The sequence below is a fragment of the Pseudomonas sp. D1HM genome (assembly GCF_019266105.1).
Taxonomy (GTDB): Bacteria; Pseudomonadota; Gammaproteobacteria; order Pseudomonadales; family Pseudomonadaceae; genus Aquipseudomonas; species Aquipseudomonas taetrolens.
Genome location: NZ_LRMN01000002.1, coordinates 230,687 through 285,863 on the forward strand (window position 1 = coordinate 230,687; position 55,177 = coordinate 285,863).

Annotated in this window: 58 protein-coding genes and 2 pseudogenes (2 of these 60 cut by a window edge); 24 read left to right on the forward strand and 36 right to left on the reverse strand. The window is 58.6% G+C overall.

The window, feature by feature from the left end; genetic code table 11:
* On the reverse strand, positions 1–968 hold the beginning of the coding sequence (gene polA, locus AWM69_RS01985; RefSeq protein ID WP_218725653.1) for a DNA polymerase I. Its footprint begins 1,798 nt before the window's first position; only the first 968 of its 2,766 coding nucleotides appear in the window; it begins with the start codon at positions 966–968; its stop codon lies off the left edge, out of view.
* A 74-nt stretch (positions 969–1,042) separates the two neighbouring features.
* Between polA and AWM69_RS01990 the strand changes: the two genes are divergently transcribed.
* Both AWM69_RS01990 and AWM69_RS01995 read left to right on the forward strand, forming a co-directional pair.
* The gene (locus AWM69_RS01990; RefSeq protein WP_019828138.1) at positions 1,043–1,333 is read left to right on the forward strand and encodes a DUF2782 domain-containing protein; all 291 of its coding nucleotides are present in this window, start codon (positions 1,043–1,045) and stop codon (positions 1,331–1,333) included.
* Positions 1,334–1,390: 57 nt separating this feature from the next.
* Positions 1,391–2,341: a homoserine kinase gene (locus AWM69_RS01995; RefSeq protein ID WP_131654311.1), complete on the forward strand. Its 951-nt coding sequence runs from the start codon at positions 1,391–1,393 to the stop codon at positions 2,339–2,341.
* A gap of 64 nt (positions 2,342–2,405) precedes the next feature.
* On the opposite strand, the gene znuA is transcribed toward AWM69_RS01995, so the two are convergent.
* Entirely contained in the window at positions 2,406–3,326 is a 921-nt protein-coding gene (gene znuA, locus AWM69_RS02000) for a zinc ABC transporter substrate-binding protein ZnuA (RefSeq protein WP_218725654.1), read from the reverse strand.
* A gap of 66 nt (positions 3,327–3,392) precedes the next feature.
* Here znuA and AWM69_RS02005 point away from each other — a divergent pair, with 66 nt between their 5' ends.
* From AWM69_RS02005 to AWM69_RS02020, 4 genes are read left to right on the forward strand one after another with little or no spacing between them, the layout of a single operon-like run.
* Positions 3,393–3,875: a Fur family transcriptional regulator gene (locus AWM69_RS02005; RefSeq protein WP_048381286.1), complete on the forward strand. Its 483-nt coding sequence runs from the start codon at positions 3,393–3,395 to the stop codon at positions 3,873–3,875.
* Positions 3,875–4,663 carry a zinc ABC transporter ATP-binding protein ZnuC gene (gene znuC, locus AWM69_RS02010; RefSeq protein ID WP_218725655.1) on the forward strand — a complete coding sequence of 263 codons (789 nt, stop codon included), beginning with the start codon at positions 3,875–3,877 and terminating at the stop codon, positions 4,661–4,663. The genes AWM69_RS02005 and znuC overlap by 1 nt, the downstream gene beginning before the upstream one ends.
* A complete protein-coding gene (gene znuB / locus AWM69_RS02015; protein ID WP_131654308.1) occupies positions 4,656–5,444 on the forward strand; it encodes a zinc ABC transporter permease subunit ZnuB in 789 nt (262 codons plus the stop codon). Before znuC ends, znuB begins: the two co-directional genes overlap by 8 nt.
* A 37-nt stretch (positions 5,445–5,481) precedes the next feature.
* The gene (locus AWM69_RS02020; RefSeq protein WP_131654307.1) at positions 5,482–6,198 is read left to right on the forward strand and encodes a PA5502 family lipoprotein; all 717 of its coding nucleotides are present in this window, start codon (positions 5,482–5,484) and stop codon (positions 6,196–6,198) included.
* Between the two features lie 50 nt (positions 6,199–6,248).
* On the opposite strand, the pseudogene katE reads toward AWM69_RS02020, so the two are convergent.
* A pseudogene (gene katE / locus AWM69_RS02025) lies at positions 6,249–8,408 on the reverse strand (catalase HPII); the annotation flags it as partial.
* 233 nt (positions 8,409–8,641) lie between these two features.
* Here katE and AWM69_RS02030 point away from each other — a divergent pair.
* From AWM69_RS02030 to AWM69_RS02040, 3 genes are all read left to right on the forward strand, one after another.
* Positions 8,642–9,649 carry a methionine ABC transporter ATP-binding protein gene (locus AWM69_RS02030; protein ID WP_131654305.1) on the forward strand — a complete coding sequence of 336 codons (1,008 nt, stop codon included), beginning with the start codon at positions 8,642–8,644 and terminating at the stop codon, positions 9,647–9,649.
* Positions 9,649–10,323 (forward strand): methionine ABC transporter permease, encoded by a 675-nt coding sequence (locus AWM69_RS02035; protein WP_048381297.1) that lies wholly within the window; start codon positions 9,649–9,651, stop codon positions 10,321–10,323. The genes AWM69_RS02030 and AWM69_RS02035 overlap by 1 nt, the downstream gene beginning before the upstream one ends.
* Positions 10,324–10,403: 80 nt before the next feature.
* Complete coding sequence (locus AWM69_RS02040; protein WP_131654304.1) at positions 10,404–11,174, forward strand: MetQ/NlpA family ABC transporter substrate-binding protein; 771 nt, start codon at positions 10,404–10,406, stop codon at positions 11,172–11,174.
* A 117-nt stretch (positions 11,175–11,291) separates the two neighbouring features.
* Here the strand turns inward: AWM69_RS02040 and AWM69_RS02045 are convergent, their stop codons facing one another.
* Genes AWM69_RS02045 through AWM69_RS02065 form a run of 5 tightly spaced genes read right to left on the reverse strand, consistent with a single transcriptional unit; the run spans position 11,292 to position 15,206 of the window.
* Positions 11,292–11,927: an SCO family protein gene (locus tag AWM69_RS02045; protein ID WP_048381300.1), complete on the reverse strand. Its 636-nt coding sequence runs from the start codon at positions 11,925–11,927 to the stop codon at positions 11,292–11,294.
* Entirely contained in the window at positions 11,924–12,823 is a 900-nt protein-coding gene (gene cyoE / locus AWM69_RS02050) for a heme o synthase (RefSeq protein WP_218725656.1), read from the reverse strand. The genes AWM69_RS02045 and cyoE overlap by 4 nt, the downstream gene beginning before the upstream one ends.
* Positions 12,811–13,890 carry a heme A synthase gene (locus AWM69_RS02055; protein ID WP_218725657.1) on the reverse strand — a complete coding sequence of 360 codons (1,080 nt, stop codon included), beginning with the start codon at positions 13,888–13,890 and terminating at the stop codon, positions 12,811–12,813. Before AWM69_RS02055 ends, cyoE begins: the two co-directional genes overlap by 13 nt.
* Before the next feature lie 10 nt (positions 13,891–13,900).
* Positions 13,901–14,494: a hypothetical protein gene (locus AWM69_RS02060; RefSeq protein WP_131654301.1), complete on the reverse strand. Its 594-nt coding sequence runs from the start codon at positions 14,492–14,494 to the stop codon at positions 13,901–13,903.
* Positions 14,469–15,206, reverse strand: coding sequence for an SURF1 family protein (locus tag AWM69_RS02065; RefSeq protein WP_131654300.1), 738 nt, complete (start codon positions 15,204–15,206; stop codon positions 14,469–14,471). The genes AWM69_RS02060 and AWM69_RS02065 overlap by 26 nt, the downstream gene beginning before the upstream one ends.
* Positions 15,207–15,275: 69 nt before the next feature.
* On the opposite strand from AWM69_RS02065, the gene AWM69_RS02070 reads away from it, so the two are divergent.
* Positions 15,276–15,479 (forward strand): twin transmembrane helix small protein, encoded by a 204-nt coding sequence (locus AWM69_RS02070; protein WP_218725658.1) that lies wholly within the window; start codon positions 15,276–15,278, stop codon positions 15,477–15,479.
* 6 nt (positions 15,480–15,485) lie between these two features.
* On the opposite strand, the gene AWM69_RS02075 is transcribed toward AWM69_RS02070, so the two are convergent.
* From AWM69_RS02075 to coxB, 4 genes are all read right to left on the reverse strand, one after another.
* Entirely contained in the window at positions 15,486–16,373 is an 888-nt protein-coding gene (locus AWM69_RS02075) for a cytochrome c oxidase subunit 3 (protein WP_048381312.1), read from the reverse strand.
* Between the two features lie 12 nt (positions 16,374–16,385).
* Positions 16,386–16,958, reverse strand: a complete 573-nt coding sequence (locus tag AWM69_RS02080; protein ID WP_218725659.1) for a cytochrome c oxidase assembly protein — start codon at positions 16,956–16,958, stop codon at positions 16,386–16,388.
* 30 nt (positions 16,959–16,988) lie between these two features.
* A complete protein-coding gene (ctaD, locus tag AWM69_RS02085; RefSeq protein ID WP_218725660.1) occupies positions 16,989–18,578 on the reverse strand; it encodes a cytochrome c oxidase subunit I in 1,590 nt (529 codons plus the stop codon).
* Between the two features lie 82 nt (positions 18,579–18,660).
* Positions 18,661–19,785, reverse strand: a complete 1,125-nt coding sequence (gene coxB, locus AWM69_RS02090; protein ID WP_218725661.1) for a cytochrome c oxidase subunit II — start codon at positions 19,783–19,785, stop codon at positions 18,661–18,663.
* A gap of 331 nt (positions 19,786–20,116) precedes the next feature.
* On the opposite strand from coxB, the gene AWM69_RS02095 reads away from it, so the two are divergent.
* Positions 20,117–20,752 carry a hypothetical protein gene (locus tag AWM69_RS02095; protein WP_131654298.1) on the forward strand — a complete coding sequence of 212 codons (636 nt, stop codon included), beginning with the start codon at positions 20,117–20,119 and terminating at the stop codon, positions 20,750–20,752.
* Positions 20,753–20,833: 81 nt separating this feature from the next.
* On the opposite strand, the gene AWM69_RS02100 is transcribed toward AWM69_RS02095, so the two are convergent.
* The 3 genes from AWM69_RS02100 to AWM69_RS02110 all read right to left on the reverse strand — a co-directional run bounded on the left by AWM69_RS02100 (position 20,834) and on the right by AWM69_RS02110 (position 22,810).
* Positions 20,834–21,553 (reverse strand): carbonic anhydrase, encoded by a 720-nt coding sequence (locus tag AWM69_RS02100; protein ID WP_048381321.1) that lies wholly within the window; start codon positions 21,551–21,553, stop codon positions 20,834–20,836.
* 124 nt (positions 21,554–21,677) lie between these two features.
* The gene (locus tag AWM69_RS02105; RefSeq protein WP_218725662.1) at positions 21,678–22,178 is read right to left on the reverse strand and encodes a DUF523 domain-containing protein; all 501 of its coding nucleotides are present in this window, start codon (positions 22,176–22,178) and stop codon (positions 21,678–21,680) included.
* Entirely contained in the window at positions 22,175–22,810 is a 636-nt protein-coding gene (locus tag AWM69_RS02110) for a 2OG-Fe(II) oxygenase (protein WP_131654296.1), read from the reverse strand. The genes AWM69_RS02105 and AWM69_RS02110 overlap by 4 nt, the downstream gene beginning before the upstream one ends.
* 148 nt (positions 22,811–22,958) lie before the next feature.
* Between AWM69_RS02110 and AWM69_RS02115 the strand changes: the two genes are divergently transcribed.
* On the forward strand, positions 22,959–23,711 hold the full coding sequence (locus AWM69_RS02115) for a DUF2059 domain-containing protein (protein WP_131654295.1): 753 nt from the start codon (positions 22,959–22,961) through the stop codon (positions 23,709–23,711).
* 37 nt (positions 23,712–23,748) lie between these two features.
* Here AWM69_RS02115 and AWM69_RS02120 read toward each other — a convergent pair whose 3' ends face one another.
* Positions 23,749–24,690, reverse strand: coding sequence for an alpha/beta hydrolase (locus AWM69_RS02120; protein ID WP_218725663.1), 942 nt, complete (start codon positions 24,688–24,690; stop codon positions 23,749–23,751).
* A 109-nt stretch (positions 24,691–24,799) separates the two neighbouring features.
* Between AWM69_RS02120 and AWM69_RS02125 the strand changes: the two genes are divergently transcribed.
* The gene (locus AWM69_RS02125) at positions 24,800–25,384 is read left to right on the forward strand and encodes a DUF6436 domain-containing protein (RefSeq protein ID WP_218725664.1); all 585 of its coding nucleotides are present in this window, start codon (positions 24,800–24,802) and stop codon (positions 25,382–25,384) included.
* A gap of 40 nt (positions 25,385–25,424) precedes the next feature.
* Positions 25,425–27,806 (forward strand): penicillin acylase family protein, encoded by a 2,382-nt coding sequence (locus AWM69_RS02130; RefSeq protein ID WP_218725665.1) that lies wholly within the window; start codon positions 25,425–25,427, stop codon positions 27,804–27,806.
* Between the two features lie 22 nt (positions 27,807–27,828).
* Here the strand turns inward: AWM69_RS02130 and ubiA are convergent, their stop codons facing one another.
* Positions 27,829–28,719 carry a 4-hydroxybenzoate octaprenyltransferase gene (gene ubiA, locus AWM69_RS02135; RefSeq protein ID WP_218725666.1) on the reverse strand — a complete coding sequence of 297 codons (891 nt, stop codon included), beginning with the start codon at positions 28,717–28,719 and terminating at the stop codon, positions 27,829–27,831.
* The gene (locus tag AWM69_RS02140) at positions 28,719–29,282 is read right to left on the reverse strand and encodes a chorismate lyase (protein ID WP_218725667.1); all 564 of its coding nucleotides are present in this window, start codon (positions 29,280–29,282) and stop codon (positions 28,719–28,721) included. Before AWM69_RS02140 ends, ubiA begins: the two co-directional genes overlap by 1 nt.
* A gap of 201 nt (positions 29,283–29,483) precedes the next feature.
* Between AWM69_RS02140 and AWM69_RS02145 the strand changes: the two genes are divergently transcribed.
* From AWM69_RS02145 to AWM69_RS02160, 4 genes are all read left to right on the forward strand, one after another.
* Positions 29,484–29,651, forward strand: a complete 168-nt coding sequence (locus AWM69_RS02145) for a rubredoxin (RefSeq protein WP_003437744.1) — start codon at positions 29,484–29,486, stop codon at positions 29,649–29,651.
* Between the two features lie 38 nt (positions 29,652–29,689).
* Entirely contained in the window at positions 29,690–30,838 is a 1,149-nt protein-coding gene (locus AWM69_RS02150) for an NAD(P)/FAD-dependent oxidoreductase (protein ID WP_218725668.1), read from the forward strand.
* A 190-nt stretch (positions 30,839–31,028) separates the two neighbouring features.
* Positions 31,029–31,304 carry an HU family DNA-binding protein gene (locus AWM69_RS02155; RefSeq protein ID WP_016782719.1) on the forward strand — a complete coding sequence of 92 codons (276 nt, stop codon included), beginning with the start codon at positions 31,029–31,031 and terminating at the stop codon, positions 31,302–31,304.
* Positions 31,305–31,511: 207 nt separating this feature from the next.
* Positions 31,512–31,892, forward strand: a complete 381-nt coding sequence (locus AWM69_RS02160; protein WP_218725669.1) for a helicase — start codon at positions 31,512–31,514, stop codon at positions 31,890–31,892.
* A 38-nt stretch (positions 31,893–31,930) separates the two neighbouring features.
* Here AWM69_RS02160 and AWM69_RS02165 read toward each other — a convergent pair whose 3' ends face one another.
* The 6 genes from AWM69_RS02165 to exbB all read right to left on the reverse strand — a co-directional run bounded on the left by AWM69_RS02165 (position 31,931) and on the right by exbB (position 38,798).
* Positions 31,931–33,340, reverse strand: a complete 1,410-nt coding sequence (locus tag AWM69_RS02165; RefSeq protein WP_218725670.1) for an aminoacyl-tRNA deacylase and HDOD domain-containing protein — start codon at positions 33,338–33,340, stop codon at positions 31,931–31,933.
* A 69-nt stretch (positions 33,341–33,409) separates the two neighbouring features.
* Positions 33,410–35,485: an ATP-dependent DNA helicase RecG gene (recG, locus tag AWM69_RS02170; protein WP_218725671.1), complete on the reverse strand. Its 2,076-nt coding sequence runs from the start codon at positions 35,483–35,485 to the stop codon at positions 33,410–33,412.
* A gap of 8 nt (positions 35,486–35,493) precedes the next feature.
* A complete protein-coding gene (locus AWM69_RS02175) occupies positions 35,494–36,414 on the reverse strand; it encodes a hydrogen peroxide-inducible genes activator (protein ID WP_048381352.1) in 921 nt (306 codons plus the stop codon).
* A gap of 231 nt (positions 36,415–36,645) precedes the next feature.
* The gene (locus AWM69_RS02180) at positions 36,646–37,392 is read right to left on the reverse strand and encodes an energy transducer TonB (RefSeq protein ID WP_048381353.1); all 747 of its coding nucleotides are present in this window, start codon (positions 37,390–37,392) and stop codon (positions 36,646–36,648) included.
* Complete coding sequence (exbD, locus tag AWM69_RS02185) at positions 37,389–37,814, reverse strand: TonB system transport protein ExbD (protein ID WP_131654285.1); 426 nt, start codon at positions 37,812–37,814, stop codon at positions 37,389–37,391. The genes AWM69_RS02180 and exbD overlap by 4 nt, the downstream gene beginning before the upstream one ends.
* A 6-nt stretch (positions 37,815–37,820) precedes the next feature.
* Positions 37,821–38,798 (reverse strand): tonB-system energizer ExbB, encoded by a 978-nt coding sequence (gene exbB / locus AWM69_RS02190; protein ID WP_218725672.1) that lies wholly within the window; start codon positions 38,796–38,798, stop codon positions 37,821–37,823.
* 187 nt (positions 38,799–38,985) lie between these two features.
* On the opposite strand from exbB, the gene AWM69_RS02195 reads away from it, so the two are divergent.
* On the forward strand, positions 38,986–39,843 hold the full coding sequence (locus tag AWM69_RS02195) for an SDR family oxidoreductase (protein WP_218725673.1): 858 nt from the start codon (positions 38,986–38,988) through the stop codon (positions 39,841–39,843).
* 51 nt (positions 39,844–39,894) lie between these two features.
* Here AWM69_RS02195 and AWM69_RS02200 read toward each other — a convergent pair whose 3' ends face one another.
* The 6 genes from AWM69_RS02200 to AWM69_RS02225 form a co-directional block, all read right to left on the reverse strand.
* Positions 39,895–40,638, reverse strand: a complete 744-nt coding sequence (locus tag AWM69_RS02200; protein ID WP_131654282.1) for a hypothetical protein — start codon at positions 40,636–40,638, stop codon at positions 39,895–39,897.
* A 70-nt stretch (positions 40,639–40,708) separates the two neighbouring features.
* On the reverse strand, positions 40,709–41,089 hold the full coding sequence (locus AWM69_RS02205) for a RidA family protein (protein WP_025130815.1): 381 nt from the start codon (positions 41,087–41,089) through the stop codon (positions 40,709–40,711).
* A gap of 36 nt (positions 41,090–41,125) precedes the next feature.
* The gene (spoT, locus tag AWM69_RS02210) at positions 41,126–43,231 is read right to left on the reverse strand and encodes a bifunctional GTP diphosphokinase/guanosine-3',5'-bis pyrophosphate 3'-pyrophosphohydrolase (protein ID WP_048381363.1); all 2,106 of its coding nucleotides are present in this window, start codon (positions 43,229–43,231) and stop codon (positions 41,126–41,128) included.
* A 60-nt stretch (positions 43,232–43,291) separates the two neighbouring features.
* Positions 43,292–43,555 carry a DNA-directed RNA polymerase subunit omega gene (rpoZ, locus tag AWM69_RS02215; RefSeq protein WP_016782707.1) on the reverse strand — a complete coding sequence of 88 codons (264 nt, stop codon included), beginning with the start codon at positions 43,553–43,555 and terminating at the stop codon, positions 43,292–43,294.
* 168 nt (positions 43,556–43,723) lie between these two features.
* Positions 43,724–44,344 carry a guanylate kinase gene (gene gmk / locus AWM69_RS02220; protein WP_131654281.1) on the reverse strand — a complete coding sequence of 207 codons (621 nt, stop codon included), beginning with the start codon at positions 44,342–44,344 and terminating at the stop codon, positions 43,724–43,726.
* A 13-nt stretch (positions 44,345–44,357) separates the two neighbouring features.
* Positions 44,358–45,221: a YicC/YloC family endoribonuclease gene (locus tag AWM69_RS02225; protein ID WP_131654280.1), complete on the reverse strand. Its 864-nt coding sequence runs from the start codon at positions 45,219–45,221 to the stop codon at positions 44,358–44,360.
* A gap of 201 nt (positions 45,222–45,422) precedes the next feature.
* Between AWM69_RS02225 and rph the strand changes: the two genes are divergently transcribed.
* Positions 45,423–46,145: a ribonuclease PH gene (gene rph, locus AWM69_RS02230; protein ID WP_048381369.1), complete on the forward strand. Its 723-nt coding sequence runs from the start codon at positions 45,423–45,425 to the stop codon at positions 46,143–46,145.
* 44 nt (positions 46,146–46,189) lie between these two features.
* Positions 46,190–46,558, forward strand: coding sequence for a DUF4870 domain-containing protein (locus tag AWM69_RS02235; RefSeq protein WP_131654279.1), 369 nt, complete (start codon positions 46,190–46,192; stop codon positions 46,556–46,558).
* Positions 46,559–46,630: 72 nt separating this feature from the next.
* On the opposite strand, the gene AWM69_RS02240 is transcribed toward AWM69_RS02235, so the two are convergent.
* The gene (locus tag AWM69_RS02240) at positions 46,631–47,410 is read right to left on the reverse strand and encodes an exodeoxyribonuclease III (protein ID WP_048372400.1); all 780 of its coding nucleotides are present in this window, start codon (positions 47,408–47,410) and stop codon (positions 46,631–46,633) included.
* Positions 47,411–47,492: 82 nt separating this feature from the next.
* Between AWM69_RS02240 and pyrE the strand changes: the two genes are divergently transcribed.
* The gene (gene pyrE / locus AWM69_RS02245) at positions 47,493–48,134 is read left to right on the forward strand and encodes an orotate phosphoribosyltransferase (protein ID WP_131654278.1); all 642 of its coding nucleotides are present in this window, start codon (positions 47,493–47,495) and stop codon (positions 48,132–48,134) included.
* A gap of 61 nt (positions 48,135–48,195) precedes the next feature.
* On the opposite strand, the gene argB is transcribed toward pyrE, so the two are convergent.
* The 4 genes and pseudogenes from argB to coaBC all read right to left on the reverse strand — a co-directional run bounded on the left by argB (position 48,196) and on the right by coaBC (position 52,271).
* Entirely contained in the window at positions 48,196–49,101 is a 906-nt protein-coding gene (gene argB, locus AWM69_RS02250; RefSeq protein WP_048381375.1) for an acetylglutamate kinase, read from the reverse strand.
* A 25-nt stretch (positions 49,102–49,126) separates the two neighbouring features.
* Positions 49,127–50,530, reverse strand: a pseudogene (locus AWM69_RS02255) (phosphomannomutase/phosphoglucomutase); the annotation flags it as partial.
* A gap of 71 nt (positions 50,531–50,601) precedes the next feature.
* On the reverse strand, positions 50,602–51,057 hold the full coding sequence (dut, locus tag AWM69_RS02260) for a dUTP diphosphatase (RefSeq protein WP_218725675.1): 456 nt from the start codon (positions 51,055–51,057) through the stop codon (positions 50,602–50,604).
* A gap of 5 nt (positions 51,058–51,062) precedes the next feature.
* Positions 51,063–52,271, reverse strand: a complete 1,209-nt coding sequence (gene coaBC, locus AWM69_RS02265; RefSeq protein WP_131654275.1) for a bifunctional phosphopantothenoylcysteine decarboxylase/phosphopantothenate--cysteine ligase CoaBC — start codon at positions 52,269–52,271, stop codon at positions 51,063–51,065.
* Between the two features lie 122 nt (positions 52,272–52,393).
* Between coaBC and radC the strand changes: the two genes are divergently transcribed.
* On the forward strand, positions 52,394–53,068 hold the full coding sequence (gene radC / locus AWM69_RS02270) for a DNA repair protein RadC (RefSeq protein ID WP_048381381.1): 675 nt from the start codon (positions 52,394–52,396) through the stop codon (positions 53,066–53,068).
* A 3-nt stretch (positions 53,069–53,071) separates the two neighbouring features.
* Here the strand turns inward: radC and AWM69_RS02275 are convergent, their stop codons facing one another.
* Positions 53,072–54,658, reverse strand: a complete 1,587-nt coding sequence (locus AWM69_RS02275; protein ID WP_131654274.1) for an ABC transporter substrate-binding protein — start codon at positions 54,656–54,658, stop codon at positions 53,072–53,074.
* A gap of 503 nt (positions 54,659–55,161) precedes the next feature.
* Between AWM69_RS02275 and rpmB the strand changes: the two genes are divergently transcribed.
* Positions 55,162–55,177, forward strand: the beginning of a protein-coding gene (rpmB, locus tag AWM69_RS02280; RefSeq protein WP_019410280.1) for a 50S ribosomal protein L28. 218 nt of this gene lie beyond the right edge of the window; only the first 16 of its 234 coding nucleotides appear in the window; its start codon is at positions 55,162–55,164; its stop codon lies beyond the right edge, outside the window.

The window sequence follows — 55,177 nt, forward strand, 5'->3', positions numbered from 1 at the left end:
AAACGCGCTTGATCCAGGATCGTTTCGTACTGCGACTCCGCCGCCTCCACCGCTGGCTCTTCATGCACCACCACCTGCCCGGCGCGCTTGGCCTCGCGCTCGACTTCAGCGATCCAGCTCTTGAACTCCAGTACGGTGTACAGCTCAATCAGCTTTTCACAGTCAGGCGCCTTGAGGTGCAAGTCTTCCAGACCGATCTCCAGCGGCACATCGATTTTAATCGTCGCCAGTTGATAGGACAGGAACGCCATTTCTCGATGTTCTTCGAGCTTGGCCGGCAGGTTTTTAGCCCCGCGGATCGGTAAAGTCGGCACGACGTCGAGTTTTTCGTACAGATCAACAAGGCCACCGCCAACACCCATCAGCAAGCCTGACGCGGTTTTCGGGCCAATCCCCGGGACGCCAGGAATGTTGTCGGACGAATCGCCCATCAGCGCGAGGTAATCGATGATCTGCTCGGGGGCGACGCCAAACTTCTCTTTCACGCCTTCGATATCCATCACGCTGCCGGTCATGGTGTTGACCAGGGTGATGTGGCCATCGACCAGTTGCGCCATGTCCTTGTCGCCGGTCGAAATCACCACCGGACGGTCTGCCGCGGCACTGCTGCGGGCCAGCGTACCGATCACATCGTCAGCTTCAACGCCTTCGACGCACAGCAAAGGAAAGCCCAGGGCGATGACGCTGGCATGCAAAGGCTCAATTTGAACCCGCATGTCATCGGGCATGCTCGGTCGATTCGCCTTGTATTCGGCGTACATGTCATCGCGAAATGTACCGCCCTTGGCATCGAAAACCACCGCAAACGGGCTGTCCGGGTACTGCTTGCGCAGGCTTTTCAGCATGTTCAAAACGCCCTTCACAGCACCTGTCGGCAGGCCCTTGGAGGTAGTCAGCGGTGGCAGCGCATGGAAGGCGCGGTACAGATATGAAGAACCGTCCACCAGGACGAGGGGAGCTTGGCTCATGAGCAGGATCAACCTTTTCGGCGAGTCCGGCGCTAGAATGTCCGGACCAATGACGACAAAGGGACAAGGTTATCATGCGCACACTCAATCGCCTGTTGCTGACCGGCTTGTTTGCATTCACTCCGCTGGTAACCTTTGCAGCTGATGAAGCAGTCACCGCCGACCCAGACGTAACCATTCGCACGGAAGGCGACAAAACCATTCAGGAATACCGTCAAAACGGTTTTCTGTACGCCATCAAGGTCACCCCAAAAGGGGGCAAACCGTACTTTCTGGTACGCGCTGATGGTACTGATGCCAATTACATCCGTTCCGACCAGCCGGATATGCTGATTCCTTCGTGGAAAATCTTCGAATGGAAATAGCGTCTTAACTTTAATTGGCGCCGCTTGAATGCGGCGCCCGTACTGGCAATTTAAATCATGTCTGTATTCACCCCACTGACTCGCCCTGAGCTGGAGACTTTTCTTGCGCCTTACGGACTCGGCCGTCTGCTCGATTTCCAGGGGATTGCCGCTGGCAGCGAAAACACCAATTACTTCATCAGCCTGGAGCAGGGCGAATTTGTCCTGACCCTGGTTGAGCGTGGCCCGATCAAAGAGATGCCGTTCTTTATCGAACTGCTCGATGTGCTGCACGCCGCAGATTTACCCGTGCCCTTCGCCTTGCGCACCGTCGACGGCGAGGCACTGCGCGAACTCAAAGGCAAACCGGCGTTGCTGCAGCCGCGCCTGGCCGGCAAACATATTCGCGAAGCCAACGCCCAGCATTGCGCACAGGTCGGCGACCTCCTGGGGCACTTGCACGTCGCCACACGCGATAACGTGTTGGAACGCAAGACGGATCGAGGCCTGGACTGGATGCTGGCCGAAGGCCCGGCGCTGATGGCCAACCTGGAGCCGGCAGCGGCTCAGTTACTGCAAAAGGCCCTGAGCGAAATCACCGAGCGCAAGGCGCAGATCCTGGCATTGCCACGAGCCAACCTGCACGGTGACTTGTTCCGCGATAACGCCATGTTTGAAGGTACGCATCTGACGGGGCTGATCGACTTTTACAACGCCTGCTCCGGCCCGATGCTGTACGACGTGGCGATTGCCCTGAATGACTGGTGCGCTGACGATGACGGTCAGATTGACGCCCCTCGTGCTCGCGCCCTGCTGGGGGCCTACGCCACACTGCGCCCGTTCACGGCCAGCGAGGCCGAGCTCTGGCCGACCTTACTGCGCGTCGCCTGCGTGCGGTTCTGGTTGTCACGCCTGATCGCAGCCCAGACCTTCGCCGGTCAAGACGTACTGATTCACGATCCGGGCGAATTTGAACGTCGCCTGGCGTTGCGCCAGAACGTGAAACTGCCGCTGCCGTTCGCGCTTTAAAGCAGGTCGCAATCCGTGTAGCCGCCGTCAAATCCTCGGTGGCGGCTACAGGATTAGCCGTGGTTTAGAGGCTTTCGAGGCAGCCTGCCAGGTCGTTCCCCAACTTCTCCAGCAACTGCTCGTAGCCTTGAGCGGTAGCAGGCGTAAAACCACCCAATGCATCCAGCTCAGCCAGTTTGACCGGCATGCCCGCAGTCAGCGTTTCAGCCAGGCGCGGACGAATGGGAGGGTCGCTGAATACACAGGTCTTGCCCACTTCCTGCAAACGCTTGCGCATCGCCGCCACATGCTGAGCGCCGGGCTGTACTTCCGACGCGACGCTGAACACGCCAGCATGCTTGAGCCCATAGGCATTTTCAAAATAGTCGTAGCCTTCGTGGAAAACGAAGTACGGCTTATCCGCAACCGCGGCCATACGCACCTTTAGCCGCGCATCCAATGCATCCAGACGCTCATTGAACGCCTTGAGGTTACTTTGGTAACGAGCTGCGTTCGCCGGGTCTTTCTCGCTCAAGTCAGCCGCCATTCTGGCTGCGATCACCCGCGCATTGTCAGGGGCGAGCCACAAATGGGCGTCCAGCGATCCCGGGCGATGATCGTGATCATGTTCGGCAGCATCTTCTTCATGGGAGTGGTTATCTTCGGCGAAATGACGCAGTTTCAAACCCGGCAGGTTTTGCACCATGATGCTCGGCAGGGTGCGGCTCTTGGTCACTCGCGGCAAGAAGCCTTCCAGATCCGGCCCGATCCAGTACAGCAGGTCAGCCGACTGCACACGCCGTACGTCAGAAGGGCGCAAAGCATAGTGATGCGGCGAAGCCCCCGGTGGCAAAAGTACCTCCGGCTGGCCCACACCGTCCTGCACCGCGGCTGCAATCAGCTGCAAGGGCTTGATACTGGTCAGTACGCTGACCTCGGCCTGAGCCGGACTAAACACCCATAAACTGGCGCTTAAAGTAAGAAAAAGGGAAAAAAGACGCGGCACGATGAGCACTCATGATGGCTGAAACAGGTAACATAATAACGTCTCCATCAAAAATCGTCGCCGCCCATGCCTATAACACCGCTTGCCAGCCGTCCCCACGATCACTCTCACTGCGTTCACAGCGCGCTCAGCGAGGCGGATGTTCTGTGCGCGCAAAAAGGCCTGCGTCTGACGGCATTGCGTCGCCGCGTGCTGGAACTCGTATGGCAGAGCCATAAGCCGCTGGGGGCCTATGACATTCTGGCGGTGCTCAGCGAGCAGGATGGACGTCGGGCCGCACCGCCGACCGTTTATCGGGCACTGGATTTTTTGCTCGAAAATGGTTTGGTGCACCGCATTTCGTCGCTCAACGCTTTTATCGGCTGTAGCCACCCGGAGCATCCGCATCAGGGACAGTTCCTGATTTGCCGCAGTTGCCATGCGGCCATCGAGCTTGAACAAAAAACCATCAGCGATGCGATTATCAACAGCGCCCACGATGTCGGCTTTACTGTGGAAGGGCAGACTGTTGAAGTGATTGGCCTGTGTTCGGGTTGCCGGGAGTCCTGATGAGCACCGCACTGATTCGCCTTGAACACGTCACGGTGACTTATGCCGGGCAAAACGTACTCGACAACATCCAGCTGAGTGTTGAGCCCGGCCAGATTGTCACCCTGATCGGCCCCAACGGTGCCGGGAAAACCACGCTGGTCAAAGCCGTACTCGGCTTGCTCAAGCCCACCCGCGGCAGCGTCTGGCGCAAGCCCAAGTTGCGCGTCGGCTATATGCCGCAAAAATTGCACGTCGACCCCACGCTGCCATTGTCCGTGCTGCGCTTTTTGCGCTTGGTGCCCGGCGTGGATCGCGCCCAGGCCCTCGCCGCACTCAAAGAAGTGGGCGCCGAAAAGGTCATCGACAGTCCGGTGCAAAGTGTTTCAGGCGGTGAAATGCAGCGCGTATTGCTGGCCCGCGCCCTGTTGCGCAAGCCCGAGCTGCTGGTGCTGGACGAGCCGGTACAAGGCGTGGATGTCGCCGGCCAGGCCGAGCTCTACAGCCTGATCACACGCTTGCGCGACCGCCACGGTTGCGGGGTGTTGATGGTTTCTCACGACTTGCACCTGGTGATGAGCACCACCGACCAAGTGGTCTGCCTCAACCGTCACGTCTGCTGCTCGGGTCATCCGGAGCAGGTCAGCGGCGACCCGGCTTTCGTTGAGTTGTTTGGCAAAGACGCACAAAGCCTGGCGATTTATCACCACCACCACGACCACGCCCATGATTTGCATGGTTCAGTGGTCAGCGAAGACGCCGCAGCGGCGCCCGCACATGTTCATGGAGAAGGCTGCAAGCATGGCTGATTTTCTGTTGTATGCCCTGCTGGCAGGCCTGGCGCTGGCAATCGTCGCAGGCCCACTGGGTTCGTTCGTGGTCTGGCGGCGCATGGCTTATTTTGGCGACACGTTGTCCCACGCGGCCTTGCTTGGCGTAGCCATGGGCTTTTTGCTCGACATCAGCCCCACCATTGCGGTGACGGTCGGCTGCCTGTTGCTGGCCGTGTTGCTGGTGACCTTGCAACAGCGTCAATCCCTGGCCTCCGACACTCTTCTCGGAATTCTCGCACCCAGCACCTTGTCCCTCGGGCTGGTCGTACTAAGCTTCATGCATGAAGTGCGGATCGACCTGATGGCCTACCTGTTCGGTGACTTGCTGGCGATCAGTCCGACCGACCTGATGTGGATCATCGGCGGCAGTGCTGCGGTGCTGACTTTGCTGGTCGCACTGTGGAGGCCGTTACTGGCGATTACCGTGCATGAAGAGCTCGCCATGGTTGAAGGTCTGCCGATAGCCGCACTGCGCTTGACCTTGATGCTGTTGATCGCCGTGGTGATCGCCGTGGCGATGAAGATTGTCGGGGTGCTATTGATCACGTCCCTGCTGATCATCCCGGCCGCAGCGGCTCAACGTCACGCCCGCTCCCCGGAGCAAATGGCATTGGGCGCCAGCTTGCTGGGAATGCTGGCCGTGTGTGGCGGGCTGGCCCTGTCATGGTTCAAAGACACGCCCGCGGGACCATCGATTGTGGTGTGTGCCGCGTCACTGTTTCTGCTGAGTTTTGTTCTGCCCCGTCGAGGGGTGTAGACTTGCTCGTTTTTTGCGCACTTAGAGAGCCGCAGGAATGAAGCTGTTCAACTCCCGTTACTTGCTCCTGGCAGCGTTTTCCTTGCTGTTGGGCGCCTGCCAAAGCACGCCGTCTGCCGACAATGCTGTCCCGGACGCGCGCGCTGCGACTATTGCACAGCTGGAGCAAAACCTGGCCAGCAGTGAACTCGCGACCGCTGAAGATCAACTGGCGACCTTGCAGGCGCAAACGCCGGATGATCCTCAATTGGTGCAGTACCAGCGCCAGCTGGCTGAAGCCTACCTGCAACGCAGCCAGATCGTGTTGCAGAAGGGTGATGTCAATGCTGCAGCCACTGCGCTAAGCCGCGCTCGCGCCTTGATGCCCAAGGCCCCGGCACTGACCGGAGGCGTCAACAGCGCCATCGCTCAGGCCCGTAAAGCTGAGCTGGAGCGAGCCGAAGCTGCCCTTCGAGCAGCCGAAGCCCGACCACCGGCGAAGGTCATTGACCCTGCCGCCGAAAGCACCACCGTCAGATTGAATATCAGCGATATTGCAAAACTTCGCCATCAGTTGGATCTGATCGCGCAAGATATCGTCAACTATCAATGTGCCGTCAGCCTGCAGGTTCCGCGCACGGCAGACTACCCTTGGTTGTCCACTCTGATCAGCAAGCGGGTCAAAAAGCTCGACCCTGAGTTTGACCTCAAGCTCGAGCGTCAAATCGTACGCCATGTGCCTGCGCAAATGGTGCTGACCCCCAGCAAGCCGTAAGTGCAGCCGTGCAGGCGCTTTCGAGCGCCTGCACGCGCAACCCCTGCCTGTTACGCCGGCACTGCCTTGGCCCTGGCTTCCCGCGCCCATACCCGATGTTGTGCAATGGCGGCAAAGAATGCCTTGAACGGCTTGGCATCCTTGAGCACCAGCAAACCCTCATCGGCCTGCAGATGCAGCACATCAAGCAGCTGAGCGGCCTCGCCATGCAACGCAATGGCCTTGAGATGCTTGTAGGCTTCCAGCAGGTAGTGCAACGCAACACCGTCTGCGCTCAACGCCTTGATTGATGCCGCGCCACCCGGAACAAACACCGCGTCAAAGGCCACCGAAGGCAAACCTTCCATCGACGCATCGACCGGCAACAACTTGCCTTGAGCCGTTTTAACCGGTGCCGACGTCGGCCCCAGCAGCTTGGCGTGGGCGCCTTCAGCAGCCAATGCCTGCTTTAACGCATCGATCGCGGCACCATCGACACCATTTGCCGCCAGAATCGCCACTTTTCGCGTCTTGATATCGCCGGGCAGCAGGTTGGCCTGGCTCAAGGCCGGAGATTGGGCGAGCCCGGTTTTGCGAACGGCCACAGTACCCGCCTTGGGTGGCGTAATGCCCAGGTTATCCGCCACGCGCTTGGCCAGCCCCAGGTCAATATTCGCCAGGATTTCATTCACCTGACGCTCGCGGATAGGTTCGCGCTCGACCTTGCCCAACTCAAAGCTGTAAGCCGCAATAATGTGCTCTTGCTCATGCTTGCTCATGCTATTGAAAAACAACCGCGCTTGCGAAAAGTGGTCACTGAAAGACTCGCTGCGCTGGCGGATCTTGTTTGCATCGATACGCTCGGGGTAGCTCTCAAAACCGCCATCGTGTGCAGCAGGCGGCGTTTCCTTAGGCCAGCCGCCGTCAATGGAGTTCGGCTCGTAAGAGGCACGCCCCTTGTTAATGGTGCTGCGGTGCTGCGCATCGCGCTGGTTGTTATGCCCGGGGGCAACGGGACGGTTGATGGGAATTTCGTGAAAGTTAGGCCCGCCAAGTCGGCTGATTTGCGTATCGGTGTATGAAAACAGACGCCCTTGCAGCAGCGGGTCATTGGAGAAGTCGATCCCCGGCACGATGTGCCCGGGGCAAAATGCAACTTGCTCGGTTTCGGCAAAGAAATTGTCGGGGTTTCGGTTCAGCACCATCTTGCCCAGAGGCGTGATCGGCACCAGCTCTTCGGGAATCAGCTTGGTCGGGTCGAGAATGTCGAAGTCAAACGAATGCTCGTCTTCCTCGGCGATGATCTGCACCCCAAGCTCCCACTCAGGGAAGTCACCGGTTTCAATCGATTCCCACAGGTCGCGACGGTGAAAATCGGTGTCTTTGCCTGCCAGTTTTTGCGCTTCATCCCACACCAGCGAACACGTACCCACACTCGGACGCCAATGGAATTTGACGAAATGTGACGTGCCTTTGGCATTGATCAAACGGAAGGTATGCACCCCGAAGCCCTGCATACTGCGCAGGCTTTTCGGAATAGCCCGGTCGGACATGGCCCAAATCACCATGTGAGCGGTTTCTGGCACCAGCGAAACGAAATCCCAGAACGTGTCATGGGCTGAGCCGCCGGTGGGCATTTCATTATGGGGTTCAGGTTTTACCGCGTGAACAAAGTCAGGGAACTTGACCGCGTCCTGAATGAAAAACACCGGCATGTTGTTACCAACCAGGTCGAAGTTACCTTCGTCTGTATAGAACTTCACGGCAAAACCGCGCACGTCGCGCACCGTGTCACCGGAGCCACGCGGTCCCTGCACGGTAGAAAAGCGCACAAATACGGGGGTCTTCTTGCCCGGATCCTGCAGGAAGCCGGCCTTGGTCAACGCTGTATGCGGCTCATAAGTCTGGAAGTAACCATGAGCACCCGTTCCACGGGCATGGACAATGCGCTCCGGGATGCGCTCGTGGTCAAAATGGGTGATTTTCTCACGCATAATGAAGTCTTCGAGCAGCGAAGGCCCCCGGGCACCTGCTTTCAGGGTGTTTTGATTATCGGCAATCTTCACCCCTTGATTGGTGCGCAACGCCTGACCCGTCGCGTCGTCGCGAAAAATCTCCAGGCTGTCCAGTTTGACGTTCGTGTTGCCACGATCCATGGTGTCTGTTCCGGCCATTTGGCTCTTGTTCGGAGACGGTTTTTTCGTGCTCATCAGACTTAACTCCTTGTTCGCAAAAGCCCGTCTTGCGGGCGCTGTCTACAAATGCCCCAAGCGGGACGCGAGCTGCCTAAGTACTGACTGGAACCCTTTACAGGCGTTCCTTTTTTTTGACCTTTAGTCGTCTTATTGCCAATTTGAAGGTTTACACCGAAATAAATGCTAAGAACCGCTATACGGACAGGCTAAAATGCGCGCCCGGCTAACCGCTGATCTTCTTTTTTTACGCGCCCCACAAGGTTCGCTACGTGATTGAGTTCCATAACGTTCATAAAACTTACCGGGTCGCCGGTAAGGACATTCCCGCGTTGCACTCCACCAGTTTGCGTGTCGAGAGCGGCCAGGTGTTCGGCCTGATTGGCCACTCCGGCGCGGGTAAAAGTACATTGCTGCGCCTGATCAACCGCCTCGAAACCCCAAGTGGCGGGCAGATCATTGTCGACAACGAAGACGTCACCGCGATGGATGCCAAAGGCCTGCGGCGCTTTCGTCAACAGGTCGGCATGATTTTCCAGCACTTCAATCTGCTGGCATCCAAGACCGTTGCTGACAACGTCGCGATGCCACTGACGCTGGCAGGTGAATTGTCCCGCCGCGAGATTGACCAGCGCGTCGCTGAATTGCTGGCGCGGGTGGGCTTGTCTGACCACGCCAAAAAATACCCGGCGCAACTGTCCGGTGGTCAAAAACAGCGTGTGGGTATTGCCCGTGCGCTGGCCACCAAGCCAAAAGTGCTGCTGTGCGACGAGGCCACCAGTGCCCTCGACCCGCAAACCACGGCGTCGGTCCTGCAACTGCTGGCCGAAATCAACCGTGAGTTGAAGCTGACCATCGTGCTGATCACTCACGAGATGGATGTGATCCGTCGCGTGTGCGATGAAGTCGCGGTGATGGATGCGGGCGTGATTGTCGAACAGGGCCCGGTAGCGCAAGTGTTCTTGCACCCGACGCACCCCACGACCAAACGCTTTGTGCAGGAAGACGAGCACATCGATGAAAGCGAGCAGCGCGACGACTTCGCTCATGTGCCAGGTCGCATTGTTCGCCTGACCTTCCAGGGCGAAGGCACCTACGCGCCGTTGCTGGGCACCATCGCTCGTGAAACGGGTGTGGACTACAGCATCCTGGCCGGCCGCATTGACCGCATCAAAGACACCCCTTATGGGCAACTGACCCTCGCCATCACCGGTGGCGACATGGAAGCTGCTTTCGCGCGCTTCATCGCTGCGGACGTACATATGGAGGTGCTGCGCTAATGGAATCCCTTTTGAGCTTTTTCGGCAACATCGACTGGTACGAAATCTGGCTGGCCACCGGCGACACGCTGATGATGCTTGGCGGTTCGCTGCTGTTCACCATCGTGTTGGGTCTGCCGCTGGGCGTGCTGCTGTTTCTGTGCAGCCCTCGGCAACTGTTTGAACAAAAAGCGGTGTATGCCTTGCTGTCGCTGGTGGTGAACATCCTGCGATCGCTGCCGTTTATCATCCTGCTGATCGTCATGATCCCGTTCACCGTGCTGATCACCGGGACGTCGCTGGGCGTTGCCGGTGCAATTCCGCCACTGGTGGTCGGCGCCACACCGTTCTTCGCCCGCTTGGTCGAGACCGCACTGCGCGAAGTGGATCGCGGCATTATCGAAGCGACCCAGGCAATGGGCGCCAGTACCCGCCAGATCATTACCAGCGCGCTGCTGCCAGAAGCCCGTCCCGGCATCTTTGCGGCGATTACCGTGACTGCAATCACACTGGTTTCCTACACTGCTATGGCCGGTGTGGTCGGTGCCGGTGGTTTGGGCGACCTGGCAATCCGCTTCGGTTACCAACGTTTCCAGACCGACGTCATGATCGTCACAGTGGTACTGCTGCTGATTCTGGTGCAAATTCTGCAAACCGTTGGCGATCGGCTGGTGGTGCACTTTTCGCGCAAGTAAGCGTGGCCTCGTTAATAAACGTAACCGCCAGCCCGCGGCTGGCAGGCACCTGAAAGCAGGTGCCCACAAGGAGTTGCTGAATGAAGAAGTTATTTGCTGCTGTGGCTGCTGTTGCTGCGTTTTCGGCTCAGGCAGGCGATCTGTCGGTGGCGGCTACGCCGGTGCCACACGCTGAAATCCTGGAGTTCGTGAAGCCTGCGCTGGCCAAAGAGGGCGTTAATCTCAAGGTCAAGGTTTTCACTGACTACGTGCAACCCAACGTACAAGTCGCGCAAAAGCGTCTGGACGCCAACTTCTTCCAGCACCAGCCATACCTGGATGAGTTCAACAAGGCTAAAGGCACCGATCTGGTCAACGTAGCCAACGTTCACCTCGAGCCGCTGGGTGCTTACTCCAGCAAATTCAAGAACGTTGCCGATATCCCGGACGGCGCAGCCGTGATCATCCCTAACGATGCCACCAACGGCGGCCGTGCCTTGCTGCTGCTGCAACAGGCGGGGCTGATCACGCTCAAGGATCCGAAAAACATCCTGTCGACCACCAAGGACATCGCCGAAAACTCGAAAAACCTGAAGTTCCGCGAACTGGAAGCCGCCACGATCCCGCGCGTGCTGACCCAGGTCGATCTGGCGCTGATCAACACAAACTATGCGCTGGAAGCCAAGCTGAATCCGGAAAAAGACGCGCTGGTCATCGAAGGCAAAGACTCACCTTACGTGAACATTCTGGTGGCTCGCCCGGACAACAAGGATTCGGCTGATATGCAGAAGCTGATCAATGCCCTGCACACGCCGCAAGTGAAGAAGTTCATCGAAGAGAAATACAAAGGCGCCATCGTTCCGGCGTTCTGATCCACGTACACCGCTATGAGAACGGACCCATCCCCTGCAGGGACGGCTGAATGCTGAGCTCTTTTGGAGCAGCGCTCGCCGAAACCTGCAGGGGATTGTCTGTATCTGTCCCCCGCGTTACTTCCTTTCGAGCAAGCCCGGCAACTGGGCAACCATTTTCTGGGTGTTGAACGGTGCCCTGATAAAACCCCGCTGAGTACCGTCCGGCCCGATCAGCGCCAGATTCCCGCTGTGGTCCACGGTGTAGTTCGGCTTGCTGGTGTCCGCCGGGATAAACGGAATACTCACCGCGTTGGCCAACGTTTGCAGCTCATCCACCGAGCCGGGTGTCAGCCCGACAAACGTTGGGTCGAAGTAGCCAAGGTATTGCTTGAGCTGCTGTGGGGTGTCGCGGTTTGGATCGACGCTGACCAGTACGATTTGCAGTTTGTCTTGCGCCGCTTGCGGCAGCTCGCTTTTGATCTGACGCAACTGGGCGAGGGTGGTCGGGCAGATATCCGGGCAAAAGGTGTAGCCAAAGAACAACAGGCTCCACTTGTCATTCAGCTCGTCCATCTGCACCGGCTGACCGTCCTGATTGGTCATTTTTATCTCCGGCAACTGGCGACTCTGAGGAAGCAGAATGATCCCCGCATCGATCAGAGACGTCGTATCGACCTGGCCTTTGCCCGACATGATTTTGTTAAACGTCAGGCCCATGACCAATGCCACCAGCGCGACGAGGATAAAGACCGTTTTTTGAGTTTTAGTCATAGCTTCAACATGAGGTAGTGATCGACAAGCAGCGCGGCAAATAGCCAGAGCAAGTAGTAAATCGAGTACTTGAACGTATTGATCGCGGCGTGCGGTTGAGTACCACGGTACAGCACCCATGCCCAATGCAGAAAGCGTGCGCCCAATCCGAGTGCACAGGCCAGGTAAAGCGCGCCGCTCATGTGAATCACAAATGGCAGCAGACTGACCGCCAGCAACACACAGGTGTACAGCAGAATATGCACTTTGGTGTAGTGCTCGCCGTGGGTGACCGGCAGCATCGGAATATCGGCCTTGGCGTATTCGGCCTTGCGATGAATCGCCAGCGCCCAAAAGTGCGGCGGGGTCCAGGCAAAGATAATCAGCACCAGCAGCAGGGGTTCGGCCGTGACATGGCCAGTGACCGCCACCCATCCCAACAATGGCGGAGCCGCCCCGGCCAACCCGCCAATCACTATGTTCTGCGGTGTGGCGCGCTTGAGAAAGCCGGTGTAAATCACGGCGTAGCCGAGCAGCGAAGCCAGCGTCAGCCAGGCGGCCAGGGCATTGGTAAAAATCAGCAACAGCGCCAGCCCCGAGACCGCCAGTAACAAAGCGAAAGACAATGCTGCCAGGGCCGAGATCCGGCCTTCGGCCAAAGGCCGCTTGTGGGTGCGCGCCATCAGGGCATCGATACGCCGGTCCAGCACATGGTTGACCGCTGCGGCGCCCCCCGCACACAAGCCAATCCCCAGGTTGCCGAACACCAGCACCGCCCACGGCACACCGGCCCGGGTCGCCAAAAACATGCCCACCAGCGAAGTGATGAGCATCAGTACCACGACTTTGGGCTTGGTCAGCTCCAGGTAATCGCGCCACCGGGCCGAGCGATAACGCTCGCCGGTCAGGGTCGCCATGGCAGTTCTCCTTTAAGGGTGAAGGGACCGGCCGTTGCGCGCCGGGGGCTGAAGGTCCACCGCGCAAAACGCGGAGCCCTGACCCTGACCAGCGCCGTGCGAGCGTGATAGTTAACCAGCACCAGCGTCAGCAACAGCGCCGCGCCGCCCGCGTTGTGCGCCACCGCCACGGTCAGGGGCAGATGAAACACCACGTTGCTCACGCCCAGGCTGATCTGAACCGCCAATGCTGCCAACAACAAGCCCGCCAGACGGGTCATGCCGACTTTGCGTAACTGCCAGGCCAGACCCAGTAAAACCAGTGTCAGTGCCACAGCCCCCATGCGATGGGTGAGGTGAATCGCCGTGCGGGCATCGCTGTCCAGTTGTCCGCCCAAATAGTTGGGACCGATGTGCTGGGTCAAATGAAAGCCGTTGGCAAAATCGGCGGCAGGCCACCATTCGCCGTGACAGGTGGGCACATCGATGCAGGCCACCGCCGCATAGTTGGAGCTGACCCAGCCTCCCAGGGCAATTTGCAAAATCCCCAATACCAGCCCGGCCGTGGCCCAGCGCTGCAAACGGCGAGGCACGGCGAGGGCGGGTAATACCCCGGACAGACGTAGCGTCAGCAAAAACAGCAGGCTCAACGTCGCAAACCCCCCGAGTAAATGCCCCGTCACCACCTGCGGCCACAACTTCAGCGTTACCGTCCACATGCCAAAGGCAGCTTGGGCGAACACCACCAGCAAGATGAACAGGGGCAACTTGAGGGGTTGATCCGGCACATGCCGTTGACGCCAGGCCCGCGCAGCCAGCACCGCAATCATCAGGCCAAGGGCACCGGCAAAATAACGATGGACCATCTCGCTCCAGCCTTTATCGGCCTCCACCGGCGTATCCGGAAAGTGCAGCTCGGCATGGGCCAGTTGCGCCTCACTCTGCGGCACGCTGAGGAAGCCATAACAGCCGGGCCAGTCCGGGCAACCCAGCCCGGCGTGGGTCAACCGGGTGTAGGCACCGAGCAACACCACGAGCAGCGCCAGCAGCGTGGCCAGCAACGCGAGGCGGAATCCAGCTTTGGCCATGACAATACCCCTATCCGATGTTGGACAGCTTCAGCAGGTGGCGCAGGTCGTTGAGCACGTCCTTGCCTTTGACCTGAGGGTTGTAACGCAGTACCAGATTGCCGTGCGGGTCGATAATCCACAGTTGCGCCGCGCCATTGCCTTCAGCGCCCCGGGTATAGGCCGGCAGGTCCAGCGAGTAGCGCAACAGTTGCGGGTATTGCTGCTGCAGGCGGGTGGCGTACTCCGGGTCCACCGGTTGCGCGACCGCCAGTGCATGGGTGGCCCGTGATGCGTCACGCCCAAGGCCTATCTGGATCTGACGCGCCAGGTACACCAATTGCTGGCAATCGCCCGTGCAGGCCTGAGGTGCCGTCACCAGTAATTGCCAGCGCTGCTCATCGGCCTGTACGCCAAGCGCGGCCCGACTTTGCCCGTTGCCGATCAGCTCTCCGTGATAGCTGCGGCTTTCCGGCACCCAGAATTTGTACTGGTACATGACCGTGGCCAGCACCATCGGGCCGACGGTCAGCAATACGATCAGGATCAGTTGCAACCGCCCGCGCCGGCGCACAGGTGCTGAAGGGGGACGAGCAGTTTCAGGCGGATTGATGGCCGTTGCCATGGCGTTTCTCCTGAGCGTTATGCCAACCGAGATAGAGGTACAGGCCGAGCAGCGCCAGCGCCATGGCGAACCATTGCACGGCATACGCGGTATGTTTTTCCGGGCCCATGCCGGTGGCGATCACCGGCCAGTCGGCCTGATAAGCCGCCGGGCCCGACGCAAGACGCACCTCATCGGCGAACCCCTCACGGCCCAGCTCAGCCCACAGCCTGGCCGGTTCAACCGCGGTGATCAGACGAGGCCAGCGCGCGGCAGATGGATCGGCTTGCAGCTGAAAGGCAGCCCCGGGTGACTCATACACCCAGGCCTGGAGATCAAGAACCTGCTCCGGGGTACTGAACGTCGGAGGAATGCGCCGATCTGGCCACGGTAACCAACCGCGATTCAGCAGCAGCCATGCTCCGCTGGCCTGATCCTGAAACGGTTGCAGCAGTTCAACGCCAACCTTGCCGTCGCGCATCCGGTTATCCAGCAGCAGGCTGTGATGCGCATCGAATTGCCCACGCAACTGCACACGGCGAAACGCCGGTTCGCTGACCAGGGCCAGTTGCCCGACGGTCAGCGGCACCGCGCTTTGACGCTCTGCATAGCTGGCGAGCAACACGCGCTTCTGTTCGCCCCGGGCGAGCTGCCAAAAGCCAAGAAACACCAACAACGGCAGCAACGCCAACACCATCAAGGTGGGCGCAATACCAGGCCGAAAGCGCATCATGGGCGCTGTCCGTAAGCGGGGGTTTCAGTCGCTATACTTATTTTCATTGCGTCTGCCCGGAGCTGCATCATGTTGAAAATCGCTATTGTGCTGATGCTGATTGCGACCGTAATCAGCCTGTTCAGCGGCCTGTTCTTTCTGCTCAGCGACCAGGGCCGTTCAAATCGCCTGGTCACCGCGCTGACCGTGCGCGTGACCCTCGCCGTGCTCACGGTCACGCTCATCGGCTGGGGCTTCTACAGCGGTCAGTTGGTGTCCTCAGCCCCTTGGTGATCCGGCCTAGAGCACGTACACAAACACAAACAAACCGATCCACACCACGTCCACAAAATGCCAATACCAAGTGGCAGCCTCGAAACCGAACTGATGCTCAGCGTTGAAATGCCCACGCATCACTCGAATCAGCATCACGAGCAAAATCAGGGTACCGATGGTGACGTGGGCGCCATGAAAGCCGGTGAGCATAAAGAACGTCGCGCCATAGACCCCGGAGCCCAGCGTCAGCCCCAGCTCTTTATAAGCGTGAATGTATTCCTCAGCCTGAAACCCCAAAAACGCGATGCCCAGCACAACGGTCAGGGCCAGCCAGAACTTCAGCGCCCCGCGATGGCCCTTGTTCAGGGCATGGTGAGCAATGGTCACCGTCACGCTCGAACTGACCAACAATACGGTGTTGAGCAGCGGCAGCCCCCAAGGGTTGATGATGTCTTTGGGCGCGGGGTACAGGGTCGGGTCAGGGGTGTGCAACAGTGGCCAGGCAAATTGAAAGTCCGGCCACAGTAATTGCGTCATGGCCCGGCTGCCTTCACCCGCAATATCGGGACCCGATATGTTGCGCACGTAAAAAAGAGCACCGAAAAACGCGACGAAAAACATCACTTCGGAAAAAATAAACCAGGTCATGCCCCAGCGAAACGATCGGTCCAGCTGCGGGCTGTAGAGCCCGGCCCGGCTCTCTTTGATGACTGCACCGAACCAGCCAAACAGCATGTAAGCCAGTACCAGGCTACCGATGAAGAAAATCAGCGGGCCGTGAGAATCCGGCCGGGCGGCTTTCATGTCGTTAAACCACATGCCCAGGCCATACACCGTGATGAACAGGCCCACTGAGGCAATAATCGGCCACTTGCTCTGCGCCGGAACGTAATAGTGATCGTGAGTTGCCATGGAGCGTTCTCCTTATCGGGCAAGCCGGGCGCTATCACTGCCAGCGTTGGCGATGGCAGGCGGTTGGCGAGCGGTGATATCGAACAGCGTGTAGGCCAGCGTCAGGTGTTTCACGTCCTTGGGCATATCGCGATCAACGATAAAGCGCATCGGCATTTCGATGCGTTCGCCCGGCTGCAACACTTGTTGGGTAAAGCAAAAGCATTCGGTCTTGTGGAAATACTGGGCGGCCTGGGCAGGTGAAATACTCGGCACGGCCTGAGCCGTCATCGGGTGATCGGAAGGATTGATCGCCACAAAGACCATTTCGTTGACCGCTCCCGGGCTCACGACCAGTTGATCGCCCTTGGGGTAAAACTCCCACACCATGTCGATGGCATTGGTCGACAAGAACTGCACGCGAACCTGGCGACTGTCATCCACCACCTGCGAGCCTTCATATTGCCCGGCGGTTTTACCGTTAATGCCGAAGGCCTTGCACATCACGTCGTAAATCGGCACCAGGGCAAAACCAAAGGCAAACATCACCGTTACCAGCAGCAACAGGCGGATGACCAGACGCTTGATCGAGGTTGAGTCATTCATAAGCCCCCCCTGAACGTGCAACGGTGATGTTCATTTGACTTCCGGCGGGGTGGTGAAGGTGTGGTAAGGCGCGGGCGAAGGGACGCTCCACTCCAGTCCTTCAGCGCCGTCCCAAGGCTTGGCCGGCGCCTTGGGCCCGCCGCGGATGCATTTGATGACGATAAACAGGAACAGAAACTGCGTGGCGCCGAACATGAATCCGCCAATCGAGGCCACCATGTTGAAGTCGGCAAATTGCAGGTTGTAGTCCGGAATCCTCCGTGGCATCCCGGCCAGCCCGACAAAGTGCATCGGGAAGAAAGTCAGGTTCATGCCCACGAACGAGAGCCAGAAATGCAGCTTGCCCAAGGTTTCGTCGTACATGTGCCCGGTCCATTTCGGTAACCAGTAGTAGGTCGATGCGAAGATCCCGAAAATCGCTCCCGGCACCAGCACGTAATGGAAATGCGCCACCACAAAGTAGGTGTCGTGGTACTGAAAGTCGGCCGGTGCGATGGCCAGCATCAACCCGGAAAACCCGCCGATGGTGAACAGAATCACAAAGGCCACGGCAAACAGCATCGGTGTTTCGAAGGTCAACGAGCCTTGCCACATGGTGCTCGCCCAGTTGAACACTTTGACCCCGGTAGGCACCGCAATCAGCAGCGTGGCGTACATGAAGAACAGCTCACCCACCAGCGGGATCCCCACCACGAACATGTGGTGCGCCCATACGATGAATGACAGGAAAGCAATGCTCGCCGTGGCGTACACCATTGAGGTGTACCCGAACAAAGGCTTGCGCGAGAAGGTCGGAATGATTGCGCTGACGGCCCCGAAAGCCGGCAGGATCATGATGTAGACCTCAGGATGCCCAAAGAACCAGAACACATGCTGGAACAACACCGGGTCGCCACCCCCGGCCGCACTGAAAAAGCTGGTACCAAAGTGAATATCCATCAGCATCATGGTCACCGCACCGGCGAGCACAGGCATGACTGCAATCAGAAGAAAGGCCGTGATCAACCAGGTCCACACGAACAGAGGCATCTTCATCAACGTCATGCCGGGAGCGCGCAAGTTGAGAATGGTGGCAATCACGTTGATCGCGCCCATGATGGAACTGATACCCATCAAATGAATGGCAAAAATAAAATAAGTAACGCTTTCGGGTGCATATGTCGTGGATAACGGCGCGTAAAACGTCCACCCGAAGTTCGGCCCGCCTCCCGCCGTGAACAGGGTCGACACCAGCATGAGAAACGCTGCGGGGAGCAGCCAGAAACTGAAGTTGTTCATCCTCGGCAACGCCATGTCAGGCGCCCCGATCATCAGCGGGATCATCCAGTTGGCCAGGCCGACAAACGCTGGCATGACCGCACCGAACACCATGATCAGCCCGTGCATGGTAGTCATCTGGTTAAAAAATGCCGGCTCGACAATCTGCAGGCCCGGCTGGAACAGCTCGGCACGGATGACCATGGCGAAGGAGCCACCGAGCAAGAACATGCAGAAGCTGAACCACAGGTACAAGGTGCCGATGTCTTTGTGGTTGGTGGTCAACACCCACCGCATCAACCCTTTGGCGGGGCCGTGTGCATGCTCGCCTGCAGCCCCGTGGTCATCAATTACAGCACTCATGTCCTGACTCCTGCGTAAGGATGGACCAAAAAACCAGCAGCTGGCTGCCCCCGGCCGGTGTGCGCGCAGATCCTTGAGCCGCTCATTTGCCTTGCGCCTGTTTTAATTCCAGCACGTCTTTGGGGGTCACCATATCGCCTTTGTTATTCCCCCAGGCATTGCGCTCGTAGGTCACCACCGCCGCGATATCGACTTCCGACAATTGCTTGCCGAAGGCCGCCATGGCAGTACCCGGCTTGCCGAAAAACACGCGATGCAGGTGCTCGTCCTTGGGCCCGGTGGCAATCGGCGAGCCTTTAAGAGCGGGGAACATGGGCGGCAGCCCCTGGCCTTCGGCCTGATGGCAGGACGTGCACGCGGTGTGGTAGACCTTGTCGCCGCGAGCCACCAGCTCCTCAAGGGTCCATTCCTTGCTGGTCAACTCTTTGAGTTGTGCGGCCTGGGCCTTGCGCTCCGCAAGCCAGGCGTCGTAATCGGCACGGGTTTTGACGTCGACCACAATGGGCATGAAACCGTGATCCTTGCCGCAGAGCTCAGCGCATTGACCGCGATAAATGCCGGGCTTTTCAACACGGGTCCAGGCTTCGTTGATAAAGCCCGGAATGGCATCGCGCTTGACCGCGAAGGCGGGTACCCACCATGAGTGGATAACGTCCGCCGACGTCACCAGAAACCGGACCTTGGCGCCAATCGGCAATACCAGAGGCTCATCGACTTCAAGCAGGTAATGCTCGCCCTTGGTGGCCTGGTTATGGATCTGCTCGGCAGGGGTGGACAGATTGCTGAAGAACTCGACGTCCTGACCCAGGTATTTGTAATGCCATTTCCACTGATAGCCCGTGACCTGGATGTCGACATCCGACTCGGTGCTGTCGTAGATATTGATCAGGGTCTTGGTGGCGGGTACAGCCATCGCTATGAGTATGAGCAGGGGGACGACCGTCCAGAGGATCTCCACCGAAGTGTTTTCGTGGAATTTGGCCGCTTGCTGACCGGTGGAACGCCGATGGACGATCATCGACCAGAACATGGCAGTGAAGACGATGATGCCAATCACGACACAGATCCAGAAAATGGTCATGTGCAGGTCGAACACGGCGTTACTGACTTCTGTCACACCCGGCGCCATATTCACCGTCCAGGCCCCATGAGCCTGAGTGAATACTGACCACAACAGCAGGCCCATCCAAACACGTGGATGTCGCATCGCGGGTTCCCCTTTGTTTTTCTTGTTATTGCGCCGGTAGATACCTGCGTACAAGGGGGCGGTTTTCAAACCTGTGAACTCTGACCGCCGAGCCTCGTCTGCTCAGGCAGTCGGGCGTCATCAAAAAACGTTTACAAAATCGAGTATAGACAGCGGTGCCATCACCGCAATGTAAGCATCCAAAACAGCAAAATTGCGCACGATCGACAAATGGCACTCACTACCCGGTCATAAAATGAATAACAATACTGCCCCTAAAAAAAAGCTCCTGCCCCGAAGAGAGCTACTTTTAAGTTCTTCCTTTCCCGTTTTATGCCTCTCTGGAGCTCCCATGAACACCGCCGCCCTCCGCGAACTGATCCTGCGTGCCCAACAGCATGAGGCCGAAACGGGCTTGCTCGCCAAGCATCTCGCCGTTCAATTGCCGCACCTTCACGCCGCGATCCAGCTGCCTGAAACCGACAAGAATCTGGTGATGACACGTTTCGTCACGGCTTATATCGAACAGGTGCCCGACTTGCTCGATGCGGCCAATGAGGTTGCTCGCGAGGCCGGTATCGAGTCGCAAATTCGCCCGGTACTCAAAATTGCCGAGCAGTTTTTTGCCCAGCCGCCGGCCATGCTCCGCGGCCATGAAGGCCTGGAAGGTCTGCTGGATGAGGCGTATCTGGCGCACCGGCTGGTAGAAGAGGTCAACGATCTTTATATCAAGCACTTCCAGCAGCCGCTGATCCCGCTGGACATGACGGTGGCCAACCTGATCGCCCATCAATTGGTAGGCGAAACCTTTGCCAATCAACTGGACGAAGCCGTACACCATGCTGTCGACGAAATGCTCAACGACGAAAGCTTTGCCCTGGAGTCGGTTGAAGCCTACCGCGAACGCCTGACCAGCCCGGAAACAGGCGCGGCCTGGAAACGCTGGCCGTGCCTGTCCAAGCAACTGGGTGTCGGGCTGGATCTGTAACCCGATCCGGCTAAGTGGCCATCGTAAAGCCCGGGTGTAGCCCCCCAACACCCGACCTTACGAAGGCTATGGCAGTTAAGTTTAAAACCGTGCCTTGGGCGTGGCACTCGGGATCGGATTGGTGCCATCCAGCGGCAGGAAACAGCCTTTGTCAGCGTCGTAGGCTTTAATCGCACTGGTTTCGATGTCGTACACCCAACCATGGATAAACAAGTGCCCGTTGGCCATGCGCGATGCCACCGACGGGTGCGTGCGCAAATGCTGCAACTGGGCAATCACGTTTTCTTCGGTCAACACGTGCATGCTTTCGGCTTCGGTGGCGCAGTTGCAGTTGTCCTGCACCATGGTCTTGGCCACTTCTACGTGGTGCAGCCAGGCTTTGACCGTGGGCATTTTTTTCAGGCTTGCAGGATTCAGCACCGCCCGCATCGCGCCACAATCCGAATGCCCGCAAATGATGATGTGCTGTACGCCCAGTGCCAGCACCGCATACTCGATGGCAGTCGATACACCGCCGTTCATCTGACCGTAAGGGGGCACGACATTGCCCACGTTACGCGTGACGAACAGATCACCTGGGGAACTTTGTGTGATCAGTTCCGGCACAATCCGCGAATCAGCACAGGCAATGAACATCGCACGGGGCTTTTGTGCGGTAGCGAGTTTTTTGAAAAAAGCTTCTTGCTCAGGGAAGATTTCGTGATGGAAATGTAAAAACCCATCAACGATATGGTGCAACGCTGAATCAGCGCTTTCTGCGGTGGCCGAGGCCGAAGGCTGTGGTTTCTGCTTGTCAGTCATCGTGTTTCCCCTAGGCAAAATGGCACCGGATGTTACCTGAATTCATGAAAACGTGTGATCGTTGCTGAAGGTTTGAAAGGTAGCCGCAGCGGCCCTCCGGCTTCAGCACAGCCAGCAGCACAGGTTACAAAAACTCGGCCTCAAGGTCTGCCAGCGCTTTGGCCGCTTCGGCCAGTTGCAGCTCGTTGAACACCTGCACCCCGGCTTGCGTCAGGAGCGCCGCAGTCACGCCCTGGCCTTCAACTTTGCTCCCCGTAAAACTGCCGTCATAGGTCTGCACATTGCCACACGAAGGGCTGTTGGCCTTGAGGATGGCGATGCGAATGCTGTGCTGTTCAACCAGTTGCAGGGCTTGGCGGGCGCCGGATACAAACGCCTGCGTGACGTCTTCACCGTCTATGGTCATCACCCGGGCGCTTGCGCTGAGTACCGCCGCGCCTTGACCACCGGGGATCTCGGCCGGTGCACGAGGGGTCGGCAAGCCGCCTGCCACTTCCGGACACAAGGCGACCACCCGGCCTTCGGCCTGCCATTGCGCCAGCTGTGGATGCGGGCCGTTGGCGCCACCGTCGTAACGCACGGGATGGCCCAGCAGACAGCGGCTGATCAATAGTTTTTGGCTCATATGAACACGTCGTTCGCACGCCGGCGAAACCAGCCGGTCAAGGATAGACGGTCGCGAGTGGCGGGCATCACCTCATGAGGGATCTCTCCCGACAGGAACACCACCAGGCATCCCCCGGCGGGCAGTACGTCATAGTCGATCCCGTCCTCGAGGTACATGCGCAAGTGACCTCCGTGCTCGGGTAGCCAGGCCTGATTAAGGTAGACCACGGCAGAGACCATGCGCCGATCATCATCACGGAAACGGTCCAGGTGCTTGAGGTAAAACGCACCGGGCGGATAGAGCGCAAAGTGACTTTCAAAGTCCTCCAGGCCCAAAAAAAGCCTGCGATTCATGGCGATTCGCAGGCTTTCCATTAAGCCCAGGTAATTGTCACAGGCTAAAGCTTCTCCAGGCTCCAGCCATTGAATATGGTCACCGCGGATACCCTCCCTGACCTCCTGGGCCAGGCCCCGCCCAACCGCCGCCGGAACCAGTTCACCTTCAGCAGCACGTTTATGGCACTCAGCCGCCAGTTCGAGGGTCAAAGCCTCGGGCAGAAAGATATTTTGTTGTGACCACCCTTGTGCATACAGGTCGTCAACGATACGCAACAATAGCGGGTGATCAGAAGGTATTTGCATGGCGCGCATAATATCGGGACGCCTGAGAATCCGACAGCGCCGTCGAGCTGCCTGCGAAAAAAAATCACACGCTGATTTAAGCTCATTGAGAGAGACGAATTCTCGACAAGTCCTAGGCCACACCCGGACAATAGCGCCCTGCTGACAGGAGTCCTCCATGCGCCGCTTGTTTTTACTGTTAATGCTGTTTTGCACCTTACCCGCATGGGCAGATAACCTCGATGATCTGTTCAAGGTCGCCGGCTGGCCGGAGCAACGTGCGCATTTCAATGATGCCCTCAACGCCGCTCAAGAGCGTTATCGCGATAACTTGCCGCCTGCGGTGTATCAAGCCCTGGTCAATAACAGCAGCCAGCGCTTTGCGCCTGAAGCCATGGATCGGCGCGCCAAGCAGCAAATGCGCAAAAATCTGCCTGACCCCGTGCCCGCGCTGACGTTTTTCAAGTCGCCGCTAGGCCACAAGATCGTGGCTGCAGAACTGCTGGCTACCCGTCGCGATCAGTTGGCCAAACACGCGAAAGGCTTACCGCGCATCGAAGGCAGCGCGACGCGCCAGTTGCTGATCAACCATTTATCCAATGCACTGCCAGCCCGGGAAGCCGGCGCAGAAGTCAGCCTGGCGATTGCCGGTGTGGCGGCCGACAGCTTGAGTTCCATGATCCCCGGCTTGCTGGGCGGCGGCCAGGCTCAAGGCATGTTGAACGGCCAGCGCCAGCGTTTGATGGAGCAAATCGCCGGCGAACTGGATAACACCCTGCTCTACGTGTATCGCGACCTGTCTGATCCGGAGCTTGAAGAGTTCGTCACGTTTGCCGAATCGCCCGAAGGCAAAACCTATTACCAGGCCGCATTGGCCGCCATTCGCGCCGGGCTGGCCGTAGGCCAGAGCACTTCAAGCCTGGCCCAATGAGGCCTGGTGGCGCTCATTCGTCAGCATGGACTGTCGATCAAAAGAACGTGTCCAGAAATGCGAAATAACGATCGCGTATCTCTGCGGTTTCATTCGCCAGGTGGTGCCGGGCCTTGGGCAATAACAGCACCCGGGGTTGATCGAACTTGGCGCTCAGCACCTTCAGGTTGTGCCGCCAGTCAACGGTTTCGTCGGCCTGCCCTTGAATCACCAGCGGCCGGCGAGCACTGGGAAGCGCGGCCTCGATAGGCGGAATCCAGCGCGCCAGTGCACCAACCCACGCGGTCGGCAGACGCCGCGGCTGTAGCGGATCCGCTTGCAGGAACGGCAAGAACGCCGGGTCGTTTGAATTCTCGCTGAAACGCCGGTCAATGCCTTTGACGAAAGCTCGCAGCAGGTAATAACTGAACTTCGACCAGTGCCAATCTTTGGGCCTGACCAATGGCGCCAGCAAAATGGCCTGCCCCTGAGCCGGGCTTTGGTCACCGTGGCGCAGCAGATGATCCAGCACAATCGCACCACCGGTGCTCTGCCCGCACAGGTGCCAGGGTTGCGGCAGGGCCAACGATTGCGCCTCATGAAACAAGCCGTGCAGCACGGCCTGATACTGCGCGAAATCACCGATGCTGGCCCGCTCGCCACTCGACAGGCCATGACCGGGCAAATCGCAGGCAATGACGACAAACCCCCGGTTCAGCCCCCATTCAATGACATGTTTATACAGCCCCATGTGATCGTAAAAACCGTGAACCACGAACAGCGTCGCCACCGGTGGAGCATCGGGCCACCATGCCTGGCAGACCACGTCATAGCCCGCAGCACTAAAACGCCCCAGAAGCCGGCGAACCGGCGTTTCCCGCCGGGGAAAATCCACACCATAAAAACGCTGGTACGCCAGAGCCTCGCTCGATAACGGTTGACCCGCGGCCAAAGGGTGCAAGCTGGCGCGCAAAGAGTCGGGAGCAAACGGGGCGGGCATAAGGGTTTCCAAACAAGACACAAGGGTGCAATACAGGCTTTATAGACCGACGATATTCATCTGTCAGGCCAAGCATGGCAAGCTACCCGGCCTACGAGGACCTCTTTGCATGCCTGTGCCCACCGCCAAAAACCTGATTACCTGCCTGATAACGCTGGTCTGTGCGGCGGGATTGTGGGTGGCTTACGACTGGTTTCAAGGCCGCTACATTCGCGTCTTCAGCGATCAAACAGCGTTGTTTGCCGGCGACATCCTGCGCCTGCCCGCCGAGCTGTCCGGGCCGGGGCCGATTCGCGTGGTGCATTTCTGGGATCCGGCCTGCCCGTGCAATGTCGGCAATCAGCAACACCTCGCGGACCTGCTGGCTCAGTATGTACCGCAAGGCGTCGAGTTTTACGCCGTGCAAAAACCGGGCACTCAGGGCCGCTTACCGGCCACTCTGGGCGCAATCAAGCCCTTGGCCAGCCTGCCCGGCGCCGAACACCTGAGCGCCAGCCCGGCCGTGGCGATCTGGGACCGCAGCGGCCAACTGGCCTATTTCGGCCCCTACAGCGAAGGCGCCACGTGCAATGCCAGCAACAGCTTCATCGACCCCGTCTTGCGCGCGCTGTCCACTAACCGCCCGGTGAAAGCCACCCATACCATGGCCGTGGGCTGTTATTGCCCGTGGCAGGCCGATACCGCCCCTCATTGATTGCGCCAGGAAGCCGGTGCCCCGAACAAGGAGTTCACTCATGAAACGCAGCCTGATTGTGATGACGCTGATCGTCACCGCTGTCGCCGGGGGGGCTCTCTGGTATGTGCAGGGCAAGCTGCCCGTGCGTCAGGGGCAAGTCGCGTTGAATACCCTGCAAGCCCCGGTCACGGTGCGTTATGACGAGCGTGGCGTGCCGCATATCCAGGCGGGTAATCAGCTCGATATGTACCGTGCCCTCGGTTACGTACACGCGCAGGACCGGCTGTTCCAAATGGAGATCATGCGCCGGCTGGCCAGAGGTGAGCTGGCCGAGGTGCTGGGACCCAAGCTGGTCGATACCGACAAGTTGTTTCGCAGCTTGCGCATTCGCGAACGGGCCGCCCGCTATGTAACCGAGCTGGATCATCAGTCGCCCGCCTGGCTGGCACTGCAGGCGTATCTGGACGGAATCAATCAATACCAGGCAACCCGGGCCAAACCCGTAGAATTCGACCTGCTGGGCATAACGCCCCGACCGTTTACTGCCGAAGACACCCTGAGTATTGCCGGCTACATGGCCTATAGCTTTGCAGCGGCGTTTCGGACTGAACCGCTGCTGACCTATGTCCGTGATCAATTGGGCAGCGATTACCTGAAAGTCTTCGACCTCGACTGGCAGCCTCAGGGTGTCCTGGCCCCGGTCCTCGCCGCCAGCGACTGGAAAACCCTGGGGACGCTGGCCCGGCTGAGCGATCAAGCCTTGAGCCAGGCCGGCTTGCCACAGTTTGAAGGCAGCAACGCCTGGGCGGTTTCAGGCCAGCGGACGCAAAGTGGCAAACCCTTGCTCGCGGGCGATCCGCATATTCGCTTTTCCGCGCCGTCGGTCTGGTACGAGGCGCAGCTCTCGGCACCGGATTTTGAGCTGTATGGCTACCATCAGGCCCTGGTGCCCTTTGCTTTTCTGGGCAACAACCGCGATTTCGGCTGGAGCCTGACCATGTTCCAGAACGACGATCTGGACCTGATTGCCGAGAAGACCAACCCCGACAACCCGAATCAGGTGTGGTACCACGGTCAGTGGGTTGATATGAGCAGCAGCGAGCAGCACATTGCCGTCAAGGGCGAAGCGCCGGTGACCTTCACCCTGCGCCAGTCGCCCCATGGGCCAATAATCAACGATGTGCTGGGCGCAACAGCGGGCAACACGCCCATTGCGATGTGGTGGGGGTTTCTCGAAAGCAGGAACCCGATCCTTGAAGGCTTCTACCAACTCAATCGCGCCGACAGCCTGAGCAAAGCCCGTATGGCTGCCCGTCATATTCAAGCCCCGGGGCTGAACCTGGTATGGGCCAGCGCCAAGGGTGATATCGGTTGGTGGGCGGCAGCGCAATTGCCGAAACGTCCGGCTGGCGTCAATCCATCCTTCATTCTGGATGGCAGCACAGCCCAGGCAGACAAAGACGGCTTTTACCCCTTCAGCGCCAACCCGCAAGAAGAAAACCCGGCCCGCGGCTACATTGTGTCGGCCAACTTCCAGCCGGTCTCACCCGCCAACATTCAGATCCCCGGTTACTACAACCTCGCGGATCGCGGCCAGCAATTGGACCGTCAGCTAAGTGATGCCAGCGTTAAATGGACCCTGGAAAACAGCCGGGCGCTGCAGCTGGGTACCACCACAGACTATGGGCAACGCGTGCTCAAACCGCTCTTGCCAGTGCTGCGAGAGGTGGTCAGCGACCCGATCGAACGCAAGTGGGTGGAGCATCTGGCGCAATGGAAAGGCGATTACCCGCTGGACTCGACCGCCGCCACGTTATTCAACCAGTTGTTGTTCAACCTGACCGACGCTGCGATGCATGATGAGCTGGGCGAAGCGTTTTTTGACCCGTTGCTGAGCACCCGCGTCATCGACGCTGCCTTGCCGCGCCTCGCCGCCAGTCCTGATTCCCCGTGGTGGGACAACCGCAATACAGCGCAAACAGAAACCCGCGCGGATACGGTGAAGAGCGCCTGGCGCGCCAGCATCGCTCACCTCAGGGCCACCCTGGGCGATGACTTCAGCCAATGGCATTGGGGCCGCGCCCACACCCTGACGCACGACCACCCGCTGGGGCGGCAAAAGCCGCTGGATCGGCTTTTCAACGTTGGCCCATTCGCGGCACCCGGCAGCCACGAAGTGCCGAACAACCTCTCGGCCAAACTCGGCCCGGCACCGTGGGCAGTCACCTATGGCCCTTCGGCGCGACGCCTGATCGACTTCGCCGACCCGTCCCATAGTCTGACCATCAACCCCGTCGGTCAAAGCGGCGTGCCTTTCGACAAACACTACAGCGACCAGGCCCACTCCTACGTTCAGGGCGACTACGACACGCCGCACATGGATGAGGCCGAGATCCAGCTCAATACGCGCAGCACTTTACGGTTGGTGCCGGCGCTGTAACGGCTGCCGAAACACGGCGGGTTCACGCCAGCGCGTAATTCAGCACGATCCCCACAAAGATCGCCAGCCCGGCCCAATGGTTGTGCAAGAAGGCTCTGAAGCAGCGCTGCGGATCGCGGTCGCGGGTGTACCAGAACTCCCACACGAAGCAGGCTGCGGCCGCCAGCAGGCCGAGGTGGAACCAGCCACCCAGCTCAAACTGTGCTCCGGCCAGCAGCAGGCAACCCAAGGCCAGGCCTTGCAGACTGAGAATGATGATGCGGTCGGCATCACCGAACAGAATGGCGGTGGATTTGACCCCGATTTTCAGGTCGTCGTCGCGGTCGGTCATGGCGTAGTACGTGTCGTAGCCCACGGTCCACAGCAGGTTGGCGATATACAGCAACCACGCTGCCGCTGGCAGGCTGCCGGTCTCGGCCGTGAAGGCCATGGGCATGCCCCATGAGAATGCGGCGCCCAGTACCACTTGCGGGTAGTAGGTATAGCGTTTCATGAACGGGTAACTCGCCGCCAACGCCAGCCCGCCGAACGACAGGGCGATGGTCGGGGCGTTGGTGCACAGCACCAGCAGGAAACTGATCCCCATCAGCAGTGCAAAAAACACCAGGGCCTCTTTGCTGCTGATTTTTCCACTGACCAGCGGGCGCTGGACCGTGCGTTTGACGTGACCATCGACTTTGCGATCGGCAAAGTCATTGATCACACAGCCACCGGCACGGGTCAGGATGACGCCGAATACAAAGATCAGCAGGTTGCTCAGCGAAGGCATGCCCTTTGCCGCAACCCACAGGGCCCACAGCGTCGGCCACAGCAGCAGATAAATGCCAATGGGCTTGTCCATGCGGGTCAGCTGAATAAAGTCCCAGGCACGCGGGTTCAGACGATTGAGTGATTTGAGCAAGCGCACGTACATCAGTTGTTCTCCGACCGGGCACTCAGGGCAGCCCACAGATTGGGTAAAAACACCTCGGCGACCAATACACTCAAGGCCCCGCGCTCAAAGCGCGAGCGGCGGCCCCACAACGCATCGGCCTGATCGGCGGCAGGCAACCATTGACGCGGGTAATGACACACCTGCAGGGCACCGCGCTTGAAGGCCTGGTCACAAAACAGCAGCTCGCCCAGCGAGCGGGTGCCTAGGGCATCCATATTCAGCCCACCCGCTTCCAGCGCACTTCTCGACGCCACGCTACGCGCAAACACCCACGGCAGCTGATGACCGCGCAAATGCACTTCGCGCACCCAGCCCTCACTGCCTTCGGGGAGGCCCAGAGCCGCGCATTCATCCTCACGCAAGGTCTGCCAGCCCTCGAAGAGCGGCAGAACACTAAAGGCACCTTCTGAAAGCGCAGTAAGACGACGGGTCAAGGAGCCTTGATCGAACAACCAGTCGAGGGTCTGTTCGTCAGGCGGCGCAGACAGTTGGCTCTGTTCAAGCCACTCGGGGGAGATCAGCGGAGACGTTATGTGCGGCACGGTGGGTCATAATTGGCAGCCATTGAGGTCGGCGAGCTTATCATGCTGGCTCTTAAATGAGCGCCCTGGCGCCTTTGGCAGTAAACGCACTTGCATCTGCCGGTACTCATCAGTACAAAACGCCCTGAAATTAACGAGCAACGCGGCTGTCCCCAATAAGTCTGTGACCTCGTCCAAGCCTGAACGTAAGGAAGTACCCCCATGAAGAAGTGGCAATGCATCGTATGTGGTCTGATTTATAACGAAGCCGACGGCTGGCCGGATGACGGCATCGCCCCCGGGACGCTCTGGCAGGATGTGCCTGAAGACTGGCTGTGCCCGGATTGCGGCGTGGGCAAAATGGATTTCGAGATGATCGAAATCAACTGATCGACCCTCTTTTGACCTGATTCACTCTGGAGATTGGAATGAACGCACCTGTCGTGATCGTTGGTACCGGGCTGGCGGGCTATAACCTGGCCCGCGAGTTTCGCAAGCTGGACAGCGAAACCCCGCTGCTGTTGATCACGGCTGATGACGGGCGCTCGTACTCCAAACCCATGCTGTCCACCGGCTTTGCCAAGAACAAGGACGCTGACGGCCTGAGCATGGCAATGCCGGGAGCCATGGCCGAGCAACTCAACGCGCAAGTGCGTACACATACGCGCATCAGCGGGATCGACCCGGGGCACAAGCAACTGTGGATCGGCGAAGAAACCGTCCCGTATCGCGATCTTGTTCTGGCCTGGGGCGCACAAACGGTGCAGGTCCCGGTAGAAGGCGATGCTCAGGACGCCATCTTTGCGATCAACGACCTGGAAGATTACGCCCGCTTCCGGGCAGCGGCCGCCGGCAAGCGCCGTGTGCTGATCCTGGGTGCCGGCCTGATCGGCTGCGAATTTGCCAATGACCTGATCGCCGGTGGGTATGAGGTCGATCTGGTCGCCCCGTGCGAGCAAGTGATGCCCACCCTGTTGCACCCCGCCGCCGCTGCAGCGGTTCAGGCAGGCCTTGAAAGCCTGGGTGCGCGCCTGCACCTGGGGCCGGTGTTGACCCGCCTGCAACGCACCGGCGATGGACTCCAGGCCCATGTGTCCGACGGCAGCATCATTGCCTGCGACGTAGTGGTGTCGGCCATCGGTTTACGTCCCCGGATCGACTTGGCAGCAGCTGCCGGCATCCAGGTCAATCGCGGCATTGAGGTAGATCGCCAACTCAAAACCTCCCACGCCAACATTTACGCGCTGGGCGACTGTGCCGAAGTCGAAGGCTTGAACCTGCTGTACGTGATGCCATTGATGAGCTGCGCCCGGGCGTTGGCACAAACGCTGGCGGGCAACCCGACGACCGTCAGCTACGGCCCGATGCCCATTACCGTTAAAACCCCGGTATGCCCGCTGGTGGTGTCACCCGTGCCGCGTGGTCATGAAGGCGTGTGGACTGTGGAAGGGCAAGGGGCTGACATTAAAGCCCTGTGCCGCACCACTGATGGCAAATTGCTTGGTTATGCCCTGACTGGCGAGGCTGTTCGCGAAAAACTGGCACTCAACAAAGAGCTGCCTGCACTTTTGGCGTAAATACTGCTCTTTTTGTCGTATACACCCTTGCCTTGCCTCAACAAAGCCCTCCCAGAGGCTGGCGCCGGCCTTGGCCGCGTGCCATTCTCACACCGGTCTGCCGCAGTTTAGAGCCTGCGGCGCCTTGGGCGCTGCTCCGCAGAGAGCAGCACGGACATAACAACAAAAAACCGTCTAAAGAGGCTTCATCATGCGTAAACCAGATCTCGCCGCCGCTATTGCTGAAAAGGCCGACCTCACCAAAGAACAAGCCAATCGCGTACTCAATGCAGTGCTTGAAGAAATCACCCAAGCTCTGCACCGTAAAGACAGCGTTACGCTGGTCGGCTTCGGCACCTTTATTCAGCGTCATCGCGGTGCCCGTACCGGCCAGAACCCGCAAACCGGCCAGCCGGTAACGATCAAAGCCAGCAACACCGTGGCCTTCAAACCGGGCAAATTCCTCAAAGACAGCGTCAACCCATAAGACCGTGAGCGGGCATTGCTCGCGATGGCCCTGAAGAATGGGCAAGCCGGCCTGCTGGCGGCCCATTCTTGATCAAGACCCGGCCGATCATGCGGCCATAAGTGGCAAAACACCCCCCATCTGCGCCTATACCAGTAGATATATGGCGTTCCTCGCTCAAATCGTTACACTGCGCCGGCCATTTATTATTCCTTCGAGGCCGCGTACATGAAATTTCGCTTTTTGCTCTGGATGCTGGGCTTTCTGATGGGCAGAGCCAGCCGTAAAAACCCTGCCTTTCAGCAACAACTGGCTGACAAGGATCTGGTATTCCAGCTGCAAACCCTCGATGGCAAAGTCGCCCGTCACTTCAAGGTCAACAACCTGCGCATCACCAGCCACTCGGGCGTCTACCCGGAACCGGCCTTTGCAATCGCGTTCAAGGATGCCGCTTATGGCTTTGAAACGCTGCAAGCCAAAAACAAGCAACTGGCGTTTATGACCGGGATTCAGGACAAATCGATTCAGATCAAAGGCAACCCGGCCCAGGTGATCTGGTTCCAGGGACTGACCAAATACCTCAAGCCGCGGAAAAAACCCCAGGCGTGATGATCAGGCCATGGGGTGCGGGCTTTTAAAAAGGGGCTTCACGCCTGATCGAACTGCGCCGTCAGCTCGCGCAGCAGCACCTCGGCCTCCAGCACTTTGCTGACCGCATCCTCTGCCTTTTCCCGCGTCAGGCCCAGGCGCTCAAACAAGGCGTCAGGCAGCGGCGTACACGGGCCATGCCCAATGCCTCGCTGGCGCAGCAGGTTCACCGCAATGCACACCAGATTCGGGTAATCCGCATGGCTGGCGGTGTAGCCCGGGTCGTGCTGAAAACGCAAGCTGGCGGCCAACTCCTCAGGCATCCCCCAATAGCGCATCAACCAGGCACCCATTTGTTCGCGGCAGATGCCCAGCAAGTGCTGTTCGACGATGAAGTGGGGGACGTGCGGATTGGCTTCAAGGTGGCGACAAATCAGTGAGAAGTGTGGCGGGAACACATACGCCAGGACCAAATAGCCAAAGTTGTGCAGCAGGCCAGCCAAATAGGCCAGGCCCGTTTCCGGACGGCGCTGCGGAGCAATGGCCCGGGTGAGCCCTTCAATGACCGCCGCCGTATAAATCGACTGCTGCCAATAGGGCGTACTGGACTGCGGGTTGTCCTGGGGCAAGTGCAGGGTTTTACCCAACGACAGGCTCAACGCGAGGTTGATCACCAGGTCGACCCCCAACACACGCACAATCGCGTCTTCAACCGAACGAATTTTGGTCGGCGCGGCGTAGTAAGACGAGGACGCCCAGCTGACAACTTGCGCCGCGAGCGCCGCGTCGGTTTCAACAACGCTTGCGATTTCATCCACGCAGACATTCGGATCGACCCGCAGGCGCATGATTTTGCGCACACTCTCGGCCAGCGGCGGTAACTCGATGGTGGCTTCCAGACGTTGCTGGATACGACGCGCCGTAAAGGCTTTCACCGCTTGAGTGATGGCCTCTGCGTCATGGTCCGGACAATCGAGGTCGAACGGCAGGGTGCTTACGGGCTCGGCAAAATGCCCGGCGCAGGCATCACCGAGCAGCCGTCTGAAATCTTCTTGAGCAATTTCCAGCAGCAGGCCTGGCTCGCCAGTGCTGATCAAGAGCAAAGGCTGCAGCAGCAAGTGCTCTTCGTACAGACAAGGGGAGCCAATCAATACCGGCACACCCGGCAGTTGCTTCAGATCGTGCTTGCCGAGTACGGCCTCAAGGCGATCACGGCTCACCGCGCTCATATGACGTCCGGTCACACTGGCCAGACGGGTGAGATCAAGCAAGTGGCCCTGCCCGAAGAGCACCAGCAGGATACCGCTGGCGTCATCTAGCAATACCGCCTGAACCTTGCTGGCAGGGCTCAGGCCCGGAAGGTCGATGACCTCACGGTAAGGAATTGCCCGCTCAGCGAGCAACATCCGGACAGCAGACGGCGCGTTCACAACGAGAGGAGTACTGACAACTTCAAGCGTGGCCTGCATTCGATTCCTGCAACTCCAATGGATAACTCCTGACTTGATCGGCCGCGTTTCCATTTACTGAATGATCTTTTACACCTGTCCGTATTGCTGACCATGGCGCAGCCAGCGATCCAGCAATGGGCTGACATGGGACGGCCAGCGCTCAATCAATGCCAGCGCAGCGTCGCGCACGGCCGGCAGCAGATCGGCATCGCGCATTAGGTCTGCCACTTTGAATTGCAGAAGACCGGTCTGCCGGGTCCCCAGCATTTCACCGGGGCCACGCAGCTCAAGGTCTTTTTCGGCGATCACGAATCCGTCGTTGGTTTCACGCATGATGCCCAGGCGCTGACGCCCGATTTGTGACAACGGCGGATGGTAGAGCAACACGCAATGACTGACGGCGCTGCCACGGCCCACACGGCCGCGCAACTGGTGCAACTGCGACAGGCCCAGACGTTCCGGGTTTTCGATGATCATCAAGCTGGCATTGGGCACATCGACACCCACCTCGATCACCGTTGTCGCTACCAGCAGCTGCAGCTCACCGGCCTTGAATTGCGCCATGACCGCAGCCTTTTCAGCAGCCTTCATACGGCCGTGAATCAACCCGACACGCAGTTCGCCCAAGGCGCTGGAGAGGTCTTCAAACGTGGTTTGCGCGGCCTGGCAGGTCATCTCTTCGGATTCTTCTATCAGGGTGCAGACCCAATAAGCCTGCCGCCCCTCGGCACAGGCCGCACGCACCCGCTCAATCACTTCGATACGCCGTGTGTCGACCACCAGCACAGTGTTGACCGGTGTCCGGCCCGGCGGAAGCTCGTCGAGAATCGAGGTGTCGAGATCGGCATAAGCGCTCATGGCGAGCGTGCGCGGGATGGGGGTCGCGGTCATGATCAGTTGATGCGGGCACATCACGCCACCCACCCCTTTGTTACGCAGGGCCAGGCGCTGCTGCACACCGAAACGGTGCTGTTCGTCGATGATGACCAATGCCAGATTCTTGAACTGGACATGCTCCTGGAACAGCGCATGGGTGCCTACGACCATAGGCGTGCCGTTGGCAATCTGCTCCATCGCAGCCAGACGCGCTTTGCCTTTAAGCTTGCCCGCCAGCCACGCCACCTCAAGCCCCAAGGGCTCAAGCCAGCGCTGGAAGTTGATGAAATGCTGCTCGGCAAGGATTTCAGTGGGCGCCATCAACGCCACCTGATAGCCCGCCTCGAGTGCCTGCAAAGCTGCCAGCGCCGCCACAACGGTCTTGCCCGCACCCACATCGCCCTGGATCAAACGCAGCATGGGCTCCGGTTGACTGAGGTCATAGGCCACTTCGTTACCGACTCGTACTTGCGCGCCTGTCGGCGGGAAACCCAGATTGGCCAGAAACTGTGCCGGCAGCTTTTGGGCTTGGGGCAAGGCAGGCGCCCGCAATGAACGCAGGCTCTCGCGCAAGCGCTGCTGCGAAAGCTGGTGAGTCAGCAGCTCTTCAAAGGCCAGGCGATGCTGTGCCCAGTGATGGCCCAGGGCAAGCTCCTCAACATCGGCATCGGCTGGCGGCTGATGCAGATAACGGATGGCTTCATCCAGCGGGGCCAACTGATAGTCATTGGCAAGCTCCGGCGGCAGCCAGTCCGGCAGGCTGCGCGGGCCAAGCATGGCCAGACTCTGCTGGCTGAGCTGGCGCAGGCGCTGCTGCGTAAGGCCTTCGGTGGTCGGATAAATCGGCGTCAGCGTGGTGTCCACGGGCGGCGGTTCATCGCCGGTAATGGCGCGATATTCGGGGTGGTAGATCTCCAGCCCCGAAGCACCGGGACGCGCCTCGCCATAGCAGCGCACTTCGGTGCCCCGCTTGAGGCTTTCTTTTTGTGCATTGCTGAAATGATAGAAGCGCAGGCTCAGGCCGCCGGTGCCATCATTGATGCGCACCAGCAAGCTGCGGCGCTTGCCCATCACCACATCGGCCCCTATGACCCGGCCTTCGACCACGGCATCCTGGCCCGGGCGCAAAGCACCAATCGGAACCACACGAGTTCGATCCTGATAGCGCAAGGGCAAATGAAACAGGACGTCCTGAACGTTTTCCAGCCCCACTTTGGCCAATTTTTCGGCCATGGCTTCGCCCACGCCTTTGAGCGCGGTGACCGACACATTCGACAACTCGGTCATCGGCAGGCTTACTTCTCGGCCGGCGGCTTGGCCACCGAGCACAGACGGATCGAATCCGCGAGAATTTCAATGGCTTTAGGTCGTGGAAAGCTCGCGCGCCAGGCAATCGCAACCGTACGGAAGGGGACTGGCGGGGTCAACGGACGCACGGCCAGAATGCCGGGCGAGTAATGATGACTGTCGACTGCCGACAGCGGCAGGATCGAGATCCCCAAACCAGACGCAACCATGTGGCGAATGGTTTCCAGCGAACTGGATTCGACCGTGGTGTGCTTGGCCCCATCGCTGCCTTTGGCCAGCGTCGGACAGGCTTCAAGCACCTGATCGCGGAAGCAGTGACCTTCGCCCAGCAACAGCAGGCTTTTGTCATTGAGCAAACTGGCGTCGATGGTGGTTTTTTTCGTCCACGGATGCTCGCTTGGCATCAGTACGTAGAACGGTTCGTCGTAGAGCGGCAAGGTCAGCACGTCCGCTTCCTGGAACGGCAGCGCGATGATGATCGCATCCAGTTCACCGTTACGCAGCTTGTCGCGCAGTACGTGGGTGAAGTTTTCTTCGATGTACAACGGCATTTGCGGGGCAACCCGATGCAGCTGCGGAATCAGATGCGGGAACAGGTACGGACCTACGGTGTAGATCGCGCCGACCTTGAGTGGCGCCGTCAGCTGATTCTTGCCGGCCTGGGCCAGTTCGCGGATACCTTGAGCTTGCTCCAGAACCTTTTGCGCCTGGGCAACGATGCCTTCACCCACAGGGGTCACTCGCACAGCGCTTTTGCTGCGCTCGAAAATCAGCACACCGAGTTCGTCTTCCAGCTTTTTGACACCGACCGACAGCGTCGGCTGGCTGACATGGCAACGTTCAGCCGCATGGCCGAAGTGTTGTTCTTGGGCAAGAGTAACGATGTAGCGTAATTCTGTGAGAGTCATAGCGGACGTCCATGAGGTTGCGGGCCAAAGCATAGCGGCTGCAATCGATAGACGCACGTTATCAGACATTGCCCACGGAGCTACAGTCGCCAATCAATGTCCGTCAGGAAAAATATCCACGGGCAAGAGCGGCAGGAGAGCAAGGCACAGGCCTGGAGGGGAGGAAGCCCTGGCGGGTCACCCGCCCATACCGTGAATATTCACCGTAGGGGCGGGCGGACCCGTAAGGGGTTATCGCCGACGTTTATCGATGGAATAAACGAAGGGAGCGACAATTTCGATGCTGCCATTGGTCAGCATATCTGCCGGAGGCTTGGGCAATGGCTGTGCCCGGCGAATCATTTCCAGGGTAGCCCGGTCCAGATCAGCGTTACCCGAGCGTCCAACCAGCTCGTAGGACAGCACCTTGCCTTCGGCATCAACAACGAAGCGCAGTCGGTTCAAACCTTCCTTGCCGCGCGACTGAGCAGCCGCAGGATACTTCTTGTACTTGCCCAAGTGGCTCAGCAATGCACCTTCCCAACTGGCTTTGGCAGCCAATTGCTGGGCCGATGGACCTGGAGCCGGAGCCGCTGACTTGACGCTTGGCGTTTTGGTCGGCGTGGCATCGCTTGGCTTCTCTTCTGAAGGCTTTTCCTTGACCGGTTCCGGTTTTTTCTCAGGCTTGGGCGGTTGAGGCTTTTGCTTGGGCTTGACCGGTTTGGGTACAGAAATCTTCGGTTTTGGCGCTTCGGCCAGCTTGGGTATCGGCAACTCTTCCACAGGCGTCGGCGGTTGTGGCGGGGTCACCACTTTCGGCGGAGCAGGCGGCGGAGGTGCCGGCAGCGGTGCCAGATCGATCATCATCGCCTGAGGCGGAAGTTCGATCGCACGAGGGGTGGACCATTGCAGGGCAAGAATCACGGCCACTGCATGGATACCCAACACCGCGGCCAAGCTGACTCCGTAACGCGTCATCTTTGAGCGCGTCATGGTCATTTCTTGGCTGCCGTCTCAAGTCCGACCAGACCCACCTTCAGGTAACCGGCTGCGCGCAATGCATCCATCACGCTCATCAAGTCACCGTAATCCACGCCTTTGTCGGCCTGGAAGAAGATCGTCGTGTCTTTGTTGTTTTTAGTCCTGGCATCCAGGGTCGGGCCCAACGCTTCAACACTGACCGCCTCTTCACCCAAGAACAGGCGCTGATCAGCCTTGACGCTGAGGAACACCGGCTTCTCGGGCCGCGGAGCAGGCTTGGCGGTCGAAGCGGGCAGGTCAACCTTGATATCCACGGTCGCCAACGGTGCTGCCACCATGAAGATGATCAGCAGCACCAGCATCACGTCAATAAAAGGGGTGACGTTGATTTCATGGTTCTCGGCGAGATCGTCATCGCCTTCTTTTAAATGCAGGCCCATGGCCGATTACCCCACTTTCACCATGTGCGGTTGCGAGCTGCGCTCGGGCGGCAGGTGATCAAGATCACGGCTTACCAGCAGCAGTACTTCAGCCGATGCATCAGCGACCTGGGCCTTGTAACCGGTGATAGAGCGGGCAAATACGTTGTAAATCACAACAGCAGGGATCGCAGCGACCAGACCCAATGCCGTGGCCAGCAGGGCTTCGGCGATACCGGGAGCGACCACAGCCAGGTTGGTGGTTTGCGTTTTGGCGATACCGATGAAGCTGTTCATGATGCCCCATACGGTACCGAACAGACCGACAAACGGTGCTGTCGAGCCGATGGTGGCAAGCACGCCAGTGCCGCTGCTCATGTTGCGGCCACAGGCAGCCACAAGACGCTCCAGACGGAAGCTGACACGCTCCTTGATACCTTCTTTTTCGCGGCTATTGGCCGACAGACGCATTTCTTCAAGCGCATCCTGAACCAGCAAATAGGCGAGCGTGCCTTTTTTGGCTGCCGTCTCGCTGGCCTCCTTAAGGGTGCCGGCTTTTTTCAGGTTGCTGATTTCAACACGCAGACGACGCTTGGCGCCCAGGACTTCAAAGCCTTTGGCAATCCAGATGGTCCAGGTGATGATCGAAGCGATCGCCAGACCAATCATCACAAGTTTCACGATGATGTCGGCGTTTTGGTACATGCCCCAAGGCGAAAGGTCATGGGCCATGCCCAGGCTGTTGGCTTCTTCGGCAATGATGTGCGGTTCTTCACCTGCCGGGGCTACAGCCTCTTCAGACGAGGTAGGATCAATCGCGGCAGGCGCCGGTGATGCAGGGGCTGCAGCCACAGTGGCAGGCTGTGCAGCCGGTGTTGCAGGCTCGTCGGCAAAGGACGCGGCAGGTGCCAGCAGCAGGCTGAACATCAGCGCGGCAACCCCACGCCAGACGCGTTTTGGGCTAAAAAGCTGGGTTGGCGAAGCGGTGGGATGATTGCATGTCATGCTAGCCGGACCTGAAGATAGTAAAGGGTTTTGCCCTACAGCGCGGTGTAAGACCCAAAGCAAACGATGCGTTATTATTGCAAGTAATTCTTGTTAACAAAAGCAATAGCATCTGTTTTTTTCAAATGTCACGACCTTGGTAGCAACTATTTATGCTGCTTTGTAACTTTTGATTAGGAATTTCGAGATGCCAAAAACCTCCGTTCTGATCGTCGGATGCGGCGATGTAGGAAGCCGCCTGGCCACTCAGCTACTCGACAATGACTGGTTAGTGTATGGCCTGCGCCGTTCTGTCGATCGTCTGCCCGATGGCGTTATCGGAGTCGCCGGCGATCTGTTCGATGCGTCATGCCCGGCGCAATGGCCAAAAGGCCAGATCGACTATCTGGTGTACAGCACTGCGGCTACCACTCACGACGAAGCCGGTTATCAAGCGGCTTATGTCGAAGGGCTCAAGCACACCCTTGGCTGGCTGGAGAAAAATGGCCAGCGGCCAAAACGCTTGTTGTTCGTGTCCAGCAGCGGCGTTTATGGCCAAAAAGATGGGGAATGGATCGATGAAACATCCCCGGCTGAAGCCACGAGCTACTCGGGGCGAATCATGCGACAGGCCGAACAAGTCGCACTGGACAGCGGCATCCCGGCCAGTGTGGTGCGCCTGACCGGAATCTACGGGCCAGGACGTGAGTGGATGCTGAGCCAGGTTCGTGAAGGCTATCGTGTTGCCGTTGATCCCCCGCTGTATGGCAACCGGATCCATGCCGATGACGCCGGCGGGCTTCTGGCTTTCCTGCTGAACGCCGACCGACACGGTAAAACCCTGGAAGATTGCTATATCGGCGTCGATGACGCCCCCGCCCCCTTGGCGCAGGTCGTGGACTGGTTACGTGAGCAACTGGGCGTGACGGAATGGGCAGCCGAAGCCAGCGTCAGACGGGCGGGCAGCAAGCGTTGCAGCAACGCCCGCGCCAGGGCGCTGGGCTGGGAACCGCGCTACCCGAGCTATCGCGAGGGATATGGGGAAATTCTGGCAACGAAGGCATAACGGCTTCATGTCACCGCTGCCGCAGACGGCGGCAGCGGCTACAACTCTGCGTCAGGGCTGCTTTTTCAGCACCCACTCCCGCTTGCCCGGGTAAAACTGTGGCATTTCGTCAGGCTGGGCAGCGTCAAGCGCCTGGAAGATTTCCAGCTGGGGGCCGTTGCGCACAAAAATATGCGCAGCACCTGCATCGCCCTGCTGCAACCAAAGGCTGTCGTACTCACCGCTCATCGATGCACAGTCGCCTGCCAGACACAGGGCGTAAATACTGCTGCCTGGCAGACCCTTGATCTGGCCATCAGGCAAGAAAGTCACTTGGCCGCCTTGCCCCTGGCCACTGACAATATGCCACTGGCCACCCAAATAAGCTGACTTGAGCGCCGCCTCAAAACTGGAGCCCAGCGGAGCATCACTTGCCACGCTGACAGGCGAGCGAACGAACGATTGTTGGGGGTCAGACTCGGCAGCGGCTTGTATCAGTTGCTCGCCAGCAAGGCTCAAGTCCGTGGCCGAACTGCCATAGAAGCTGACCTGCCAAACGCCCTTGTTTTCAGGCATCAACTTGCCTTCTACTCGCTCAAAACCATTGGTGTAGTTGGCTTGAGCCCTTTTGGCGTCGATGTCCCATTCCAGGTTAGGACCATTGGCCAGCAAGGCCTCACGCAGGTTCCCGCCTTTGGCAGCTGCGTCGATTGCGGCCTGGTTGATCCAGACACCACTGATATCGCGGTGGGCGGGTTCGCTGGCACAGCCACCCAAAACAAGAGTGAGCAGTGACATGACTAGCGCTTTGCGCATAGCGGAATCCTTTTAGAACGGGGGACAAGCGAGGAGGTTGGCGCAGCATGAAGATGCTGCGCCGAGGGCATTACTCAATTACCAGAATGGCGTCCATCTCGACCTGCGAACCCTTTGGCAGGGCAGCAACGCCAATGGCGGCGCGAGCCGGGTAAGGCTGTTCGAAGTACTTGCCCATGATCTCGTTGACCTTGGCGAAGTGGCTCAGGTCAGTCAGGAAGATGTTCAGCTTGACGATGTCCTTGAACGAACCGCCCGCAGCTTCAGCAACCGACTTCAGGTTTTCAAACACCTGGACAGTCTGGGCTTCAAACCCTTCAACCAGCTCCATGGTTTTTGGGTCAAGCGGGATCTGGCCGGACATGTAGACAGTATTGCCAGCCTTGATCGCCTGGGAATAAGTGCCGATAGCGGCAGGTGCCTTGTCGCTGGTGATAACGGTCTTGGTCATGAATGACTCCTTGTAATGGCCGGGCTTATGAACGGGTTATGCACGCATGCGGGTGATGCGGATAACCCCGGTAAGAGCACGTAGTTTTTTGATCACACGGGCCAGGTGCACACGGTCGTGCACGCTGACGACGAGCTGGACCACACTGATGCGGCCATCGCGCTCGTCCATGCTGATTTTTTCGATGTTGCCATCGGCAGCGTTGACGCTGCTGGCCAGCAGCGCAATCAGGCCACGCTGATGTTCCAGTTCGACGCGCAATTCGACGTTGAACTCGCCGGTAACATCCTTGGCCCACGAAAGCTGGATGCATTTTTCGGGGTTATGGCGGATTTCGCTGATATTGCGGCAGTTGTCCAGATGCACGACCATGCCTTTGCCTGCAGACAGATGACCCACAATCGGGTCACCCGGGATCGGCGTACAGCATTTGGCGTAACTGAGCACCAGACCTTCAGTACCGCGAATCGCCAGCGGCCCCTCGGGGCTAGGCAACGCTTCACCTTCGCCCAACAAGCGCCGGGCCACCACGTAAGCCATGCGGTTACCCAGGCCAATGTCCTCAAGCAGATCTTCGATCTGTTCCAGGCGGTATTCCTGAAGCATTGCCTGAACACGCTCTGCCGGAATCTTGTCCAGCGCGCTGTTGAAACCGTTTAACACCTTGTTCAGCAGACGCTCGCCCAGGTTCACCGACTCGGAACGACGCTGCAACTTGAGGGCATGGCGAATATGCGTGCGGGCCTTGCCGGTGACCACAAAGTTGAGCCAGGCCGGGTTGGGGCGGGCACCCGGTGCGCTGACGATCTCGACCGTGGAGCCACTTTGCAGCGGCTCGGACAGCGGTGCGAGACGGCGATTGATCCGGCATGCAATACAGCTATTACCCACATCGGTATGCACGGCGTAAGCAAAGTCGACCGCCGTGGAGCCTTTGGGCAGCTCCATGATTCGGCCTTTGGGCGTGAACACGTAAACTTCGTCCGGGAACAGGTCGATCTTCACGCTTTCGATGAATTCAAGGGAGTTGCCTGCGCGCTGCTGCATCTCCAGCACGCCTTTGACCCACTGCCGCGCACGGGCATGAGTGCCCTGATGCTGTTCGTCGCCACTGGACTTGTACAACCAGTGAGCGGCGATCCCGTTGTTGGCCATTTCTTCCATTTCACGGGTACGGATCTGAATTTCGATCGGTACGCCGTGCATGCCGAATAGCGTGGTATGCAACGACTGGTAGCCGTTGGCTTTAGGAATGGCGATGTAGTCCTTGAAACGACCCGGGAGAGGCTTGTACAAATTATGTACAGCACCCAGCACGCGGTAGCAGGTATCGACCTTGTCGACGATGATCCGGAACGCGTAAACATCCATGATCTCGTTGAAGGCACGGCGCTTGCCGCGCATTTTTTTGTAAATACCGTAGATATGCTTTTGACGGCCGCTAACCTCGCCCTGAATGCCGTCGATGGCGAGACAGTGGCTGAGCGACTCTTCAATTTTGTTGACGATTTCCTTGCGATTGCCCCGGGCGCGTTTCACGGCCTGATAAATGCGCGCGGAGCGCATCGGGTACATCGCTTTGAAACCAAGGTCTTCGAATTCGATACGAATACTGTGCATACCCAGCCGATTGGCAATGGGGGCGTAGATTTCCAGGGTTTCCTTGGCAATCCGCCGGCGTTTTTCGCCGGACAGTACTTCGAGGGTACGCATGTTGTGCAGGCGATCAGCCAGTTTCACCAGGATCACGCGAATATCGCGTGCCATGGCCATGGCCATCTTCTGAAAGTTTTCAGCCTGGGCTTCGGCCTTGGTTTCGAAGTTCATCTGAGTCAGCTTGCTGACCCCATCGACCAATTCGGCCACGGTCTCGCCAAACTGAGCGACAAGCGCTTCCTTGGCAATACCGGTGTCCTCGATCACGTCATGCAGCATGGCCGCCATCAGGCTCTGATGGTCCATATGCATTTCGGCAAGGATATTTGCGACTGCCAGCGGATGCGTGACATACGGTTCGCCGCTACGTCGGCGTTGGCCGTCGTGGGCTTGTTCTGCGTAGAAGTACGCCCGGCGGACCAGATTGACCTGGTCCGGGCCGAGGTACGTCGACAAGCGATCGGCGAGGGCGTCTATGCTCGGCATGAGGAATCCTCCTGCCAAAACTTTTTACCCTTCGCCGTGCTACGTCGACCGGGCATAGGCTTAGTTCGCCTCGTTGGACTCGTCCTCGAACGCTGCAAACAGCGGTTCGTCTTCGACGATTTCAGCGTTGGCGATAAACTCGTAGCTCATCAGGCCTTCAGCGATTTCACGCAGGGCGACAACGGTAGGCTTGTCGTTTTCCCACTGAACCAGAGGCTCTTTACCGCCGGTGGCCAGTTGACGGGCACGCTTGGTAGACAGCATGACCAGCTCAAAGCGGTTATCCACGTGTTCTAGACAGTCTTCAACGGTTACGCGGGCCATGGTCTTCCTCGTAGCAAATGCAATATGCGCGCTGCCCGGATGGGCGAGCGGACTCAACAGTTTAAAAAATCACCAGCGATTAGGGAAGCGCTGATTTTTCAAGCAACTCCCCAAATACCTCTGCAAGCGCCAATGTAAGGCCCTTGCAGGTGTTTTGGGAAGAGCCCTTTAGCCGAGCAACTCAGCCAGTAATTTGCCATAACGCTGCTGCTGACGCTTTTGCTGGAGCTGATTGGCGCGGAAAATCGCCTTCAGGTCATCAAGCGCATGGGCAAAATCGTCATTGATGATCAGGTAGTCATAATCAACATAGTGACTCATTTCGCTCACGGCTTCGCGCATCCGGCCGTCAATGATGTCGTCGCTGTCCTGCCCACGGTTGTCCAGACGCTGACGCAGCGCTTCCTGGCTCGGCGGCAGAATGAAGATCGAGCGTGCCTTGGGCATCACCTGGCGCACTTGTTCAGCACCTTGCCAGTCGATTTCCAGAATCAGGTCGTGGCCTTCATCCAGCGTTTGCTGCAAATGGCTCTGCGACGTGCCGTAGAGATTGCCGAACACCTCGGCGCGCTCCAGGAAATCGCCGTGCTCGATCATTTTCACGAACTCTTCGCGCTCGACAAAATGATAGTTCACACCATCGGCTTCACCCGGACGCATGGCCCGCGTGGTGTGCGACACCGAAACGCGGATCTGCGGCTCAGCGTCGATCAATGCTTTGACCAGGCTGGTCTTGCCCGCACCCGAAGGCGCAGAAATGATGTAGAGGGTGCCAGTGCTGTGGTTCATGTCAGGGGGAGCCTTACTCAATATTCTGTACTTGTTCGCGCATCTGCTCGATCAACACTTTGAGGTTGACCGCCGCTTGCGTGCTGCGTGGATCAAATGCCTTGGAGCCAAGGGTATTGGCCTCACGGTTAAGCTCTTGCATCAGGAAGTCGAGACGTCGACCTGCGGCCCCCCCGGACTTGAGGACGCGACGCACCTCGAGAATGTGGGTGCTCAAACGGTCAAGTTCCTCGGCGACGTCACTTTTTTGCGCCAGCATGACCATTTCTTGCTCAAGACGCTGGGGATCAAGTTCGGCCTTCATGTCGGCGAAGCGATCCAGCACCTTCTGGCGCTGCGTCGCGAGCATCTGAGGCACCAGTTCGCGCAAGGTGTCGACATCGCCTTCAATGGCAGTCAAACGCTCGCTGATCAAGCGTGCCAGCTCCGCGCCTTCGCGCTCGCGGCCGTTTTTCAGCTCTTGCAGGCCTTGCTTGAACAACGCCAGCGCCTGGGTGTTGAGCGCCTGCGGGTCACTGGCATCGGCGACCAGAACCCCGGGCCAGGCCAGCACTTCCAGTGGGTTGAGCGCTGCCGGCTGTTTGATCAGGCTGGCGATCGTTTCAGCGGCGGCAACCAGTTGCGCGGCGCGCTCCCGGTCAACCTGCAGCGGCTTGCCCGTGGTTTCCTCGGTAAAACGCAGGGTGCATTCCAGCTTGCCCCGGGAAATACCCTGGCGCAGCGCTTCACGCACGGCGCCTTCGAGATCCCGGAAAGACTCGGGCAGACGCAGGTGCGGTTCCAGGTAGCGGCTGTTGACCGAACGCAACTCCCAACTCAGGGTGCCCTGAGTGCCGACGCTTTCGACGCGGGCAAAGGCGGTCATGCTGTGTACCATGGACGGTACCTCGCGATTCAATGAATGAAGCCTGACGGCCATTAAGGCGGCGGATTGTAACGCAGTGCACGGGGTGCCCCCAAATGACGTCTGTCGTAAACATCAGCCCCCCTTGAATACACAGATCGGTATTAGAGGTGTCCTGTTGGGCGATGGCCCTTATAATGCTCGGCAGTTTTCCGTCCCGTACAGGTATCCCACATGAAACGTCCAAGTGGTCGCGTTGCCGATCAGCTGCGCCCGATCCGCATCACCCGCAACTACACCAAACACGCAGAGGGTTCTGTACTGGTCGAGTTCGGTGACACCAAAGTCATCTGTACCGTCAGCGTCGAGAACGGTGTCCCGCGCTTCCTTAAAGGCCAGGGCCAAGGCTGGCTGACTGCCGAATACGGCATGCTGCCGCGCGCCACCGGCGACCGCAACCAGCGTGAAGCCAGCCGTGGCAAGCAAGGGGGCCGCACCCTTGAAATCCAGCGCCTGATCGGCCGCTCCCTGCGCGCAGCGCTGGACATGTCCAAGCTGGGTGATATCACCCTGTACGTCGACTGCGACGTTATTCAGGCAGATGGCGGCACCCGTACGGCTTCCATTACCGGTGCAATGGTCGCACTGGTCGACGCACTGAAAATCATCAAAAAGCGCGGTGGCCTTAAAGGCGGCGACCCGATCAAACAAATGATCGCCGCGGTTTCCGTGGGTATTTATCAAGGCGAGCCCGTGCTTGACCTCGACTATCCTGAAGATTCTGCAGCTGAAACCGACCTCAACGTCGTCATGACCAGCAGCGGTGGTTTCATCGAAGTCCAGGGCACTGCCGAAGGCGCGCCATTCCAGCCCGAAGAGTTGAACGCGATGCTCGCCCTGGCACAAAAAGGCATGAACGAGATCTTTGCGCTGCAACAAGCGGCACTGGCTGACTGAATGTCTGCCCGATTGCCCGAGCCACCCATTACCTGGAGAACGCCATGAGTGAACTGGACCTTTCAAAACCCAAACCGAGCCGCGAAGCTCGGCAATGGGCCATGTTTTGTCACTTCTCTGCGTTCCTCGGGATGTGGTTCCCGTTTGGCAGCCTGATCGGGCCACTGATCCTGTGGCAGATAAAGCGCGAAAGCGATCCCTTTATCGACGACCAGGGCAAGGAAGCACTGAACTTTCAAATCACCGTGGCGATTCTTTCGGCGATTTGCTACGTCCTGATGTTCATCCTGGTTGGTTTCGCCTTGCTCGGCCTGGTGCTGATCGGTGCCGTCGTGCTGGTGGTGATTGCTGGCGTCAAGGCCAATGACGGGGTGACTTACCGCTACCCCTTCACCTGGCGCCCGATCAAGTAAACCGCGACTAAAACCCGCGCCCACAAAAAAGCCGACAGCGATGTCGGCTTTTTTGTGGCGGCGAAAAAACACTTAGATCGTCAGTGTCCAGTCGTAGTCCACGATCAATGGTGCATGTTGCGAGAAGCGTGGCTGACGCGGCAAACGGGCGCTTCTTACAAAGCGGCGCAAGCCCGGCGTGAGCAACTGATAGTCAAAACGCCAGCCCAGATTAAGCATCTCGGCCTGTTCGTTGTCCGGCCACCAGCTGTACTGGTCGCCTTCACGGCTGACTTCTCGCAAGGCATCGACATAACCCATATTGCCCACAATCTCATCCATCCAGGCCCGCTCAGGCGCCAGGAAACCCGGAGATTGCTGGCTGTCGCGCCAGTTTTTAATGTCGAGTTTCTGCTGTGCCACATACAGCGAGCCACAGTAGATGTACTCACGACGCTTGCGACGCTGCTTATCAAGGTAGCGCGCAAAGTCATCCATTAGCTTGAACTTCTGGTTCAAGTCTTCATCGCCATTCTGCCCCGAAGGGAGCAGCAAGGTCGCGATGCTGACCTTATCGAAATCGGCTTGCAGGTAACGCCCGTAGCGATCCGCCGTCTCAAAGCCAAGCCCGGTGATGACCGCTTTCGGTTGCAACCGCGAGTACAAAGCCACACCGCCTTGGGCAGGGACTTCAGCTTCACAGGCATAAAGAAAGTAGCCATCGAGCTGGTAGGCTGGATCGTCCAGTTCAAAGGCGGAGGCGCGGGTGTCCTGCAGACAGATAACGTCGGCATTCTGAGCTTGCAGCCAACTGAGCAAACCGCGCTCGACTGCCGCCTGAATACCATTGACGTTCACACTGATGATCCGCATAAATGGCCCCAAAAATCACGTGCGTGTATGATACACGCGGTCTTACTAATTAGCTAAATCCGTGGTATCTGGGGCTTTTTACATGCAAGCGTATCAGCGCGACTTTATCCGTTTTGCCATTGATCGCGGCGTTTTGCGCTTCGGTGAATTCACCCTGAAGTCCGGGCGCACCAGCCCTTACTTCTTCAATGCCGGCCTTTTCAATACTGGCTCGGCGCTGGCTCAGCTGGGGCGTTTTTATGCCGCAGCCATTGTAGACAGCGGTATTCCTTTCGACGTGCTGTTTGGTCCGGCCTACAAAGGTATCCCTTTGGCGGCAACCACTGCCGTGGCACTGGCCGAGCACCATGACCGCGACATGCCATGGTGCTTCAACCGCAAGGAAGCCAAGGCGCACGGCGAAGGGGGCAGCCTGGTGGGCTCACCTCTCGAAGGCGACATCCTGATCATCGACGACGTGATCACGGCCGGCACCGCCATCCGTGAGGTCATGCAGATCATTCAGGCCCAAGGCGCCAAGGCAGCCGGGGTGCTGATTGCCTTGAACCGTCAGGAACGTGGCAACGGTGAGTTGTCGGCCATCCAGGAAGTCGAGCGCGACTTCGGCATTCCGGTCGTCAGCATCGTTTCACTGAATCAGGTACTGCAGTTCCTGGCCGAAGACGAAACGCTCAAGCAATACCTGCCAGCCGTAGAAGCATACCGGGCGCAATACGGGATCTGATCTCCCTGCCCACAAAAAAGCCCCGTCCGGCAATCACCGGACGGGGCTTTTTCAGTTCTGCTTAAAGCGGCTTGCTGTTGGTGATCAAGGTACCGACACCGGTGTCGGTGAAGATCTCCAGGAGCACCGCATTCGGTACACGGCCGTCGACAATGTGCGCGGTGGTCACGCCACCTTGCACCGCCTCCAGCGCGCAACGGATCTTCGGCAGCATGCCGCCATAGATGGTGCCGTCGGCAATCAGCTCATCGACTTGAGCCGTGGTCAGCCCGGTCAGAACCTTGCCCTGCTTGTCCATCAAACCGGCAATGTTGGTCAGCAACATCAGTTTTTCGGCTTTCAGGGCTTCGGCAACCTTGCCCGCCACCAGGTCCGCGTTGATGTTGTAGGACTCGCCATTGGCGCCCACACCTATGGGTGCGATAACCGGGATGAAATCACCTTTGGTCAGCATATGCAGCAGATCAGTGTTGATCCCGACCACTTCGCCCACATGACCAATGTCGATGATTTCCGGCGAAGTCATCTCCGGGGTCTGACGGGTGACCGTCAGTTTCTTTGCACGGATCAGCTCCGCGTCCTTGCCGGTCAGACCGATCGCGCTACCGCCGTGACGGTTGATCAGGTTAACGATGTCCTTGTTCACCTGGCCGCCCAGCACCATCTCCACGACATCCATGGTTTGCGAATCTGTCACGCGCATACCGTCGATGAAATGGCTTTCGATGGACAGGCGCTTGAGCAGATCACCGATTTGCGGGCCGCCACCGTGCACGACGACCGGGTTGATACCCACGGCCTTCATCAACACGATGTCCCGGGCAAACCCGGTTTTCAGCTCGTCGTTCTCCATAGCGTTGCCGCCGTACTTGATCACCAGCGTCTTGCCGACGTAACGGCGAATGTAGGGCAACGCTTCGGACAAAACCTTGGCGACATTGGAGGCGGCATCACGTTCGAGGGTCATTCAGGGCTCCGGTAGAACAAGTCGATCAAAACGGTAGTTGGAGATCAGGGGCAACACGCTTGAGTTGTGCGTGAAAGACATCCTTGATGCGTTGCAGTTCAACCTCGGTATCAGCCTCAAATCGCAGCACCAGCACCGGCGTGGTGTTGGACGCTCGAACCAGGCCCCAACCGCAGGGATAGTCGACCCGCACACCATCAATGGAGGTCAGTTCGGCAGTTTCACCCCATTGGGCATCGTGCAGGGCCTCAATGATGCTGAATTTGCTCTCATCCGTCACATCGATATTGATCTCCGGCGTAGAAATATCGTTCGGGAAGGCCTCAAACAGCTCTTCTGCCGTCGCTTGCTGCCTGCTGAGGATCTCCAGCAGGCGTGCAGCGCTGTAGATTCCATCATCAAAACCAAACCAGCGCTCTTTGAAAAAGATGTGCCCGCTCATTTCGCCGGCCAGCAGGGCACCGGTTTCTTTCATCTTCTTTTTGATCAACGAATGACCGGTCTTCCACATCAGTGCGCGGCCACCATATTCCTTGATCAGCGGCGTCAGACGACGCGTGCACTTCACATCAAAGATAACCTCGGCCGCCGGGTTACGCGTCAGCACATCCTGAGCAAACAGCATCAGCAGGCGGTCAGCAAACACGATGGTACCCGCGTTCGTGACAACGCCGACCCGATCACCGTCGCCGTCAAACGCCAGTCCGATGTCGGCCCGGGTTTCCTTGACCTTGGCGATCAGATCCTGAAGATTTTCAGGTTTACCCGGATCCGGGTGGTGGTTGGGAAAATTGCCGTCCACCTCGCAGAACAACGGAATCACTTCGCAATTCAAGGCCGCGATCAACTGCGGTGCAATGACTCCCGCGGCACCGTTACCGCAATCCACCACCACCTTCAAACGCTTCGCCAGCTTGATATCCCGGGTTATCTCATCGCAGTAACGCGACAGAATCTCAACGCGCTCGATACGGCCTTCGCCCCACGTCAGGTCATTGGTTTTGAGGCGGGTGTGCAGCGCCTGAATTTGCTCGTTGGCCAGGGTGTCGCCTGCGATCACGACTTTGAAACCGTTGTAGTTCGACGGGTTATGGCTACCCGTGAGCATCACCCCCGATTTACCTGCCAGGATGCTGGCTGCGTAATACAGCGCAGGGGTCGGCACCAGGCCCACATCGCTGACGTGGCAACCACTGTCAGCCACGCCCTGGATCAAACGCTCCACCAGCTCCGGGCCCGACAAGCGCCCGTCGCGGCCCACCGATACACGGGACTCGCCCTGGGCCAGACTCTCGGCACCGACGGCGCGACCAATCCAGTAAGCCGTTTCAGCGGTCAGGGTTTTCGGCACCACGCCACGAATGTCGTAGGCGCGAAAAATGCTGTCAGGGAAGTGCGGGGGGACCGAAGCGGGGCTACTCATTGCAGGGGGACTCCACGCTCAGAGGATTCAGGGGGACACTGAAGGTCAGGCAGGGTGCCTGACCTTGTACTGCACAATCAGAGCTTGCCGGAGTGGCCAAAACCACCAGCGCCACGCTGGCTTTCGTCGAATTCTTCAACCAGCTCGAAATGCGCCTGCACCACCGGCACCAGCACCAATTGAGCAATGCGCTCACCGACGGTGATATTGAACGCGGTCTGACCCCGGTTCCAGCACGACACCATCAACTCGCCCTGATAATCGGAGTCGATCAGACCGACCAGGTTGCCCAGCACGATGCCGTGTTTATGACCCAGGCCCGAGCGCGGGAGGATCAGCGCTGCAAGGCCCGGATCACCAATGTATACCGACAGGCCGGTCGGAATCAGCAGGGTCTGGCCCGGCTCCAGAAGGGTGTCTTCTTTGAGCATGGCGCGCAGGTCGAGACCGGCAGAGCCCGTCGTGGCGTATTGCGGCATCGGAAATTCGTGACCAATGCGTGGATCGAGGATTTTGGCTTGCAAAGCGTGCATACGAGTTAAACCTGGTTCAGACGTTCGGCGATAAAAGTGACCAGCTGGCGGGCAATCTTGCCCTTGCTGGTCTGGGCAAACACAGTGGCATGCAGTTCGCGGTCAATCACGCTGCATGCGTTCTCCTCACTGTTGAAGCCAATGCTGGGGTTAGCCACATCGTTGGCGACAATCAGGTCGAGGTTTTTGTCTTTCAGCTTGCGCGCGGCGTAATCAAGCAAGTGCTCGGTTTCTGCGGCAAAGCCGACACTAAAGGGGCGATCCGGGCGCGAAGCAATCGTGGCCAGGATGTCGGGGTTGCGCACCATCTGCAGCAACAAGCCATCACCTTTGGCAGGATCTTTCTTTAGTTTTTGCGGGGCAACGACTTCAGGCCGGTAATCTGCAACAGCAGCAGATGCAATAAACACATCACACGGAATTGCCGCTTCACAGGCCGCGAGCATGTCACGGGCACTGACCACGTCGATGCGGGCTACGCGATCCGGGGTCGGCAAGTGTACCGGCCCGGTAATCAGCGTCACGCGGGCACCGGCTTCAACCGCCGCTTCAGCCAGGGCAAAGCCCATTTTCCCGGAGCTGTGATTGGTGATGTAACGCACCGGGTCGATGTTTTCCTGCGTCGGGCCGGCGGTAATCAGCACATGCTTGCCGGTCAGCACCTTGCGCTGGAAACACTCGGCGGCACACTGCACCAGGTCATCGGCCTCAAGCATGCGGCCAAAGCCTACATCGCCACAGGCCTGACTCCCGGAGGCCGGGCCAAATACACGCAAGCCGCGGCTTTCGAGCAATCGGGTATTGGCTTGGGTGGCTGGATCACGCCACATGGCCTGATTCATCGCTGGCGCGATAGCAACCGTTGCGTCAGTGGCCAGCACCAGCGTGGTCAGCAAATCATTGGCCAGACCCTGGGCAAGGCGGGCGATCACATCAGCGGTCGCCGGTGCGATCAACACCAGGTCAGCCCATTTGGCGAGTTCGATATGCCCCATGGCTGCTTCCGCTGCCGGGTCGAGCAAGTCCAGATGGACCGGATGCCCTGACAACGCCTGCATGGTCAGGGGCGTGATGAACTCACTGCCGCCCCGCGTCATGACTACACGGACTTCAGCACCCTGGTCCAGCAGACGGCGAACCAGCTCTGCACTCTTGTAAGCCGCGATGCCGCCGCCGACGCCCAAAACAATGCGTTTTCGATACAGCCGCTGCATAGGCCTGCCTTTTAGTTCGATGATGACTGCGTGAAAAATGGCCAAAAGCCACGCAAAAAAGATGGGCTAAGATAACACAGCGCCTGCTATGGAACAGCGGGGCCCATACACATGGAGGTGTTATGAGCATCAAGAATTGGCCTGCTTCCGAGCGGCCGCGGGAAAAACTTTTAGCTCAAGGATCAGCCACGCTTTCCGATGCCGAACTATTGGCAATCTTTCTGCGTACCGGAGTGCCAGGCAAAAGCGCCGTCGATCTGGCGCGACATTTATTGACTGAATTTGGCAGCCTCAGGGCTTTGCTGGAAGCGGATTTGAGCGTTTTCTGCCGGCCGCCGGGGCTAGGGCCAGCCAAGTACAGCCTGTTGCAGGCCGTACTTGAGATGGGACGGCGCCACTTGGCTGAGCGCTTGCGCCGCGACTCCGCCCTGGAAAGCCCGCAAGCTGTTCGCCAGTACCTCAAATCAGCATTGCGTCATGAGCCGCACGAAGTCTTTGGCTGCATGTTCATGGACTCCAAACACCGCATGCTGGCCTTTGAAAAGCTGTTCAAGGGCTCCATCGACAGCGCCAGTGTTTACCCGCGCGAAGTGGTCAAACGCGCCCTTGCGCACAACGCCGCGGCCGTCATTTTCTGCCATAACCATCCCTCCGGCATCAGCGAACCCAGCCATGCCGATCACCGCCTGACCCAGCGCCTGACCGAAGCGCTGGATCTGGTTGAGGTACGGGTGCTCGATCACTTCATCATCGGTGACGGCGAGCCGTTCTCGATGGTCGAGCATGGCTGGATGTAGCCTTCAGGGCTTGATGCTGACCGTTGAAAATTCCTGGCGCCCAAACGGACTTACCTGATAACCCTGTACGTCTTTACGGGTTAACGCGTAAGCCGTTGGGTGAGCCAGCGGCAACCACAACGCCTGCTGCTGGATCAGCGCCTGGGCTTTCTGATACAGCACACTGCGCTTGTCCTGATCGCTCAGGGTCTTGCCATCCGTAAGCAGGTTATCCAGCGTCTTGTCGCAATAACGGGCAAAGTTGGTCCCGGACTTCACTGCCGCACACGAAAACTGCGGAGTCAGGAAGTTATCAGGGTCACCGTTATCGCCCGCCCAGCCCATAAACAGCAGATCGTGCTCACCTGCTTTGGCACGGCGGATCAACTCGCCCCACTCAATCACGCGAATATCGGCCTTGATCCCGACTTTAGCCAGGTCAGCCTGCAACAACTGCGCGCCCAGACTTGGATTGGGATTCAGCACGCTGCCTGTCGGTCGCGTCCAGATCGTGGTTTTAAAACCATTCGGGAGGCCGGCCTTGGTCAATAACGCTTTGGCTTTTTCAGGATCGTGGGCATAACCCGGCAAGTTCTTGGCGTAACTCCAGGTCGTAGCCGGGTAGATACCCTTAGCGGCCTGCGCGCTGTTCTCGAACACCGCCTTGAGGTACGTCGCCTGGTCGAAGGCCAGGTTGATCGCCTGACGCACTTCAGGCTTGTCCAGCGGCGGATGCTGGCTGTTGATGGCCACAAAAGCCGTCATGAAGGCCGGAGTCTGCACGACCTTCAGCGCCGGATCCTTGGCGGCAGCCTCCACATCCAGCGGCTTGGGCGAAAGGGCGATCTGGCACTCATTGCGTCGCAGCTTTTGCAGGCGCACGTTGGCATCCGGGGTAATGGCAAAAATCAGCCCGTCGATACCGGGCTTGCCCGCGAAATAGTCCGGATTGGCCTTGTAGCGCACCACGGCATCTTTCTGAAACCGGGTAAACACGAAAGGACCGGTGCCAATCGGCTGGCTATTCATCCGTTCAGGGGTACCGGCCTTGAGTAATTTGTCGGCATATTCAGCTGAATAAATCGACGCAAAGCCCATGCTCAGGGCCGGAAGGAAAGTCGAGTCCGGATGACTGAGCGTAAAACGCACGGTCAGCGGATCCGGGGTCTCAATTTTTTTGATCAGCTCAGGCAACTGCAAAGACTGTGCATGGGGGAAACCGCTTTGCGCCACCTTGTGCCAGGGGTTGGCCGGATCCAGCATGCGCTCAAAGCTGAAACGCACATCATCGGCATTCAACTCACGGCTTGGCGTGAAATAAGGCGTGCCATGAAACTTGACCCCGGGGCGCAATTTGAAATCGTACACAAGGCCGTCAGGAGACACTGACCAGCTCTGGGCCAGGCTGGGCACCAACTTGGCGGCCTGGGCGTCAAAGTCCACCAGGCGGTTCATCAACACGTCTGCCGAGGCATTGGTGGTACTGAGCGAGTTGTACTGCACCACATCAAACCCTTCCGGGCTGGCCTCGGTACAGACACTCAACGTAGCCGCCTGCGCCAGAGGGCTTAGGCTTAAAGCGAGCAAAAAGGGGGCTGCAGCGAGGCGCATGGTCTATTTTCCTTCGCAAGTCATTGACCCATCTGCGTGTGCAGTCTGGAAAAGGACTACCCTAGTAGGGCCATCATCAAATGACTACTTTTAATCGTTGCCCGTTCCCGCTTCTGCGCGTATGAAGGGCCGTTAAACGCATTTTAGCCATCCTTCACGCCGCCAGCGCCAGTGGGCGCCACACACACAACAACCGCTGACGAGGGTTTTGCTGCCTGAAACCTTTCACCCAGCGACGAGCGGTAAAACCCCGCCACACACAGGCTTCAAGCTGAATGCGGGTTAAAATACCGGTTCAATTAATCACGGCAAATCACACTGCTTGTTGTTGCGCTTTAGTCTTTCTGGTATAAAGCAGCGCTCTTTTCTAGGGGCCCGGTTCCTTCGTTTGTAGGTGTAACCGGTAAGACCCTTAAAGAAACGCGGCGCCTAGCGCCAAATGACTGAGAGATTAAGCGGCCAACCCATGCCGGGTTGGGCATGTGGTTTTAGAGGGCTGAGGCATGTCGAGAGTCTGTC

Bases quoted from the DNA above. Each gene is read 5' to 3' on its own strand.
- AWM69_RS01990 (WP_019828138.1), top strand. From the start codon at position 1,043: ATGCGCACACTCAATCGCCTGTTGCTGACCGGCTTGTTTGCATTCACT.
- AWM69_RS01995 (WP_131654311.1), top strand. From the start codon at position 1,391: ATGTCTGTATTCACCCCACTGACTCGCCCTGAGCTGGAGACTTTTCTT.
- AWM69_RS02005 (WP_048381286.1), top strand. From the start codon at position 3,393: ATGCCTATAACACCGCTTGCCAGCCGTCCCCACGATCACTCTCACTGC.
- znuC (WP_218725655.1), top strand. From the start codon at position 3,875: ATGAGCACCGCACTGATTCGCCTTGAACACGTCACGGTGACTTATGCC.
- znuB (WP_131654308.1), top strand. From the start codon at position 4,656: ATGGCTGATTTTCTGTTGTATGCCCTGCTGGCAGGCCTGGCGCTGGCA.
- AWM69_RS02020 (WP_131654307.1), top strand. From the start codon at position 5,482: ATGAAGCTGTTCAACTCCCGTTACTTGCTCCTGGCAGCGTTTTCCTTG.
- AWM69_RS02035 (WP_048381297.1), top strand. From the start codon at position 9,649: ATGGAATCCCTTTTGAGCTTTTTCGGCAACATCGACTGGTACGAAATC.
- AWM69_RS02040 (WP_131654304.1), top strand. From the start codon at position 10,404: ATGAAGAAGTTATTTGCTGCTGTGGCTGCTGTTGCTGCGTTTTCGGCT.
- AWM69_RS02045 (WP_048381300.1), bottom strand. From the start codon at position 11,927: ATGACTAAAACTCAAAAAACGGTCTTTATCCTCGTCGCGCTGGTGGCA.
- cyoE (WP_218725656.1), bottom strand. From the start codon at position 12,823: ATGGCGACCCTGACCGGCGAGCGTTATCGCTCGGCCCGGTGGCGCGAT.
- AWM69_RS02055 (WP_218725657.1), bottom strand. From the start codon at position 13,890: ATGGCCAAAGCTGGATTCCGCCTCGCGTTGCTGGCCACGCTGCTGGCG.
- AWM69_RS02060 (WP_131654301.1), bottom strand. From the start codon at position 14,494: ATGGCAACGGCCATCAATCCGCCTGAAACTGCTCGTCCCCCTTCAGCA.
- AWM69_RS02065 (WP_131654300.1), bottom strand. From the start codon at position 15,206: ATGATGCGCTTTCGGCCTGGTATTGCGCCCACCTTGATGGTGTTGGCG.
- AWM69_RS02070 (WP_218725658.1), top strand. From the start codon at position 15,276: ATGTTGAAAATCGCTATTGTGCTGATGCTGATTGCGACCGTAATCAGC.
- AWM69_RS02075 (WP_048381312.1), bottom strand. From the start codon at position 16,373: ATGGCAACTCACGATCACTATTACGTTCCGGCGCAGAGCAAGTGGCCG.
- AWM69_RS02080 (WP_218725659.1), bottom strand. From the start codon at position 16,958: ATGAATGACTCAACCTCGATCAAGCGTCTGGTCATCCGCCTGTTGCTG.
- ctaD (WP_218725660.1), bottom strand. From the start codon at position 18,578: ATGAGTGCTGTAATTGATGACCACGGGGCTGCAGGCGAGCATGCACAC.
- coxB (WP_218725661.1), bottom strand. From the start codon at position 19,785: ATGCGACATCCACGTGTTTGGATGGGCCTGCTGTTGTGGTCAGTATTC.
- AWM69_RS02095 (WP_131654298.1), top strand. From the start codon at position 20,117: ATGAACACCGCCGCCCTCCGCGAACTGATCCTGCGTGCCCAACAGCAT.
- AWM69_RS02100 (WP_048381321.1), bottom strand. From the start codon at position 21,553: ATGACTGACAAGCAGAAACCACAGCCTTCGGCCTCGGCCACCGCAGAA.
- AWM69_RS02105 (WP_218725662.1), bottom strand. From the start codon at position 22,178: ATGAGCCAAAAACTATTGATCAGCCGCTGTCTGCTGGGCCATCCCGTG.
- AWM69_RS02110 (WP_131654296.1), bottom strand. From the start codon at position 22,810: ATGCGCGCCATGCAAATACCTTCTGATCACCCGCTATTGTTGCGTATC.
- AWM69_RS02115 (WP_131654295.1), top strand. From the start codon at position 22,959: ATGCGCCGCTTGTTTTTACTGTTAATGCTGTTTTGCACCTTACCCGCA.
- AWM69_RS02120 (WP_218725663.1), bottom strand. From the start codon at position 24,690: ATGCCCGCCCCGTTTGCTCCCGACTCTTTGCGCGCCAGCTTGCACCCT.
- AWM69_RS02125 (WP_218725664.1), top strand. From the start codon at position 24,800: ATGCCTGTGCCCACCGCCAAAAACCTGATTACCTGCCTGATAACGCTG.
- AWM69_RS02130 (WP_218725665.1), top strand. From the start codon at position 25,425: ATGAAACGCAGCCTGATTGTGATGACGCTGATCGTCACCGCTGTCGCC.
- ubiA (WP_218725666.1), bottom strand. From the start codon at position 28,719: ATGTACGTGCGCTTGCTCAAATCACTCAATCGTCTGAACCCGCGTGCC.
- AWM69_RS02145 (WP_003437744.1), top strand. From the start codon at position 29,484: ATGAAGAAGTGGCAATGCATCGTATGTGGTCTGATTTATAACGAAGCC.
- AWM69_RS02150 (WP_218725668.1), top strand. From the start codon at position 29,690: ATGAACGCACCTGTCGTGATCGTTGGTACCGGGCTGGCGGGCTATAAC.
- AWM69_RS02155 (WP_016782719.1), top strand. From the start codon at position 31,029: ATGCGTAAACCAGATCTCGCCGCCGCTATTGCTGAAAAGGCCGACCTC.
- AWM69_RS02160 (WP_218725669.1), top strand. From the start codon at position 31,512: ATGAAATTTCGCTTTTTGCTCTGGATGCTGGGCTTTCTGATGGGCAGA.
- AWM69_RS02165 (WP_218725670.1), bottom strand. From the start codon at position 33,340: ATGCAGGCCACGCTTGAAGTTGTCAGTACTCCTCTCGTTGTGAACGCG.
- recG (WP_218725671.1), bottom strand. From the start codon at position 35,485: ATGACCGAGTTGTCGAATGTGTCGGTCACCGCGCTCAAAGGCGTGGGC.
- AWM69_RS02175 (WP_048381352.1), bottom strand. From the start codon at position 36,414: ATGACTCTCACAGAATTACGCTACATCGTTACTCTTGCCCAAGAACAA.
- AWM69_RS02180 (WP_048381353.1), bottom strand. From the start codon at position 37,392: ATGACCATGACGCGCTCAAAGATGACGCGTTACGGAGTCAGCTTGGCC.
- exbD (WP_131654285.1), bottom strand. From the start codon at position 37,814: ATGGGCCTGCATTTAAAAGAAGGCGATGACGATCTCGCCGAGAACCAT.
- exbB (WP_218725672.1), bottom strand. From the start codon at position 38,798: ATGACATGCAATCATCCCACCGCTTCGCCAACCCAGCTTTTTAGCCCA.
- AWM69_RS02195 (WP_218725673.1), top strand. From the start codon at position 38,986: ATGCCAAAAACCTCCGTTCTGATCGTCGGATGCGGCGATGTAGGAAGC.
- AWM69_RS02200 (WP_131654282.1), bottom strand. From the start codon at position 40,638: ATGCGCAAAGCGCTAGTCATGTCACTGCTCACTCTTGTTTTGGGTGGC.
- AWM69_RS02205 (WP_025130815.1), bottom strand. From the start codon at position 41,089: ATGACCAAGACCGTTATCACCAGCGACAAGGCACCTGCCGCTATCGGC.
- spoT (WP_048381363.1), bottom strand. From the start codon at position 43,231: ATGCCGAGCATAGACGCCCTCGCCGATCGCTTGTCGACGTACCTCGGC.
- rpoZ (WP_016782707.1), bottom strand. From the start codon at position 43,555: ATGGCCCGCGTAACCGTTGAAGACTGTCTAGAACACGTGGATAACCGC.
- gmk (WP_131654281.1), bottom strand. From the start codon at position 44,344: ATGAACCACAGCACTGGCACCCTCTACATCATTTCTGCGCCTTCGGGT.
- AWM69_RS02225 (WP_131654280.1), bottom strand. From the start codon at position 45,221: ATGGTACACAGCATGACCGCCTTTGCCCGCGTCGAAAGCGTCGGCACT.
- rph (WP_048381369.1), top strand. From the start codon at position 45,423: ATGAAACGTCCAAGTGGTCGCGTTGCCGATCAGCTGCGCCCGATCCGC.
- AWM69_RS02235 (WP_131654279.1), top strand. From the start codon at position 46,190: ATGAGTGAACTGGACCTTTCAAAACCCAAACCGAGCCGCGAAGCTCGG.
- AWM69_RS02240 (WP_048372400.1), bottom strand. From the start codon at position 47,410: ATGCGGATCATCAGTGTGAACGTCAATGGTATTCAGGCGGCAGTCGAG.
- pyrE (WP_131654278.1), top strand. From the start codon at position 47,493: ATGCAAGCGTATCAGCGCGACTTTATCCGTTTTGCCATTGATCGCGGC.
- argB (WP_048381375.1), bottom strand. From the start codon at position 49,101: ATGACCCTCGAACGTGATGCCGCCTCCAATGTCGCCAAGGTTTTGTCC.
- dut (WP_218725675.1), bottom strand. From the start codon at position 51,057: ATGCACGCTTTGCAAGCCAAAATCCTCGATCCACGCATTGGTCACGAA.
- coaBC (WP_131654275.1), bottom strand. From the start codon at position 52,271: ATGCAGCGGCTGTATCGAAAACGCATTGTTTTGGGCGTCGGCGGCGGC.
- radC (WP_048381381.1), top strand. From the start codon at position 52,394: ATGAGCATCAAGAATTGGCCTGCTTCCGAGCGGCCGCGGGAAAAACTT.
- AWM69_RS02275 (WP_131654274.1), bottom strand. From the start codon at position 54,658: ATGCGCCTCGCTGCAGCCCCCTTTTTGCTCGCTTTAAGCCTAAGCCCT.